Annotated in this window: 57 protein-coding genes (1 of these 57 only partly in view); 29 read left to right on the forward strand and 28 right to left on the reverse strand. The window is 71.4% G+C overall.

From position 1 onward, the window contains the following. A partial coding sequence (locus E1292_RS52555) for a hypothetical protein (protein ID WP_220446674.1) occupies positions 1–210 on the forward strand: 210 nt, incomplete at its 5' end. 91 nt (positions 211–301) lie between these two features. Here the strand turns inward: E1292_RS52555 and E1292_RS05195 are convergent. Next, complete coding sequence (locus tag E1292_RS05195) at positions 302–1,324, reverse strand: hypothetical protein (protein WP_132592535.1); 1,023 nt, start codon at positions 1,322–1,324, stop codon at positions 302–304. Between the two features lie 44 nt (positions 1,325–1,368). Continuing rightward, entirely contained in the window at positions 1,369–2,295 is a 927-nt protein-coding gene (locus E1292_RS05200) for a DMT family transporter (protein WP_132592537.1), read from the reverse strand. Between E1292_RS05200 and E1292_RS05205 the strand changes: the two genes are divergently transcribed. From E1292_RS05205 to add, 5 genes are read left to right on the forward strand one after another with little or no spacing between them, the layout of a single operon-like run. Beyond that, the gene (locus E1292_RS05205; RefSeq protein ID WP_132592539.1) at positions 2,294–3,730 is read left to right on the forward strand and encodes an aminotransferase-like domain-containing protein; all 1,437 of its coding nucleotides are present in this window, start codon (positions 2,294–2,296) and stop codon (positions 3,728–3,730) included. The two genes, E1292_RS05200 and E1292_RS05205, sit on opposite strands and share 2 nt — an antisense overlap. Positions 3,731–3,754: 24 nt before the next feature. After that, positions 3,755–4,270, forward strand: coding sequence for a CGNR zinc finger domain-containing protein (locus tag E1292_RS05210; RefSeq protein WP_132592541.1), 516 nt, complete (start codon positions 3,755–3,757; stop codon positions 4,268–4,270). Positions 4,271–4,314: 44 nt separating this feature from the next. Beyond that, the gene (locus tag E1292_RS05215) at positions 4,315–4,923 is read left to right on the forward strand and encodes a GNAT family N-acetyltransferase (protein ID WP_165959707.1); all 609 of its coding nucleotides are present in this window, start codon (positions 4,315–4,317) and stop codon (positions 4,921–4,923) included. 12 nt (positions 4,924–4,935) lie between these two features. Further along, the gene (locus tag E1292_RS05220) at positions 4,936–5,811 is read left to right on the forward strand and encodes a 1,4-dihydroxy-2-naphthoate polyprenyltransferase (protein ID WP_132592543.1); all 876 of its coding nucleotides are present in this window, start codon (positions 4,936–4,938) and stop codon (positions 5,809–5,811) included. Between the two features lie 29 nt (positions 5,812–5,840). Beyond that, on the forward strand, positions 5,841–6,845 hold the full coding sequence (gene add / locus E1292_RS05225; protein WP_132592545.1) for an adenosine deaminase: 1,005 nt from the start codon (positions 5,841–5,843) through the stop codon (positions 6,843–6,845). Between the two features lie 10 nt (positions 6,846–6,855). Here the strand turns inward: add and E1292_RS05230 are convergent, their stop codons facing one another. The 6 genes from E1292_RS05230 to E1292_RS05255 form a co-directional block, all read right to left on the reverse strand. Beyond that, on the reverse strand, positions 6,856–7,329 hold the full coding sequence (locus E1292_RS05230; protein WP_132592547.1) for a GNAT family N-acetyltransferase: 474 nt from the start codon (positions 7,327–7,329) through the stop codon (positions 6,856–6,858). A gap of 363 nt (positions 7,330–7,692) precedes the next feature. Then, the gene (gene dapB / locus E1292_RS05235) at positions 7,693–8,430 is read right to left on the reverse strand and encodes a 4-hydroxy-tetrahydrodipicolinate reductase (RefSeq protein ID WP_132592549.1); all 738 of its coding nucleotides are present in this window, start codon (positions 8,428–8,430) and stop codon (positions 7,693–7,695) included. A 141-nt stretch (positions 8,431–8,571) separates the two neighbouring features. Further along, positions 8,572–9,882 carry a M16 family metallopeptidase gene (locus E1292_RS05240; RefSeq protein ID WP_132592551.1) on the reverse strand — a complete coding sequence of 437 codons (1,311 nt, stop codon included), beginning with the start codon at positions 9,880–9,882 and terminating at the stop codon, positions 8,572–8,574. A 55-nt stretch (positions 9,883–9,937) separates the two neighbouring features. Then, positions 9,938–12,271, reverse strand: a complete 2,334-nt coding sequence (locus E1292_RS05245) for a polyribonucleotide nucleotidyltransferase (RefSeq protein WP_132592553.1) — start codon at positions 12,269–12,271, stop codon at positions 9,938–9,940. A 286-nt stretch (positions 12,272–12,557) separates the two neighbouring features. Continuing rightward, positions 12,558–12,827, reverse strand: coding sequence for a 30S ribosomal protein S15 (gene rpsO, locus E1292_RS05250; RefSeq protein WP_132592555.1), 270 nt, complete (start codon positions 12,825–12,827; stop codon positions 12,558–12,560). A 194-nt stretch (positions 12,828–13,021) separates the two neighbouring features. Continuing rightward, positions 13,022–13,948 carry a bifunctional riboflavin kinase/FAD synthetase gene (locus E1292_RS05255; RefSeq protein WP_132592719.1) on the reverse strand — a complete coding sequence of 309 codons (927 nt, stop codon included), beginning with the start codon at positions 13,946–13,948 and terminating at the stop codon, positions 13,022–13,024. Between the two features lie 128 nt (positions 13,949–14,076). On the opposite strand from E1292_RS05255, the gene E1292_RS05260 reads away from it, so the two are divergent. Beyond that, on the forward strand, positions 14,077–15,096 hold the full coding sequence (locus E1292_RS05260) for a TRM11 family SAM-dependent methyltransferase (protein WP_132592557.1): 1,020 nt from the start codon (positions 14,077–14,079) through the stop codon (positions 15,094–15,096). 44 nt (positions 15,097–15,140) lie between these two features. Here E1292_RS05260 and truB read toward each other — a convergent pair whose 3' ends face one another. From truB to rimP, 8 genes are all read right to left on the reverse strand, one after another. After that, positions 15,141–16,013 carry a tRNA pseudouridine(55) synthase TruB gene (gene truB, locus E1292_RS05265; RefSeq protein ID WP_132592559.1) on the reverse strand — a complete coding sequence of 291 codons (873 nt, stop codon included), beginning with the start codon at positions 16,011–16,013 and terminating at the stop codon, positions 15,141–15,143. After that, entirely contained in the window at positions 16,013–17,050 is a 1,038-nt protein-coding gene (locus E1292_RS05270; protein WP_132592561.1) for a DHH family phosphoesterase, read from the reverse strand. The genes truB and E1292_RS05270 overlap by 1 nt, the downstream gene beginning before the upstream one ends. Further along, positions 17,047–17,508, reverse strand: coding sequence for a 30S ribosome-binding factor RbfA (gene rbfA / locus E1292_RS05275; RefSeq protein ID WP_132592721.1), 462 nt, complete (start codon positions 17,506–17,508; stop codon positions 17,047–17,049). The genes E1292_RS05270 and rbfA overlap by 4 nt, the downstream gene beginning before the upstream one ends. Before the next feature lie 40 nt (positions 17,509–17,548). Next, on the reverse strand, positions 17,549–17,845 hold the full coding sequence (locus E1292_RS05280; protein ID WP_132592563.1) for a DUF503 domain-containing protein: 297 nt from the start codon (positions 17,843–17,845) through the stop codon (positions 17,549–17,551). Positions 17,846–17,965: 120 nt separating this feature from the next. Further along, on the reverse strand, positions 17,966–21,034 hold the full coding sequence (infB, locus tag E1292_RS05285) for a translation initiation factor IF-2 (RefSeq protein ID WP_132592565.1): 3,069 nt from the start codon (positions 21,032–21,034) through the stop codon (positions 17,966–17,968). A 125-nt stretch (positions 21,035–21,159) separates the two neighbouring features. After that, positions 21,160–21,459 carry a YlxR family protein gene (locus E1292_RS05290; protein ID WP_132507307.1) on the reverse strand — a complete coding sequence of 100 codons (300 nt, stop codon included), beginning with the start codon at positions 21,457–21,459 and terminating at the stop codon, positions 21,160–21,162. Next, a complete protein-coding gene (gene nusA, locus E1292_RS05295; protein ID WP_132592723.1) occupies positions 21,443–22,435 on the reverse strand; it encodes a transcription termination factor NusA in 993 nt (330 codons plus the stop codon). Before nusA ends, E1292_RS05290 begins: the two co-directional genes overlap by 17 nt. 25 nt (positions 22,436–22,460) lie before the next feature. Next, positions 22,461–22,946: a ribosome maturation factor RimP gene (gene rimP, locus E1292_RS05300; RefSeq protein ID WP_132507309.1), complete on the reverse strand. Its 486-nt coding sequence runs from the start codon at positions 22,944–22,946 to the stop codon at positions 22,461–22,463. Positions 22,947–23,256: 310 nt separating this feature from the next. On the opposite strand from rimP, the gene E1292_RS05305 reads away from it, so the two are divergent. Both E1292_RS05305 and E1292_RS05310 read left to right on the forward strand, forming a co-directional pair. Beyond that, positions 23,257–23,760, forward strand: coding sequence for a hypothetical protein (locus E1292_RS05305; RefSeq protein WP_132592567.1), 504 nt, complete (start codon positions 23,257–23,259; stop codon positions 23,758–23,760). Beyond that, positions 23,757–24,227 (forward strand): ferritin-like domain-containing protein, encoded by a 471-nt coding sequence (locus E1292_RS05310; RefSeq protein ID WP_246089941.1) that lies wholly within the window; start codon positions 23,757–23,759, stop codon positions 24,225–24,227. Before E1292_RS05305 ends, E1292_RS05310 begins: the two co-directional genes overlap by 4 nt. Here E1292_RS05310 and E1292_RS05315 read toward each other — a convergent pair. Beyond that, positions 24,204–25,271: an ArsR/SmtB family transcription factor gene (locus E1292_RS05315; protein WP_220446675.1), complete on the reverse strand. Its 1,068-nt coding sequence runs from the start codon at positions 25,269–25,271 to the stop codon at positions 24,204–24,206. The two genes, E1292_RS05310 and E1292_RS05315, sit on opposite strands and share 24 nt — an antisense overlap. Positions 25,272–25,339: 68 nt before the next feature. Here E1292_RS05315 and E1292_RS05320 point away from each other — a divergent pair, with 68 nt between their 5' ends. Genes E1292_RS05320 through E1292_RS05335 form a run of 4 tightly spaced genes read left to right on the forward strand, consistent with a single transcriptional unit; the run spans position 25,340 to position 29,115 of the window. Beyond that, on the forward strand, positions 25,340–26,185 hold the full coding sequence (locus E1292_RS05320) for an alpha/beta hydrolase family protein (RefSeq protein ID WP_132592571.1): 846 nt from the start codon (positions 25,340–25,342) through the stop codon (positions 26,183–26,185). Beyond that, on the forward strand, positions 26,182–27,171 hold the full coding sequence (locus E1292_RS05325; RefSeq protein ID WP_132592573.1) for a Bug family tripartite tricarboxylate transporter substrate binding protein: 990 nt from the start codon (positions 26,182–26,184) through the stop codon (positions 27,169–27,171). Before E1292_RS05320 ends, E1292_RS05325 begins: the two co-directional genes overlap by 4 nt. Then, a complete protein-coding gene (locus E1292_RS05330; protein ID WP_132592575.1) occupies positions 27,168–27,614 on the forward strand; it encodes a tripartite tricarboxylate transporter TctB family protein in 447 nt (148 codons plus the stop codon). The genes E1292_RS05325 and E1292_RS05330 overlap by 4 nt, the downstream gene beginning before the upstream one ends. 1 nt (position 27,615) lies before the next feature. After that, complete coding sequence (locus tag E1292_RS05335) at positions 27,616–29,115, forward strand: tripartite tricarboxylate transporter permease (protein WP_132592577.1); 1,500 nt, start codon at positions 27,616–27,618, stop codon at positions 29,113–29,115. 154 nt (positions 29,116–29,269) lie between these two features. Here E1292_RS05335 and E1292_RS05340 read toward each other — a convergent pair whose 3' ends face one another. Both E1292_RS05340 and E1292_RS05345 read right to left on the reverse strand, forming a co-directional pair. Beyond that, the gene (locus tag E1292_RS05340) at positions 29,270–31,012 is read right to left on the reverse strand and encodes a proline--tRNA ligase (RefSeq protein ID WP_181958190.1); all 1,743 of its coding nucleotides are present in this window, start codon (positions 31,010–31,012) and stop codon (positions 29,270–29,272) included. Positions 31,013–31,093: 81 nt separating this feature from the next. After that, on the reverse strand, positions 31,094–31,762 hold the full coding sequence (locus tag E1292_RS05345; protein WP_132592579.1) for a hypothetical protein: 669 nt from the start codon (positions 31,760–31,762) through the stop codon (positions 31,094–31,096). Between the two features lie 129 nt (positions 31,763–31,891). On the opposite strand from E1292_RS05345, the gene E1292_RS05350 reads away from it, so the two are divergent. Next, positions 31,892–32,833, forward strand: a complete 942-nt coding sequence (locus tag E1292_RS05350) for an acyl-CoA dehydrogenase family protein (protein WP_132592581.1) — start codon at positions 31,892–31,894, stop codon at positions 32,831–32,833. Here E1292_RS05350 and E1292_RS05355 read toward each other — a convergent pair. Beyond that, positions 32,830–33,321: a hypothetical protein gene (locus E1292_RS05355; RefSeq protein WP_132592583.1), complete on the reverse strand. Its 492-nt coding sequence runs from the start codon at positions 33,319–33,321 to the stop codon at positions 32,830–32,832. The genes E1292_RS05350 and E1292_RS05355 overlap by 4 nt on opposite strands. A 92-nt stretch (positions 33,322–33,413) precedes the next feature. Between E1292_RS05355 and E1292_RS05360 the strand changes: the two genes are divergently transcribed. The 5 genes from E1292_RS05360 (at position 33,414) to E1292_RS05380 (ending at position 39,967) form a co-directional block, all read left to right on the forward strand. Then, positions 33,414–34,481, forward strand: a complete 1,068-nt coding sequence (locus tag E1292_RS05360) for an LLM class flavin-dependent oxidoreductase (protein ID WP_132592585.1) — start codon at positions 33,414–33,416, stop codon at positions 34,479–34,481. Then, positions 34,478–35,557: a phenylacetate--CoA ligase family protein gene (locus E1292_RS05365; RefSeq protein WP_132592587.1), complete on the forward strand. Its 1,080-nt coding sequence runs from the start codon at positions 34,478–34,480 to the stop codon at positions 35,555–35,557. Before E1292_RS05360 ends, E1292_RS05365 begins: the two co-directional genes overlap by 4 nt. 18 nt (positions 35,558–35,575) lie before the next feature. Next, positions 35,576–37,252 (forward strand): AMP-binding protein, encoded by a 1,677-nt coding sequence (locus tag E1292_RS05370; RefSeq protein WP_165974392.1) that lies wholly within the window; start codon positions 35,576–35,578, stop codon positions 37,250–37,252. Positions 37,253–37,527: 275 nt separating this feature from the next. Next, positions 37,528–38,829, forward strand: a complete 1,302-nt coding sequence (locus E1292_RS05375) for an FAD-dependent oxidoreductase (RefSeq protein ID WP_246089942.1) — start codon at positions 37,528–37,530, stop codon at positions 38,827–38,829. After that, positions 38,813–39,967, forward strand: a complete 1,155-nt coding sequence (locus tag E1292_RS05380) for a DUF6986 family protein (RefSeq protein WP_132592589.1) — start codon at positions 38,813–38,815, stop codon at positions 39,965–39,967. The genes E1292_RS05375 and E1292_RS05380 overlap by 17 nt, the downstream gene beginning before the upstream one ends. 92 nt (positions 39,968–40,059) lie before the next feature. Here E1292_RS05380 and E1292_RS05385 read toward each other — a convergent pair whose 3' ends face one another. The 5 genes from E1292_RS05385 to E1292_RS05405 all read right to left on the reverse strand — a co-directional run bounded on the left by E1292_RS05385 (position 40,060) and on the right by E1292_RS05405 (position 45,005). After that, a complete protein-coding gene (locus tag E1292_RS05385) occupies positions 40,060–40,740 on the reverse strand; it encodes a copper homeostasis protein CutC (protein WP_132592591.1) in 681 nt (226 codons plus the stop codon). A 214-nt stretch (positions 40,741–40,954) separates the two neighbouring features. Then, positions 40,955–41,557 carry a GNAT family N-acetyltransferase gene (locus E1292_RS05390; protein ID WP_132592593.1) on the reverse strand — a complete coding sequence of 201 codons (603 nt, stop codon included), beginning with the start codon at positions 41,555–41,557 and terminating at the stop codon, positions 40,955–40,957. A gap of 200 nt (positions 41,558–41,757) precedes the next feature. After that, positions 41,758–42,495 carry a GntR family transcriptional regulator gene (locus E1292_RS05395; RefSeq protein ID WP_132592595.1) on the reverse strand — a complete coding sequence of 246 codons (738 nt, stop codon included), beginning with the start codon at positions 42,493–42,495 and terminating at the stop codon, positions 41,758–41,760. A gap of 957 nt (positions 42,496–43,452) precedes the next feature. Further along, on the reverse strand, positions 43,453–43,848 hold the full coding sequence (locus E1292_RS05400; RefSeq protein WP_132592597.1) for a Zn-ribbon domain-containing OB-fold protein: 396 nt from the start codon (positions 43,846–43,848) through the stop codon (positions 43,453–43,455). Further along, positions 43,848–45,005, reverse strand: a complete 1,158-nt coding sequence (locus tag E1292_RS05405; protein WP_132592733.1) for a thiolase C-terminal domain-containing protein — start codon at positions 45,003–45,005, stop codon at positions 43,848–43,850. Before E1292_RS05405 ends, E1292_RS05400 begins: the two co-directional genes overlap by 1 nt. Before the next feature lie 152 nt (positions 45,006–45,157). Here E1292_RS05405 and E1292_RS05410 point away from each other — a divergent pair, with 152 nt between their 5' ends. From E1292_RS05410 to E1292_RS05430, 5 genes are all read left to right on the forward strand, one after another. Beyond that, the gene (locus E1292_RS05410) at positions 45,158–45,757 is read left to right on the forward strand and encodes a flavin reductase family protein (RefSeq protein WP_220446676.1); all 600 of its coding nucleotides are present in this window, start codon (positions 45,158–45,160) and stop codon (positions 45,755–45,757) included. Then, complete coding sequence (locus E1292_RS05415) at positions 45,744–46,892, forward strand: acyl-CoA dehydrogenase family protein (RefSeq protein WP_439331879.1); 1,149 nt, start codon at positions 45,744–45,746, stop codon at positions 46,890–46,892. Before E1292_RS05410 ends, E1292_RS05415 begins: the two co-directional genes overlap by 14 nt. A gap of 11 nt (positions 46,893–46,903) precedes the next feature. After that, positions 46,904–47,677, forward strand: a complete 774-nt coding sequence (locus E1292_RS05420) for an SDR family oxidoreductase (RefSeq protein ID WP_132592599.1) — start codon at positions 46,904–46,906, stop codon at positions 47,675–47,677. Between the two features lie 82 nt (positions 47,678–47,759). After that, positions 47,760–49,055: a DUF2252 domain-containing protein gene (locus E1292_RS05425; protein ID WP_132592601.1), complete on the forward strand. Its 1,296-nt coding sequence runs from the start codon at positions 47,760–47,762 to the stop codon at positions 49,053–49,055. Between the two features lie 90 nt (positions 49,056–49,145). Further along, positions 49,146–49,892, forward strand: a complete 747-nt coding sequence (locus E1292_RS05430; RefSeq protein ID WP_246089943.1) for an SDR family oxidoreductase — start codon at positions 49,146–49,148, stop codon at positions 49,890–49,892. A gap of 133 nt (positions 49,893–50,025) precedes the next feature. Here E1292_RS05430 and E1292_RS05435 read toward each other — a convergent pair whose 3' ends face one another. Together E1292_RS05435 and E1292_RS05440 are read right to left on the reverse strand one after the other, a co-directional pair. Further along, the gene (locus E1292_RS05435) at positions 50,026–50,283 is read right to left on the reverse strand and encodes a hypothetical protein (protein ID WP_132507351.1); all 258 of its coding nucleotides are present in this window, start codon (positions 50,281–50,283) and stop codon (positions 50,026–50,028) included. 54 nt (positions 50,284–50,337) lie between these two features. Beyond that, positions 50,338–50,619, reverse strand: a complete 282-nt coding sequence (locus E1292_RS05440; RefSeq protein ID WP_132507353.1) for a hypothetical protein — start codon at positions 50,617–50,619, stop codon at positions 50,338–50,340. Between the two features lie 295 nt (positions 50,620–50,914). Between E1292_RS05440 and E1292_RS50920 the strand changes: the two genes are divergently transcribed. Further along, a complete protein-coding gene (locus E1292_RS50920) occupies positions 50,915–52,369 on the forward strand; it encodes a sigma factor (protein WP_165974394.1) in 1,455 nt (484 codons plus the stop codon). On the opposite strand, the gene E1292_RS05450 is transcribed toward E1292_RS50920, so the two are convergent. Continuing rightward, positions 52,366–53,250 (reverse strand): SDR family oxidoreductase, encoded by an 885-nt coding sequence (locus E1292_RS05450; RefSeq protein ID WP_132592605.1) that lies wholly within the window; start codon positions 53,248–53,250, stop codon positions 52,366–52,368. The two genes, E1292_RS50920 and E1292_RS05450, sit on opposite strands and share 4 nt — an antisense overlap. Positions 53,251–53,297: 47 nt before the next feature. On the opposite strand from E1292_RS05450, the gene E1292_RS05455 reads away from it, so the two are divergent. The 4 genes in view from E1292_RS05455 to E1292_RS05470 are tightly spaced (each overlapping or abutting the next) and all read left to right on the forward strand, a layout consistent with a single transcriptional unit that may run on beyond the window. Beyond that, positions 53,298–54,026: an enoyl-CoA hydratase family protein gene (locus tag E1292_RS05455; protein ID WP_132592607.1), complete on the forward strand. Its 729-nt coding sequence runs from the start codon at positions 53,298–53,300 to the stop codon at positions 54,024–54,026. Further along, complete coding sequence (locus E1292_RS05460) at positions 54,023–54,799, forward strand: CoA transferase subunit A (protein ID WP_132592609.1); 777 nt, start codon at positions 54,023–54,025, stop codon at positions 54,797–54,799. The genes E1292_RS05455 and E1292_RS05460 overlap by 4 nt, the downstream gene beginning before the upstream one ends. Continuing rightward, positions 54,789–55,511 carry a CoA-transferase subunit beta gene (locus E1292_RS05465; RefSeq protein ID WP_132592611.1) on the forward strand — a complete coding sequence of 241 codons (723 nt, stop codon included), beginning with the start codon at positions 54,789–54,791 and terminating at the stop codon, positions 55,509–55,511. The genes E1292_RS05460 and E1292_RS05465 overlap by 11 nt, the downstream gene beginning before the upstream one ends. After that, positions 55,508–56,259, forward strand: the 5' portion of a protein-coding gene (locus E1292_RS05470) for an NAD(P)H-dependent flavin oxidoreductase (protein ID WP_132592613.1). It continues 277 nt past the right edge of the window; the window shows 752 of its 1,029 coding nt (coding positions 1–752); its start codon is at positions 55,508–55,510; its stop codon lies beyond the right edge, outside the window. The genes E1292_RS05465 and E1292_RS05470 overlap by 4 nt, the downstream gene beginning before the upstream one ends.

Below are 56,259 nucleotides of genomic sequence, written 5' to 3' on the forward strand. Positions count from 1 at the left end.
GACCACGACCCACACGATCACGGACATTCTGCGCTGGTCAGACTGGCGCCGCCGCCATCAGGCAACCGCCCGACACTGCCACTACCAGCGCAGATCCCAACCATGATCGCGATGTGTCACTGGAGTACTAGCCATGCCTTCGATCGTCCTCCGGTGCGTCAGCGGATGCTCGAATCGGTTCGCCTTGATCGTCCGGTCGAGCGCGCATGACAGGACGAGGTCGGTGGGCCGGGTCCGCACCTTCGTGTGGGGCCCCGTTTGAGCGTCCTGAGCCCCTCCGTGCGCGGCCACATGGCGCACGTCAGAAGACCGGGATGATCTCCTCGGGATCGATGAAGTCCACCTGGACCCCTTCCAGGTCGAGTTCGGGAATCGCGGGGAAGGCGATCCCCCAGCGCTCCACGATCACCCGGATCCTGGCCATGGCCACGCGCCAGTTCTCCGCCTGCTCCTCGTACGACAGGACGCCGAGCCCGGCCTCCCTGGCGTGGTCCATGAGGACGCGGTGGTTGGCCAGGAAGTACGGCGGGAGCTCCCAGAAGCCTTCCGGAGGCTCCCAGAGAATCATGCTGAGGAAGACGAACCCCGCCCTGAGCTGGCGTGTGATCAGCGACTTGGTGTCGTCGGTGAGCCCGGGCCACTCGTTCTCCAGGATGGTCATGCAGATCTGGAGATGGCGGGATTCGTCCCTGCCGATGCGCTGGAACATCTCGCCGAAGACCGGGTGCTGCGTCCCCGAGGCCATGCCCCTGAAGAGCGTGGAGGCGGCCATCTCGCCCATCATGAAGCTGGTGAACAGCACCGGGAGCGAGTATTTGCCCACGGCCGAGTTGTAGCCGTTCCAGTAGCGGCCGCCGTTGTGGTAGAGCCAGCCGATGTTGTTGTGGGCGGCTGATTCGAGGTCGTCGGTGGGCGTCCAGTCGAGCGGCCCGCCCGGCCAGAGCCTGGCGATGGCGCGCTGGCAGCACTCCTCGTGGTTCATCTCGTCACGGGTGATCGAGAAGAAACACTTCCTGACCGGGTCCTCCTCGTGCTTCTCGAACGCCTGGATGGTGGCGCGGGCGAACACCGCGGGCCCCGAGGCGTCGAAGTTCGCCAGGACCGCGAACCAGTACATGATGCCCAGGCGCTGCTCGCGGGTGAAGTCGTCCGGTCGGAGACCGTCCCAGGGCAGGTCGGCCGGGTTCCAGACCATGCGCTTGGACTTCTCGTAGATGGCGGCGAGTTTCTCGGTCTCGACTCGCCATTCCATGGGATAGATGTTGGGCTGCGGGATCTCCGGTGCAGGCCAGAAGCCGCCCTCCGGGATCGTGAGGTCCGCCATGTGTGACACCTCCTCCCCCATCCTGCGTGTCAGCGTCACGTCTTTCAAGTACGGGCGCGCTGGGTGACGGCCACACAGACCAGGACGGCCAGCGCCGCGACCACCGTGACCGGGCCGAAGCGTTCGCCCATCAGGAACCACGCCCAGATCAGGGTCAGGAGGGGCTGGGTGAGCTGGGTCTGGCCCGCTCTGGCGATGCCGCCCTTGGCCAGGCCGGCGTACCAGGGGAAGAAGCCCAGGAACATCGAGACCAGCGCCACGTAGACGAAACCGGCCCATGACTGCGGGGTCGGCGTCATGGGGGTGGTCAGGGCCAGCACCGCCGTGATGGGGACCGTCAAGGGGAGGGACAGGACGAGCGCCTGGGAAATGACCTGCCAGCCCGGGGTCTCCCTGGACAGCCGGCCGCCCTCCGTGTAGCCGACCGCCGCCGACAGCAGCGCGCCGACCAGGAGCAGGTCGGGCCAGGTCGGCATGCCCTGGTGCTGGGTGAGGGTGAAGGCGGTGATGGCGGCGGCGCCGGCCGTACAGGCGGCCCAGAAGAGCGGGCGGGGGCGCTCGCCGGCCGACACGACGGCGCAGACGGCGGTGGCGGCGGGGAGGAGCCCGGTGACCACCGCGGCGTGAGCCGTGCTCGCGCCCAGGTCAAGGGCGAGGCCGCTGAAGGCGGGGAAGCCGAAGACCACGCCCAGGGAGATCAGGACGTAGGCGCGCCGCTGGTCGCGCGGCGGGAGCAGCGGGCGGCCGGTGGCCTTCAGGCACACCAGAGCCACCACGCCCGCCACGGCTGCCCGGCCCAGGGCGGTCAGCCACGGGTCGAAGCCCCGCAGCGCGAAGACGGTGGCGGGGAAGGAGCCGGAGAACGCCAGGACGCCGAGGAACGCCAGGGCGGTCCCGCGACGTCGCCGGCCTCGGTCTGAGGCGGGGACCGCTACTCCAACGCCGATAGTAGCGCTATTCTCCATCTTCATGGACAACGATAGCAGTATCGCCAAAATCGCCGCGATACTGCGTGACGAGGCCGTCAGGCTCGGCCCCGGCGCGCGGCTGCCGTCCAGCCGGGAGATCATGCGCAGGCACAACGTGAGCCCCGTCACGGTGTCGCGGGCCATCGGCCAGCTGGCGGCCGAAGGGCGGGTGGTGACGAGACCCGGCAGCGGGGCGTTCGTGGCGCACCAGGTGGCCAGGGGCGAGGAACCGGCGGACCTCTCATGGCAGACCGTCGCCCTGGGCGACCGGGTGGTCGACGAAGGGCCCGTCGCGGAGCTGCTGGGCGTGGCCGCCGAAGGCGTCGTCCCGCTCACCGGCGGCTACCTGCGTCCGGGGCTGCGGCCCGACAGGCAGCTGGCGGCCGCGGCGGCGCGGGCCGTGCGGCGGCCCGGGGCCTGGGCCATGCCGCCGCTGCCCGGCCTGCTCGAACTGCGCAGATGGTTCGCGGCGCAGGCCGGAGGCGACGTGACCGCCGCCGACGCGCTCATCGTGAGCGGCGGGCAGGCTGCGCTCACGCACGCGTTCCGCGCGCTCGCCGCCCCCGGCACGCCGGTGCTGGTCGAAACGCCCACCTACCCGGGCGCGCTGGTCGCGGCCAGGGCCGCGGGGCTGCGGCCCACTGCGGTGCCCATGGACCGCGACGGCGTACGTCCCGACCTGCTGGCCGAGGCGTTCGCCGTGACCGGCGCGCGGGTCTTCCTCTGCCAGCCCACCCTGCACAACCCGACGGGCGCGACCCTGCCGTCCGGGCGCCGGGCGCAGGTGCTGGACGTGGCCAGGGCGGCGGGCGCGTTCGTGATCGAGGACGACTTCGCCCGCTACCTGACCGGCCAGGCGCCCCCGTCGCTGGCGTCCATGGACCGGCACGGCACCGTCGTCCACGTGGGCTCGCTGACGAAGATCCTGTCGCCGAGCATGCGGGTGGCGGCCGTCATCGCCAGAGGGCCGGCCGCGCACCGGCTGCGGGCCAGCCAGCTCGTCGAATCGTTCTTCGTGGCACGGCCGCTGCAGGAGACGGCGCTGGAGTTCGTGGAGTCACCGGCGTGGCGGCGGCACCTGGCCGCCGTGCACGCGGAGATCGGGATCCGGCGCGACGCGCTGGCCGCCGCGCTCGCCGCGCGGATGCCGCGGGCCGAGCCGCACCTGCTCCCCGCCGGCGGGATGCACCTGTGGGTACGGCTGCCGGCCGAGGTCGACGAGAGCGCGCTGGTGGAGGCCGCCAGGCGGAACGGCGCGCTGGTGAGCCCCGGCCGGATCTACTACCCGTCCGAGCCGCCGGGGCCGCGGATCCGGGTGACCCACATGGCCGCCGCGCACCTGGCGGAGCTGCACGAAGGGGTACGCCGCCTCGCCCTGGCGCTGGACGAGGTCGCCACGAATCCCTGGTCGGGTACCGGGGCAAGCATGAATGCTTGATCCACGCCCATTAGAGTGACCGGCATGCCGTGCCCCGCGGAGCTCGTACGCGACTTCGTGAACACCTACGACGTCGAGGCGCAGGCGGACGAGCTGTCCTCCCCCGCCGAGCTGGCCCTGTGGCTGCGCGAGCACGGCCTGGCCGGGCCGCGCGACCGGGCCACCGACGACGACCTCCACACCGCGATCGCCCTCCGCGAAGGCCTCAGGGCGGCGCTCAGGCGCGAGGCCGCCGAGCTGCCCGCGATGCCGTTCACGATCAGGGCGAGGCGGGGCGAGCGGCCCGAGCCTGCCGCGGCCGGCGGCGGCGTGCAGGGCGGGCTGGCGGCGATCGCCGTGGCGGCCGTGACCGCGTCGTGGGACCGGCTCAAGGTGTGCGCGGAGGGCACCTGCCAGTGGGCGTTCATCGACGCGTCGAAGAACCGATCGCGCTCGTGGTGTTCCATGAGGGTATGCGGTAACCGCACGAAGACCCGGGCTTACCGGGCGAGGAAGAAGGGTTCGCGTCATCTCCAAGGGTCAAACACCGATACGGTGTAAGTCGTGCCTTGTGGCATGAACGGCAGTCGAAGGAGCGGGCCGAGATGGCAGACGTAGGCGTCCGGGCGGCCCGGCGCGAGGATGTGCTCCAGGTTGCGAATACGCAGATCCGCGCCTGGCGCTACGGCTATCGGGATTTCCTCCCCGAGGGCCCACTCGAGCAGATGACCGGCGCGGCTGCGGAGAAGATGTGGTTGCGCCAGTGGGACGAGGCGATCGTCGCCCCGCCCACCCCCATGCACCGGGTGCTGGTGGCCGTGGAGACCATCCTCGACACCGAGGGCTTCCCCGCGCTCGGCAAGGGAGGCAGCGCCGCCCTGACCACTCCCCGGGGCGGCGAGCGCGTGGTGGGGCTGGCCTCCCACGCCCCCGCCGAGGACCCCGACCTCGACCCCGGCGTGGTGGCCGAGATGCTGACGCTGCTGGTCGATCCCGATTTCGTCCGCCGGGGCCACGGCAGCCGCCTGCTCAACGCCACCGTCGACCACCTGCGCGAAGACGGCTTCCGGCAGATCGTCACCTGGGCTTTCGCCGACAACTACGCGGTGCTCGGCTTCCTCGAATCGGCAGGCTGGGGCGAGGACACCGCCGAACGCGTTCTCGACATGGGCCGCCCGATCAGGATGGTCCGGCTCACCACCGACATCAGCTAGAGGGTCGACGACATGGCAACCTCCGGTCAGTGGATCGCGGGCGCCCGCCCGCGCACGCTCCCCAACGCCGTCGTGCCTGTCATGGTGGGCACCGGCGTGGCCATCGGCGAGGGCGGCTTCGTGTGGTGGCGGGCGATCCTGGCGCTGCTCGTGGCGCTCTCCCTGCAGATCGGCGTCAACTACGCCAACGACTACAGCGACGGCATCCGCGGCACCGACGACCAGCGGGTCGGCCCCATGCGGCTGGTGGGCTCGCGGGCGGCCACGCCGCGGCAGGTGCTGACCGCCGCGCTGGGCAGCTTCGCTGTGGCGGCGGTGCTGGGGCTCGTCCTGGTCGTCGTCACGCAGGCGTGGTGGATCCTGCTGGTGGGCGCGGCGTGCATCGCGGCCGGCTGGTTCTACACCGGCGGCAAGCACCCGTACGGCTACCGCGGCCTGGGCGAGGTCGCCGTGTTCGTGTTCTTCGGGGTGGTGCCCGTGGTGGGCACGGCCTTCGTGCAGACCGAGTCGCTCAGCTGGGCGGCGCTCGTCGCGTCGATCCCCGTGGGGCTGCTGTCGTGCTCGATGCTGGTGGTCAACAACCTGCGCGACGTCGGCACGGACGGCCAGGCGGGCAAGCGCACGCTCGCCGTGCTGCTGGGCGCCGAGCGCACCCGCGCACTCTACGTCGCCTGCCAGGTGGTGCCGTTCCTGGTGGCGCTGGCCATGATCCCGATCACGCCGTGGGCCGCGCTCGCGCTGCTCGCCGCGCCGCTGGCGGTCGCGCCGATCAGGGCGGTGCTGGGCAAGGCGGTCGGCCCCGCGCTGATCGCGGTGCTGCAGCAGACGGGGAAACTGCAGATGGCGTACGGTCTGCTCTTCGCGGTGGGGCTGGCGTTCATCTTCTAGGGTGGCCGGGCGTCTTCTAGGGTGGACGGGTGAAGGACTTCATCGCCGGTCTGCCCAAATGCGAGCTGCACCTGCACATCGAGGGCACGCTGGAACCCGAGCTCAAGTTCGAGCTGGCCAGGCGCAACGGCCTGCGGCTGCCCTACCCGGGCGTCGAGCAGATGCGGGCCGCCTACACCTTCGACAGCCTGCCGTCCTTCCTGCGGATCTACTACGAGGGCATGCGGGTGCTGTGCACCGAGCCCGACTTCTACGACCTGGCCATGGCCTACCTCCGCAAGGCCGCCGAGCAGAACGTCCGCTACGCCGAGATCTTCTTCGACCCGCAGGCCCACACCTCGCGCGGGGTGCCGTTCGACGTGGTGATCCGAGGGCTGCGGCGGGCGCTCATGGACGCGGAGGCGCGGCTCGGGGTGCGGGCGCAGCTCATCATGTGCTTCCTGCGCGACTTCCAGGCCGAATACGCGATGGCCACGCTGCTGGAGTCGTTGCCGTACAAGGAGTGGATCGCCGGCGTCGGGCTCGACTCCGACGAGAAGGGCAACCCGCCGGTGAAGTTCGCGGCGGTCTACGAGCGGGCCAGGCAGGAGGGCTATCTCCTGACGATGCACTGCGACGTCGACCAGGACGACGCGGTCGAGCACATCCGCCAGGCCGTCGAGGACATCGGCGTCAACCGGATCGACCACGGCGTCAACATCCTGGAGGACCAGCGGCTGGTGGAGGTGGTCCTGGAGCGCGGCATGGGGCTGACCTGCTGCCCGATCTCCAACGGCTACGTCACCGACTCGATGAAGGCCGAGGCCATCCGCAAGCTGATGGACCTGGGCGTGCGGATCACGGTCAGCTCCGACGACCCGGCCTATTTCGGGGCCTACGTGGGGGAGAACCTGGAGGCCCTGCAGAGCGTGCTCCAGCTCACCAGGGACGAGCTGGCCAGGCTCGAACGCGACGCGTTCGAGATCGCCTGGCTGCCGCGGCACGTCAAGGACGCCTATCTCACCGAGGTGGACGCCTATCTCGCGCAGGGGTGACGGGGGGCGGCTAGCGGCGCATCACCACGCGGGGGGCGATCTCGAGGCCGAGCTCCCGTTCGTGCTCCACCAGCGCGCGCAGCTCGGGCCCCCACTCCGGCTCGGGCAGCACCGTGAAGCCGTGCCGGGCGTACCACGGCGCGTTCCACGGCACGTCGCGGTAGGTCGTCAACGTCACCGCCGGCACACCGGAGGCCCGCGCGTGGTCGATCACCGCGGCCATCAGCCGCCCGCCGATGCCCCGGCGCATGCTGCGCGGGTGTACGGCGAGCTGGTCGAGATGCACGTTGCCGTCGACCCGGCCCAGCAGGGCGAATCCCGCGGGCGGCTCGCCCTCGACCAGGACCCGCCCGGGGTCGTCGACCTCTTCGATCATGGTTGTCCCGGGCGGGAAGACGATGCCCACCTCGGCGAAGAGCCCGTCGGCCGCCAGCTCGACGTCGGCCAGCCCTGCCAGCTCCCCCGCATCCGCCCATCGCACCATCAGAGCCTCCTGAGGGGACCGTCGCCCTCAGGCGATGGAGAACCGGGAGCGGGAGGGCCGCCAAGGCCCCCATGCCGTGGCGGAAGCTCAGACGGAGTCGCCACCCCCGGACGGCATTGCGCTCGTGCTTTCGGGCATCGGTCAGGGCTTGGCCGCCGCCTCCCGCGCGAGCGGAGCGAGCAGCCGTTTTCTTCAGGGCGCGGAGCAGTCACGACGACACGATCTCATGTCTCGGGCGGACCTCGCCTCGGGTATTAATCTTGATGATCGTAGGCCCGGCTGTGCGGAGCCGGGGCCCTCTCCTCACGACGTGCCCACGACCGCCCGGTGGTGGGCACGTCGTGTGCGCGGCCAGGGGCGAGGTCAGAGGTCGAGCAGCGGTTCGAGCCCCACGGTGAGGCCGGGCAGCTCGCGGACCCTGCGCACTCCGAGCAGCACGCCGGGCGTGAACGCCGACCGGCTCATCGTGTCGTGCCGGATGGTCAGGATCTCGCCGTCGCCGCCGAGCAGCACCTCCTGGTGCGCGATCAGCCCCGACAGGCGCACCGCGTGCACGTGGACGCCTTCCACATCGGCCCCACGGGCACCGTCGAGCGCGGTGGTCGTGGCGTCGGGCATCCGGGCCGACCCCGCCTTGGCGCGCGCCTCAGCGACCATCTCAGCCGTACGCCGGGCCGTGCCCGACGGCGCGTCGGCCTTGTGGGGATGGTGCAGCTCGACGATCTCGACGGACTCGAAATAGCGGGCCGCCCGCTGGGCGAAGTGCATCATGAGCACGGCGGCGATGCCGAAGTTGGGGGCGATGAGGCAGTTGGCGCCCGGCGATGCCGCCAGCCATCCGCGTATGGTCTCCAGCCGCCCCTCGTCGAACCCGGTCGTGCCCACCACCGGGTGGACGCCGTGGCCGATGGCCCACTCGAGGTTGCCCATGACCACGTCGGGATGGGTGAAGTCGACGACCACCTCGGCGCCCGCGAGCCCTTCGATGGCGTCGTCCTTGTCGAGCGCGGCCACCAGTTCCATGTCGGTGGCGGCCTCGACAGCTTTGCACACCTCCACGCCCACGCGGCCGCGGGCGCCGAGCACTCCTACCTTGATCACACCGACAACCCTATCGTCCTGCCCGGACGCGCTCCGCGACGTCTCGGCCCGCGCCGCCCGATCGCCCGCACCGACGGCTGCCGCGACGCGACGCAGAAGCCCCGGCCCGAGGGCCGGGGCGCTGCGGACGGTGGCGGCGGGTCAGCTGATGGCGTCGGTGAAATCCTTGTCGCCGTACGGGCCGATCACGGCCAGCGTGAGCGGCCGGTTGAGCACGTCGGCGGCGACCTCGGTGATCTCGTCGGGCGTGACGCCCTCGATGCGCGCCAGCACCTCGTCCACCGACATCAGCTCGTCGTAGACCAGCTCGTTCTTGCCGATGCGCGACATGCGCGAGCCGGTGTCCTCCAGGCCGAGCACGAGACCGCCGCGCATCTGGCCCTTGCCGCGCATGATCTCGTCGGCGGTCAGGCCCTCGGCCACCACCCTGGACACCTCGTCGCGGCAGATCTTGAGCACGTCGTCGATCTTCGAGGGCAGGCAGCCCACGTAGATGCCGAACTGGCCGGTGTCGGCGTAGGCCGAGGTGTAGCTGTAGGCGGAGTAGGCCAGGCCGCGCTTCTCCCTGATCTCCTGGAAGAGCCGGGATGACATGCCGCCACCCAGCGCGGCGTTGAGCACGCCGAGCGCGAACCTGCGGTCGTCGGTGCGGGCCATGCCGGTCGTGCCGAGCACCAGGTTGGCCTGCTCGGTCGGCCGGTCGAGCACCGTGACGCCCGAGCGGGTCTCGGCGCCGGGGCCGCTGGTGCGCGGCGGGGCGAACTCGGCCGGGCCGTCGAGCATTCCCGCCCGCTCGTAGGCCCTGGTGACCAGCTCGACGACCTCTTCGTGGCGTACGTTGCCCGCGACGGACACGACCGTGCGCCGGGGCCGGTAGTAGCGGCGGTAGTACTCGGCGATCCGGTCGCGTCCGAGGGTGTTGATCGACTCGACCGTGCCCAGGATGGGCCGCCCGATCGGCGAGTCACCGTAGAGCGCGGCGGCGAACTGCTCGTGCACCACGTCGGACGGGTCGTCGTCGTGCATGGCGATCTCTTCGAGGATCACCCCGCGTTCCGACTCGACGTCCTGCTCGGCCACCAGCGAACTGGTCACCACGTCGGCGAGCACGTCGACCGCGATCGGCAGATCCTCATCGAGGACGCGCGCGTAGTAGCAGGTGTACTCCTTGGCGGTGAAGGCGTTGATCTCACCGCCGATGCCCTCGATGGAGGCGGAGATCTCCATGGCGTCACGCGTGGGGGTGCCCTTGAACAGCAGGTGTTCGAGGAAATGCGTGGCGCCCATGTGTTCGAGGGCCTCGTCACGCGAGCCTATGCCGACCCACATGCCGACCGCGACGCTGCGCACGGTCGGCATGGTCTCGGTCACCACGCGCAGCCCACCCGGCAGGACGGTGCGCCTCACCACCCCGGCGCCGTCTTTGCCGGGGTGCAGCGTCGTCGTGCTCACGGAGACTCCTTCGTGAGCACGCCGCCGTTGATGATGGTTGCCTGGCTGAGCTCGCTCACGAGTTGCGGTCGTCCCCCTCGTTACGGCTGCTGCGCACGCGGGTGCGGGTGCGGCGGGGCCGCTCGGACCGGTCGTCGGCGGCCTGCGCGGGCTGCTCGGGATCGGCGTCGTCACCCTCGGCGGACCCGGAGGCGGCTTTCGCCTCCTTCTCGGCGGCCTCCCGCTCGATGACCTCGACCGGCACCAGGGAGAGCTTGCCCCGGCCGTCGATCTCGGCGATCTCCACCTGGATCTTCTCGCCCACGCTCATCACGTCTTCGACGTTCTCGATGCGCTTGCCGCCGTGCAGCTTGCGGATCTGCGAGACGTGCAGGAGGCCGTCCTTGCCGGGCATGAGCGAGATGAACGAGCCGAAGGCCGCGATCTTGACGACCGTGCCCAGGTAGCGCTCGCCGACCTCCGGCATGTGCGGATTGGCGATGGCGTTGATCGCCGAACGGGCCGCCTCGGCGGACGGGCCGTCGGTGGCGCCGATGTAGATCGTGCCGTCGTCCTCGATGGTGATCTCGGCGCCCGTGTCGTCCTGGATCTGGTTGATCATCTTGCCCTTCGGGCCGATGACCTCGCCGATCTTGTCGACCGGGACCTTGATGGTGATGATGCGCGGCGCGGTCGGGTTCATCTCCGCCGGGGAGTCGATCGCCTCCTGCATCACGTCGAGGATCGCCAGGCGGGCGCCCTTGGCCTGCTTGAGCGCGCCGGCCAGCACCGAGGCCGGGATGCCGTCGAGCTTGGTGTCGAGCTGGAGCGCGGTGATGACGTCCTTGGTGCCGGCGACCTTGAAGTCCATGTCGCCCATGGCGTCCTCGGCGCCGAGGATGTCGGTCAGCGTGACGTAGGTGTCACCCTCGCCGATCAGGCCCATCGCGATGCCCGCGACCATCTCCTTGAGCGGCACGCCGGCGTCGAGCAGCGCCATCGTGGAGGCGCAGACCGAGCCCATCGAGGTGGAGCCGTTGGAGCCGAGCGCCTCGGAGACCTGGCGGATGGCGTACGGGAACTCCTCGCGCGTGGGCAGCACGGGGATCAGCGCCCGCTCGGCGAGCGCGCCGTGGCCGATCTCGCGTCGCTTGGGCGAGCCCACCCGGCCGGTCTCGCCGGTGGAGTAGGGGGGGAAGTTGTAGTTGTGCATGTAGCGCTTGGTCCGCTCGGGGTTGAGCGTGTCGATGACCTGCTCCATGCGCAGCATGTTGAGCGTGGTGATGCCCAGGATCTGGGTCTCGCCGCGCTCGAACAGCGCTGAGCCGTGCACCCGGGGCACCACGTGCACCTCGGCCGACAGGGCGCGGATGTCCTTGGTGCCGCGGCCGTCGATGCGGACGCCCTCCTTGATGACCCGCTCGCGCATGAGCTTCTTCATCGCCGAGCGGAACGCGGCGGAGATCTCCTTCTCGCGGCCCTCGAACTCGGGCAGGAGCTTCTCGGCGGCCAGCGCCTTGACCTTGTCGAGTTCGTTCTCGCGCTCCTGCTTGCCGGCGATGGTCAGCGCGGCGGCCAGCTCGGTCCTCACCGCGGCCTCGACCGCGTCGTAGACGTCGTCCTGGTAGTCGAGGTAGACCGGGTATTCGGCCGTCTCCTTGGCCGCGACCCGCGCGATGCGCGCCTGCGCCTCGCACAGCACCTTGATGAAGGGCTTGGCGGCATCGAGGCCCTGGGCCACGGTCTCCTCGGTCGGCGCGACGGCGCCGTCGGCGACCAGCTTGAGCGTGTCCTTCGTGGACTCGGCCTCGACCATCATGATCGCGACATCGCCGTCGGCCAGCACGCGGCCCGCCACGACCATGTCGAACGTGGCCCGCTCCAGCTCGTGGTGTGTCGGGAACGCCACCCACTGGCCGTCGATCAGCGCGACGCGCACGCCGCCGATCGGGCCGGAGAACGGCAGGCCGGCGAGCTGGGTGGACAGCGACGCGGCGTTGATCGCCACCACGTCGTAGAGGTGGTCAGGGTTGAGCGCCATCACGGTGGCGACGACCTGGATCTCGTTGCGCAGCCCCTTGACGAAGGACGGGCGCAGCGGCCGGTCGATCAGGCGGCAGGTGAGGATGGCGTCCTCGGAAGGACGGCCCTCACGGCGGAAGAACGAGCCGGGGATGCGGCCAGCGGCGTACATGCGCTCTTCGACGTCGACCGTGAGCGGGAAGAAGTCGAGGTTCTCCTTGGGCGACTTGGACGCGGTGGTAGCGGAAAGCACCATCGTGTCGTTGTCGAGGTAGGCGACGGCGGAACCCGCCGCCTGGCGTGCGATACGGCCGGTCTCGAACCGGATCGTGCGCGTGCCGAACGAGCCGTTGTCTATGACGGCTTCAGCAGTGTGGACACCCTCCACGGGGGACCTCCTTGTGGTCGGTCTCCCGCGCCCTTTTTCTCACCGGCACCCTCGTTAGGTGCAGCGCCGGTCTTCGATCGAAGCGCCCGGTCTTTCCTACCGGAAGCCACTACCGAGGACCGGCCCGCAGGCGTCGCGGGTCGCATGGTGCTAAGCGGACGCGGGGGCTGTGTGTCTCGGATCTTCAGTTGTACGCCGGGCGCGGGATGCGTTCGTCGCCACGCGCCCGGACATATGGCTGCGGCCATATGCGAAGGGAGCGGCGCGGACGCCGCTCCCTTTCATGCTATCGGCGCAGGCCGAGCCGCTCGATGAGCGAACGGTAGCGCTGGATGTCGACCTTCTGCAGGTATTTCAGCAAGCGGCGCCGGCGGCCGACGAGCAGCAGCAGGCCACGACGGCTGTGGTGGTCGTGCTTGTGCGTCTTCAGGTGCTCGGTGAGCTCGCTGATGCGCTTGCTGAGCAGGGCGATCTGAACCTCGGGCGACCCGGTGTCGCCTTCGGCCGTCGCGTATTCGCTGATGATGGACTTCTTGGCAGCGGTGTCGAGGGACACGGCTCTCCTTTGAGCTACGGGCACGCACGAGTGATGGTGAGTGTGCGAACGACCGTGCGTGCCTACAGTCGCCGCGTGAAGGCCTTCATGGGCAGCGCGCAGCACCGCCGCTACAGAGCCGACATGCAAGGTTACCACCTTGCGCAGGGTCGTCGGGACACACGGCGCGGGACACGCGGAGGCCGGGTCGGAGGTCAGCCGGTGATCCTCCGGGTGGCCTCGACGTCGGCGTGGATCTGGGCGATCAGCGCTTCGATCGACTCGAAGCGGGTGTTGCCGCGCAGCCGCGCCGCGAACTCGACCGCGACGTGCGCGCCGTACAGCTCCAGGTCGTCGCGGTCGAGCGCGTACGCCTCGACGGTGCGCGGCACGCCCTCGAACGTCGGATTGGTGCCGACCGAGATCGCCGCCGGCCACCGCTCGCCCTCGTAGAGGGCGGGCAGGTTGGCGACGGGCACGCACTCCAGCCAGCCGGCGTAGACCCCGTCGGCCGGGATCGCGGTGTGCGGGGGCGTCTCCACGTTGGCGGTCGGGAAACCGAGCTGCCGCCCCCGCTGGTAGCCGCGCACGACCACGCCCTCCACGCGGTGCGGCCGCCCGAGCCGCTCGCTCGCGCCCTCGACGTCGCCGGCCACGAGCAGTTCGCGGACGGCGGTCGAGGAGACGCCGTCGAGCAGGGGCACGGCCTCCACCTCGAAATCGTATTTATCGCCCAGCGTCCGCAATGTCTGGACGTCTCCGCTGGCTTCATGCCCGAACACGAAGTCCTCCCCCACGACCACGACCGCGGACCGCAGCCGCTCGGCCGCCACGCTCTGGACGAAGTCGTCAGGGCTGGTCCGCTGCAGCGCGAGGGTGAACTCCACCACGTCGACCTCGTCGACCCCCAGCCCGGCCAGCAGCTCGCCCCTGCGCCGCAGGCTGGTGAGCCGGTGCGGGTGCGACCCCGGTCGTACGACCTCCTCGGGATGCGGCTCGAAGGTGACCGCGACGCTCCGCAACCCTCGCTCGCGGGCGACGGCCACCGCGCGCTCGATCACCCGCCGGTGCCCGCGGTGCACCCCGTCGAACACGCCGATGGTGACGACAGACCTTCCCGAACCCTGCACGCCAGGCCCCATTCGCTCGTCCACGGATCAACCGCACCCAAGCCTGCCATGCGCGTCGCGGTCGCCCGCAACCCAGGGGGTCGTCACCGCGCCGGCTCGTCCCGGCGACCTTCCTCCGTCAACGGATAGGATCGGGCATCGTGCCTCGTTACGCGCTTCTGATCCTGCCCGCCTTCAACCGGGTCTACGCCGAGAGCTCCGTCCGGCTGACCCGCAACGAGCTGGCCGTCTTCAGCGCGCGCGGCCTCGGCGGGCAGGTGGCGGCCGGCGACGAGACCGTCATCGGCGGCGTCCCCTACGTGACGTTCGAGACGGCTGAGCCGCTGGCGGAGCCGCACCTCTCGCTGCTGTCGAATCTCTCCTCCGTCTACGCCCTGTTCGGCGTGGAGGGCGAGTTGCTCAGGCCGCTGACCGCGCGCCCGCTCGACCGGCTCAGCAGCGACCTGATCACCATCCAGAAATACGCCGGCAAGACCAACGAACACTTCACCAAGCTGCTGCTCAACGTCACCGCGCTGGCCACGGGCAAGGGGCTGGGCGAGCGGCTGGCGGTGTTCGACCCGATGTGCGGCCGCGGCACGACCCTCAACCAGGCCCTCATGTACGGCTACGACGCCTACGGCCTCGACGTCGACGGCAAGGACTTCGAGGCCTACGCCGCTTTCATCAAGACCTGGCTGCGCAACAAGCGGCTCAAGCACACCGCCGAGACCGTGCCGGTGCGCCGCGAGCGGGCGCTGGCCGGGCGGCGGCTCAACGTCACGTTCGGCCTGTCGAAAGAGGCGTTCAAGGCCGGCGACGTGCAGCGCCTGACCGTGGTCAACGCCGACACGCTCAAGAGCCGCGAGTTCTTCAAGCCGCGCTCGTTCGACGTCGTGGCGACCGACGCCCCCTACGGTGTCCAGCACGGCAGCAAGGGCGGCGGCGGGTTGTCGCGCAGCCCCATGGAGCTGCTGAGCAGGGCCGTGCCCGGCTGGGCCGAGCTGCTGCGCCCCGGCGGCGCGATGGGCATCGCCTGGAACACCTACGGCGGCAAGCGCGCCGAGCTGGCCAGGATCCTCACCGGCGCCGGCCTGGACGTGCTGGACTATCCCGACTTCGAGCACTGGGTCGACCAGGCGATCGTGCGTGACATCATCGTCGCCCGCAAACCTGCCTGACCGCGCTCACCCCGCGAAAATACCGGCAAGCTCCCTGACCGCGCTCAGCCCGCGAAGACGGCGATCGGCTTGGCGAGCGCGCCCCGCTCCTCCACGAGCGCGAGCAGCTCGCCGTCCGGCCCGAACACGCCGATCGGCCCCGCGCCGAGCCCCGTGGCGGGCAGCCGGCCGCCGTGCCCGATCACGCGCGCCTCCTCCGCGGTGACGTCCCTGCGCGGGAAGGCCGCCGCGACCGCCGCGCCGATCGGCAGGATCTCGCACTCCTCGGCGAGCTGCTCGACCGTCCTGGCCAGCGACAGGTCGTAGGGGCCCACCCGGGTGCGCCGCAGCCGCGTCAGGTGGCCTCCGACGCCGAGCTCCGCCCCGAGGTCGCGCGCCAGCGCGCGGATGTAGGTGCCGCTTGAGCAGGTCACGACCGCGTCGACGTCCACGGCCTCGTCGCCGGCCCTGATGTCCAGCACCTGGAACTCGCTCACCGTCACCGGCCTGGCCTGCAGCTCGACCGTCTCGCCCGCGCGCGCCCTCTTGTAGGCCCGCTGCCCGTCGACCTTGATCGCGCTGACCTGGGGCGGGATCTGCATGATAGCGCCCGTCAGCGCCGTGACGCCCTTGTGGATCTCAGCCGGGGTGACGGCCGAGGCCGGGACCGAGGCGGTGACCTCGCCCTCGGCGTCGTCGGTGTTGGTGCTCACGCCGAGCCTGATCGTGGCTTCGTAGACCTTCTCCGTCAGCGCCAGATGACCGAGCAGCCTGGTCGCCTTCTCCACGCCGACCACCAGCACGCCCGTCGCCATCGGATCGAGCGTGCCCGCGTGCCCCACGCGGCGAGTGCCCGCGACGCGCCGCATCTTGGCCACCACGTCGTGGGACGTCCAGCCGTCCGGCTTGTCGACGACGATCAGACCGCTCTGAGCCATCAGGCCTTCCTCAGCTCTCGCCGGAACTTCACCATCGTGTCCTCCACGCTGTCCTGGGAGGTGTAGCCGGCCGCGTTGTGGTGCCCGCCGCCGCCCAGCGCCGCGCACACGGCGGCGACGTCGACGGCTCCCTTGGACCGGGTGGACACCTGCCAGTAGCCCTGGTCGTCCTCCTTGAGCACCACCGCGACCTCGGCCTCGTCGGTGCGCCGCAGGATGTCGATGACGCCTTCGAGCTCGGAGTAAGGCAGCCCGTACGCGGCCCGGTCGACCTGCGACACGTACGTCCACACGAGCCCGTCCTCCAGCGTCACCCGCTCCAGCGCCCCTGCCAGCACCTTGAGATAGCCGAAGGGGGAACGGTCCCACAGCTCACGGGCGATCTCGTCGGTGCGCAGCCCGGTGGCGACCAGCCTCGCCGCCATGTGGTGCACGGCGGGCGTGGTCGTGGAGTGGCGGAACGATCCGGTGTCGGTCACCAGGCCCGCGTACAGGCAGGTGGCGATGTCGCGGTCGAGCTGCCCGCCGAGCCGGTAGATCAGCTCCTCGGCCAGCATGGCCGTGGCCGCGGCCGCGGAGTCGATGAGGCTGAGCGTGCCGAACTCCCCCTCGTTGGAGGGGTGGTGGTCGACCACGATGACCTCACGGGCTCTGGCGGTGCTGGCGCCCAGGAGCCCCAGCCGCTGGAACGTCGACGAGTCGAACGTGATCATCAGGTCGGGGGACTCGGGGAACTCCTCCGGCGGCACCAGCATCTCCTGCCCCGGCAGGAACCGCAGCAGCCGCGGCACCACGAAGTGGTGGTCGCCGAACGACGTCACCACCCGCTTGCCCATCGAACGCAGCGTGAACGCGACGGCCAGCATCGAGCCGAGCGCGTCGCCGTCGGGGGTCACGTGGCAGGCCATGGCCACCTCGTCGGCCTGCCGGATCAGATGCAGCGCCCGGCTCCAGGCGGCCTCGGGAACCGCGCACTCGTCCGGTGGCCGCCCGTTGACCCGGGGCGGCTCCGCCCTGTCGCGTACGTCGGGCGTCACGCCTGGTCGTCCCCACCAGCGGCACCCCCGTCTTCGCCCTCGTCGGGCTTGCGGTAGGGGTCGGCTTCGCCCGCGTAGGTGGCGCTCTGGGCCTGCCGTGCCACCTCGGCGTCGCGTGCCCTGGCGGCGTTGATCAGATCGTCGAGCTGACGCGCGCTGTCGGGCAGCGGGTCATGCTTGAAGGTCAGCGTGGGGGTGAAGCGGACGCCGGTCTGGCGTCCGACCTCGGAGCGGATGATGCCCTTGGCGCTCTCGAGGGCCGCGGCGCTGTCGGCCCGCTCGGCCTCCGAGCCGAACACCGTGTAGAACACCGTCGCCTCACGCAGGTCAGCGGTGATGCGCGTGTCGGTCACGGTGACGAAGCCCAAACGCGGATCCTTGATCCGGCGCTCCAGCATCTCGGCGACGATCTGCTGGATGCGGTCGGCGAGCTTGCGCGCTCGTGCGGCATCCACCATGGTTCGCTCCCCCTCACGCACGACCTGGCCGTGCAGTCGTTCAATCTTCGTCGGTGTAGAGCCGGTGCCGGGCCGACAGCAGCTCGATCTCAGGGCGGAAGGCCACCAGCCGCTCGCAGGCGTCCAGCACTTCCTTGCAGTTTCCCGCTGAGGCGGAGACCACCGCGATGCCGATTTCCGCCCTGCGGTGCAGGTCGAGATGGCCGGTCTCAGCCACCGCGACGCCGGGATAACGGCGCTGGACCTCGGCGATCAACGGGCGTACGGCAGAGCGCTTCTGCTTCAGCGATCGCACGTCGCCGAGCAGGACGTCCAGGGTCAAGGCACCCACATACATCGTTGGCTACCACCGCTTGTCCTGGTGGGGTGGACGCACGACCGGCCTGCTGCGGTGGGGACCAGGCCAGGGCGTGCGAGAGGCGCCCGGCGGATGTCCCGCCGGGCGCCCGGCCGCGCGTCACGCGCGCGGCTTCTCCCGCATCTCGAACGTCTCGATCACGTCGTCGACCCGCAGATCGTTGTAGCCGATCCCGATGCCGCACTCGAAGCCCTCACGGACCTCGGTCGCGTCATCCTTGAAGCGACGCAGGGACGAGACGGTCAGGTTGTCGGCGATGACGACGCCATCGCGGATCACCCTGGCCTTGCTGTTGCGGACGATCACGCCGGAGCGGACCAGCGAACCGGCGATGTTGCCGATCTTCGGGACCTTGAAGACCTCGCGAACCTCCGCGGTGCCCAGCTGGGCCTCTTCGAACTCGGGCTTGAGCATGCCCTTGAGCGCCGCTTCGATCTCCTCGATCGCCTGGTAGATGACCGAGTAGTAGCGGATGTCGACGCCCTCGCGCTCGGCCAGGTCGCGCGCCCGGGGCTCGGGGCGGACGTTGAAGCCGATGATGACCGCGTTGTCGTCGGCGACGGCCAGGTTGACGTCGTACTCGGTGATCGCGCCGACCGCGCGGTGCAGGACACGGAGCCTGACCTCGTCGCCGACGTCGATCTTGAGCAGGGCGTCTTCCAGGGCCTCCACCGAACCGGACACGTCGCCCTTGATGATGAGCTTGAGCTCGTCGACGCTGCCCTTCTCGAGGTCCTTGAAGATGTCCTCGAGGCTGCGGCGACGGCTCGACTTCGCCATGTCGGCGCTGCGCTTGCGCGCCGCGCGCTGCTGGGCGATCTGCCGCGCCATCCGGTCGTCGGTGACGACGATGAAGTTGTCACCGGCGCTCGGCACGGCCGTCAGACCCATCACCAGGACCGGACGGGACGGCGTGGCCTCCTCGACCGGCTCGCCGGTGTCGTCGAGCAGGGCGCGGACGCGGCCGAAGGCCTCGCCGCACACGATCGAGTCGCCCACCCGCAGCGTGCCGCGCTGGACCAGGACGGTCGCGACGGGGCCACGGCCACGGTCGAGGTGCGCCTCGATCGCGATGCCCTGAGCGTCCATCGACGGGTTGGCCCGCAGGTCGAGCTCGGCGTCCGCGGTCAGCAGGATGGCCTCGAGGAGCTGCTCGATGCCCGTGCCGTTCTTCGCCGAGATGTCGACGAAGAGGGTGGAGCCGCCGTATTCCTCCGCCACCAGGCCGTATTCGGTGAGCTGGGCGCGGACCTTGTTGGGGTCGGCGCCCTCCTTGTCGACCTTGTTGACCGCGACCACGACCGGCACCTCGGCCGCCTGGGCGTGGTTGAGCGCCTCGATCGTCTGCGGCTTCACGCCGTCGTCGGCCGCGACCACCAGCACCGCGATGTCGGTGGACTTGGCGCCTCGGGCACGCATGGCGGTGAACGCCTCGTGACCCGGGGTGTCGATGAAGGTGATCTTGCGGTCTTCACCCTCGTGCTCGGCGGAGACCTGGTAAGCGCCGATGTGCTGGGTGATGCCACCCGCCTCGCGCGCCACCACGTTGGTCTTGCGGATGGCGTCGAGCAGCTTCGTCTTACCGTGGTCGACGTGACCCATGACGGTCACGACCGGCGGGCGCGCGGCCAGGTCGGCCTCGTCGCCCTCGTCCTCGCCGAACTCGATGTCGAAGGCCTCGAGAAGCTCGCGGTCCTCCTCCTCCGGGCTGACGACCTGGATGTTGTAGTCGAGCTCGGCGCCGAGCAGCTGCAGCGTCTCCTCGTTGACCGACTGCGTCGCCGTCACCATCTCGCCGAGGTGCAGCATGATCTGCACGAGCGAGGCGGGGTTGGCACCGATGCGGTCGGCGAAGTCGGACAGCGACGCGCCCCGCGGAAGGCGGATCGTCGCGCCGTTGCCGCGAGCGACCTGCACGCCGCCGATCGCGGGCGCCGACATGTTGTCGAACTCCTGGCGCCTCTGCCGCTTGGACTTGCGGCCACGCGCCGGACGACCGCCGGGACGCCCGAAGGCTCCCGCGGTGCCGCCGCCACGACCGCGACCGCCGCCACCAGGCCGGCCGCCGAAGCCGCCGGGACCGCCGGTGCCGGTGCGCGGACCGGCACCGCCGCCACCGGGACGGCCGGCGTAGCCGCCGCCACCGCCACCGGGACGACCGCCACCGCCGCCACCACCGGGGCGGCCACCGCCGCCGGGACGACCGCCACCGCCACCGCCGCCGCCACCGCCGGGACGGCCACCGCCGCCACCGCCGGGGCCGGCAGGACGGCCCTGCGGCATCATCATCGGGTTGGGACGCGGACCACCGGGACGGGGACCGCCCGCACCGGGACCGGGACGCGGTCCGCCCGCGGGCGGACCAGGACGCGGTCCGGCGGCGCCGGGCCTGCCCTCGCCACCGCCACGGCCCTGCGGCGGACGCGGGATCGCGCCGTCGCGCGGCGGGCCGTCACGGCGCTCACGCTGGCCGGGACCGCCACCGTCGCGGTTGCCTCCCGGACGCGGCGGACGGGACTGGCCCATGCCGCTGGCGTTGGAAGAGAACGGGTTGTTGCCGGGACGCGGACCACGCGGACCGGGCTTGGGACCCGGACCGGGACGCGGGCCGCCGCCGGACTGACCGCCTGGACGCGGCGCCTGCGGGGAGCCGCCGCCTCCGGGACCCGGACGGGGCGCGGGACCGGGCTTGGGACCCGGACGGGCCGCCGGACCCGGCCGCGGGCCGGGACGGGCGGGCGCGCCGCTCTCGAAACGTGCCTGCGGTGCGCCGGACTCGCCGCGCGCCGCCTCGGGCTGCTGCTGCGGCTGGTGCGGCATGGGCACCGGCGGACGCGGCTGCGCGCCGCCCGCGGGGCCCGGACGCGGACCGGGCTTGGGACCCGGACGCGGTGAGGGGGCCGGCGCCTGCGCGCCGTTACCGGCCTGGCCGTCGGCCTGCCGGGGGGCAGCCCTCGGGGGCTGCGGTTTGCTGGACGGCTGACCGCCGCCTCTGGAGGGCCCACCCTTGGATGCGCCCAGAGCTTCGGTGAGCCTGCGGACCACCGGCGCTTCGATGGTCGAGGACGCCGAACGGACGAACTCCCCCATCTCTTGGAGCTTGGCCATGACGACCTTGCTCTCTACGCCGAACTCCTTAGCGAGCTCGTATACCCGGACCTTCGCCACTGCACTCCCTTACTCGGCCCGGGAGGCTGGCTGTGCCGTCCGGACCGTCGCTACCTTGACGTCTTCATCGCCGCGTGCTCATCAGGCGCTCATAGCAATCTGACTCCGCCCATCAACTCGGCGTCCTACATGACATTTCGTGGTTCTCCTTCCAGGTGCGCCCGCACGCGCGAGACGTCAAGCGGCCCCGGCACGCGGAACGCGCGCGGGAACGCTCGGCGACGCTCGGCAAGCTCCAGACAACTCGCGGACGGGTGCAGCGATGCACCACGCCCGGGGAGCCGTCCTCGCAGGTCGGGGACCACGTGGTCTTCGACCCGCACCAGGCGGAGCAGCTCGGACTTAGCCGTGCGAACCCTGCAGCCCACACAGGTGCGCTGTGGGGCGGCCAGGCCACCATATTCCAGCTTACCGTGTCGACGCATCTACGGAACCGGCGGCATCCTCGGCTTGGGTGTCAGGACGGATGTCGATCCGCCATCCTGTCAGTCGCGCGGCGAGCCGGGCATTCTGCCCCTCTTTGCCGATGGCCAGCGAGAGCTGGTAGTCGGGAACAATCACACGCGCCACACGCCCGTCGAGATCGAGAACCTCAACGTGGGAAACGCGCGCGGGGGACAGGGCATTCCCCACGAATTCGCCCGGATCTTCCGACCAGTCGATGATGTCGATCTTCTCGCCGTGGAGCTCGGTCATCACGTTACGCACCCGTGACCCCATCGGGCCGATGCACGCGCCCTTGGCGTTGACGCCCGGCTTGCGCGACCTGACCGCGATCTTCGTACGGTGGCCCGCCTCACGCGCCACCGCGGCGATCTCCACGGTGCCGTCGGCGATCTCCGGCACCTCGAGCGCGAAGAGCTTCTTCACCAGCCCGGGATGCGTGCGCGACAGGGTGACCGACGGGCCCTTGTGGCCCTTCTTCACCTGCACCACGTAGGCGCGGATGCGCTCGCCGTGAACGTATTCCTCGCCGGGGACCTGCTCGGCGTGGGGCAGCACGGCCTCGATCTTGCCGAGGTCGACCAGCACCACGCGCGGATCCTTGCCCTGCTGGATGACGCCGGAGACCAGCTCGCCCTCGCGGCTGGCGAACTCGCCGAAGTTGATCTCGTCTTCGGCGTCGCGCAGCTGCTGCAGGATGACCTGCTTGGCGGTGGTGGCGGCGATCCTGCTGAAATTGCTGGGCGTATCGTCATATTCCCTGACGACCTCGCCTTCCTCGTCGACCTCGGCGGCCCAGATCGTGACGTGACCGCTCTGCCTGTCGAGCTCGGCACGCGCCTTGGAGGCGGCGCCGTCGGTGCGGAAGTAAGCGATCAGCAGCGCGTCCTCGATCGCCTTGACGACCAGGTCGAAGGAGATGTCCTTCTCCCGTTCGAGGCTGCGCAGGACGCTCATGTCGATGTCCACGACGGCTCCCCCCTTAGCCTTCGTCGCCGTCGACGTCGTCGATCCGGCGGAACTCCACTTGTACCCGTCCCCGGGCCAGGTCTTCGTAATCAAGCCTGCGCGCGGCGCCCGCGACATCGAGGTCGACGCCGCCGGCGTCCGCCGCCAGGATGCGGCCCTCCACCACGGAGCCGTCTCTCATCTCGGCCTTCACCAGCCGTTTGGCGGCGCGCCGCCAGTGACGCGGCTCGGTGAGCGGGCGGTCGACGCCGGGCGAGGAGACCTCGAGCGTGTAGGCGGCCTGGCCCATCGCGTCGGTGTCGTCCAGAGCCGCGGAGACCGCCTGGCTCACGTCGGCGACGTCGTCGAGACTCACCCCGCCGTCGCGGTCGACGATCACGCGCAGCAGCCGTCTCTTGCCGGCCTGCGTGACCGTGATGTCCTCCAGATCGAGGCCCTCCGCGCTGACCACGGGCTCAAGGAGCTTCATCAGGTGGTCGCGGGGTGATGCGCTGCCCATATCGACCTCCCTATTGTCATGTCTCAGCCGGGCGGACCTCGCCTCTGGCTCTCCGCCGCCTGGCCGCTCGGCCAGCGACGACAGTTGACACCCTATCCGTACGGGGGCACGAAAAGAGCGCCACTCGTCGTGCTCGAATGGCGGAGCGTCGCCTGACAACGATCCGGGGTGCCAGCCCTTACGATGCTACCGATGAGAAAGCTGCCGGGCGGGCTGCCGCCACGGCATCAGCACGGCACGGCGGTTGAGCGGCCGGCTGATGAGCAGGTTTCTCGTCCGTCCGCTCCATGAACAGTGGGAGGTCAAACCCGTGCGCCCGCGTCAGCTCTCCAGGCGTGCCCTGCTGGCGGGCGGAGCGGCCGCTCTCACCGCGTGCAGCGCGTCCGGCCCTTCGCAGCCGTCCTCGCCGCCGTCCGACTCGCCGGAGACGGTGCTGGTGAAGGGGCTGATCGCGGAGAAGGAGGGCACGATCGCGCTCTATTCGTCGCTGATCGCCGACGGCGCGCGGAAGCTCGTGCCGTTCCGCGACCGGCACCAGGCGCACGTCGACACGCTGCGCAAGCACGTGCCCCCCGGCTCAGCGACCCCGGCCGGATCGCCCACGGGGTCGCCGTCCGGGTCGCCGACGGGGTCGCCGTCCGCTCGTGCCACGCGGGAGAAACCCTCGCTGTCGCGGCTGCGGTCGCTGGAGCGGAAGGCGGCGGCGCGGCGCGCCCGCCAGCTCGCCGGCCTGTCACCGGGGATGGCCCAGCTGATCGCCAGCATCGGCGCCTGCGAGGCCGCCCACGCCGCCGCCCTGCCGAGGTCGTTGTGAACCCGGTCGACATCGAGAAGCTGCGCAGGGCGCTGGCGGCCGAGCACGCCGCGCTGTTCGCGTACGGGCTGCTCGGCGCGCGCACGTCGGGGTCGTTGCGCGACAGGATGACCGCCGCCTTCGACGACCACCGGGCCGCCCGCGACCAGCTGCGCGGCTACATCACCTCGCGGGGCGGCAAGCCCGCCGAGCCCGACGCCTCCTACGCGCTGCCGTACGTCCCCTCCGACGCCGCGCAGGCCGCCAAGCTGGCGGTGCACCTGGAGAACGGCGTCACGGCCGCCTACCTCGAGCTGGCCGCCGCGCAGGACGACGCGCTGCGCCGCTACGCCGCGCTGGCCATGCAGAAGGCCGTGATCCGCTCCTATGCCTTCCGCCCCGCCCAGCCGCCGGCGTTCCCGGGCATGCCGGCACCGCCGCCGGCGACGCCGTCCCCCTCGTCGTCACCGGTACAGGACGGAGAGTAGGTCGGGCCCGAGGCGCTCGATGGCGGCCGCGTCCAGCTGGTAGTAGACGACCGAGCCGCGCCGGTGGGTGTGGACCAGGTCGGCCTCCCTGAGCCTGCGCAGGTGCCTGGAGACCTGGGGCGCGGTCATGCCGAGCTGGGTGGCCAGCTCGGCGGTGGCGACCGGGTTGCGCAGGATCGCGTAGCAGAGCCGCAGCCTCGTCGGGTCCTGCAGGGCGGCGAGCCGGCGCCTGGCCGTCTCCAGGGTCGGCGCGGGAGCGGCGCCGGCGCTGTACTGGATGACGACGGGATGGCCGGGAAAGTGCTTGATCACGAGGTGTGGCCGCCCGTGAACGGTCGGCACGATCAGGCAGGGACGCCCGGCGTCCACGCGGGCGGTGGCGCTGTAGAGCTTGCCGAACACGATCCGCAGCGACCCCGACGCGGTCCTGGTCGCGGTGGCGGTCGGGAGGTCGGCGAGGGCCAGCGGCCCGCGCGTGCGCAGGTCACGCGTACGCAGCGCGCCGTCGTGGTCGATCGCCTGGCGCAGCGACGGCCATTCGGCGTCGAACACCGCGGCGGCGAAGCGGGTGAGGAAGGCGAGCAGTTCTTCGCGGAACCCCTCGGGGTCGGCGCGCAGCCGGGCGCCGATCTCCACGCGGCTGGTGGAGATCAGCCGCATCCGGTTCAGCTCCTCGTCGCCGAGCAGCGGCGCCAGCTCGGTGTCGTTCTTGCCGATCAGGGCCTGCACGGTCATCGCGGTGAAGTCGCCGATGGGCAGCTCGGCCACCTCCCGCAGCTCGCCGGCCAGGGTGCGCTTGGGGTCGGCGGACAGCGGCAGCAGGTAGCGGGCCCGGAAGGCGCCCCAGAGCGGCGCCCAGGCGGCGGCCGCCGCCAGCAGCCCGTCGGGCAGGTCGCGGTGCGCCCTGGCGGCCCAGGCGGCACTGGCGGGGTGGTGCCCTGGCTCGTCGAACGCGTGCAGGCAGGCGCACAGCTCGGCCAGTGGCGAGCGCCGCACGACGATGGATTCGGTGGCGGATGAGTCGAGGAACAGCGTGACGGCCACCCTGCACATTACCGCGTACGCGTCAATCTCCTTGCGGCTGACCCCGCGTTTACCGAGGCTGTCGCCTCATGACTGAGGCATTGCATGTGGTCAGGCATCCGACCGCCTTCTACTCGGCGGGCGCCACGACCGTGTTCGCGTCGAAGTTCGACCAGCGGTTCTCGTACTGCCTGTACGTGCCGTCCACGCACGACCCGGACGGCGCTTCCCTGCCGATGGTGGTTCTGCAGCACGGGACCGGCCGGCGCGGCCCGCAGTATCGCGACAACTTCGCCGGGTGGGCCGAGGAGCACGGCTGCCTGGTGCTCGCCCCGCTCTTCCCCGCCGGCATCGAGGACCCGCACGACCTGCATGCCTTCAAGTTCATCCGGTACGGGGACATCCGCTTCGACCGTGTCCTGCTGGCCATGGTGGACGAGGTCGCCGAGCGCTTCAACGTGGTGGCGGAACGGTTCCTGCTGCATGGATTCTCCGGTGGCGGCCAGTTCGTGCACCGGTTCGGCTACCTGCACCCCGACCGGCTGTCCGGATTGTCCATTGGTGCACCAGGGCGGATAACGTACATCGACCACACGAGCCCGTGGTGGATCGGGCTGAAGGGGTTCGAGGAGGAGTTCGGCTGCCCGCCCAGGGTGGAGGAACTGCGCGACGTGCCGGTGCAGATGGTGGTGGGCAGCGCCGACGTGGAGACCTGGGAGATCAACAACCGGGGCGACAGCAACTGGATGGACGGCGCCGACGCCCACGGCCTCACCCGCGTCGAGCGGCTCACGGCCCTGCGCGACAACTTCGAGGCCCACGGCATCAGCGTGCGGTTCGACGTCGTGCCCGGCATCGGCCACCAGCCGATGCGGGTGCTCGAACCGGTCAAGGACTTCTTCGCCTCGATCCTCACCCCCCGGGAGTCATCATGAAGATCAAGCTGCTGGCCGCCGTCGCGGCGGCCGTGACCCTCAGCAGCTGCGCCGTGGGCGGCGAGAGCGCCGACGCCGGGGCCGCCTACCCGAGCAAGGCCCTGTCGATCATGGCGCCGGGCAGTCCCGGCGGTGGCTGGGACACGCGGGCACGCGGCATCGCCGGCGCGCTCAGCGAGTGCAAGGTGGCCGACGTGGACGCCACGGTGACGAACGTGCCCGGCGCGGGCGGCACGATCGGGCTGGCGCAGTTCGCCAAGCACAAGGGCGACCCCTACCAGCTCATGGTCATGGACAGCGTGACCATGCTGGGCGGCATCGTGAGCAACAAGTCTCCGGTGGACCTGTCCGAGCTCACCCCCGTGGCCGGGCTGAGCCGGGGGCCGAGCGCCATCGTCGTGCCCGCGAAGTCGCCGTACGAGGATCTGAAGTCGCTGCTCGACGCGATGGAGGCCAAGCCGCGCAGCGTCAAGTGGACCGGCGGCTCCCTCGGAGGCCCCGGCCAGATGACGGTGGCGGGGCTGGCCAAGGAGCGCGGCGTCGCCGCCAAGGAGATCAACTTCGTGCCCACCGCGGGTGGCGGCGAGACCATGAACCTGCTGCTCAGCGGGGCCGCCACGGCCGGCATCGACACGGTCGCCGAGCTGCGCGCGCAGATCGAGGCAGGTGAGCTGCGGGCGCTCTCGGTCGACTCCGAGCAGCGGGTCCCCGGCCTCGACGCGCCCACGATGAAGGAGCTCGGCCTGGGCGACGAGGCGGTCTCCACGCTGGCCGGCGTGCTCGCGCCCGCCGGGCTGACCGAGGAGCAGCAGCAGGAGGTGATCGGCCTGCTCGACAAGGTGCGCAAGACCTCGTGCTGGAAGAAGGACCTGGAGCGCAACAACTGGACCGAGGACTGGAAGCCGGGTGACGAGTTCGGCAAGGTGCTGGCCGAGCAGCGCGCGCAGGTCACCGCCATCCTGGGCGATCTGGGGCTCGGCAAGTGACGCAGCGGATCGTCTCCGCCGGTTTCCTGCTCGCGGCCGTGGTCGTGCTGGTCCAGGCCTTCGCGATCCCGCGGGGCGAGGGTTACCAGGCCGTGGGGCCGCGGGCGTTCCCGCTGCTGGTCGGCGGCGGGCTGGCGGTAGTGGCCGTGATCGGGGCCGTCCAGGCCTTCAGGGCCGGCCCGCAGGACGCCGAGGAGGAGACGCACTGGCCGTCGGTGCTGATGCTGGTGGCGGCGCTGGCGGGCTACGCCCTGGTCCTGGTCCCCGCCGGCTACTGGCAGGCCACGACCGTGTTCTTCGCGGTCGTGGCCAGGGTGCTGGGCAGCAGGAAGCTCCTGCGCGACGCGGTCGTGGGGCTGGTGCTGGCGCTGGCCACGTACTTCCTGTTCGACCGGCTGCTCGGCATCACGCTGCCGCCCGGCCTGGTCAGATTGGCTATCTGACATGGACGTGCTCGGCAACCTGCTCGACGGTTTCGCTCACGCGCTGAGCCTGCAGAACCTGCTGCTCGCCGTCCTCGGCGTCACCCTCGGCACGCTGGTGGGGGTGCTGCCAGGGCTCGGGCCCGCCACGACGATCGCGCTGCTGCTGCCGCTGACCCTCGTGTTCGACCCGGTCGGGGCGTTCGTGATGTTCGCCGGCATCTACTACGGCGGCATGTACGGCGGCTCGACCACCGCCATCCTGCTCAACATCCCCGGCGAGACGGCCTCCATCCCCACGACGCTGGAGGGCCATCCGATGGCCAGGCGCGGCCGGGCGGGGGCGGCGCTGGCGACGGCGGCCATCGGGTCATTCGTGGCGGGCACGATCTCCACGGTCGTCATCACCTTCCTGGCTCCCGGCATGTCGAACATCGCCAAGCTCATCCAGCCGGCCGAGTACTTCTCGATCATGGTGCTCGCCTTCGTGACGGTCACCTCGCTGATGGGAAACTCGATCGTGCGCGGGCTGTCGAGCCTGCTCCTGGGGCTGACGATCGGGATGGTGGGGATCGACCAGATGACCGGCCAGCCGCGCTTCGCCTTCGGGCTGCCCGAGCTGTACGAAGGGCTGTCGGTGGTGGCGCTCGCGGTCGGGTTGTTCGCCGTGGCGGAGGCGGTCTCCACCGCCGCCTCCCGGAACCGGCCCGAGCAGGCCCCCGTGACGGTCGACGGCAGGATCGGGATGACCCGCGACGACTGGCGCCGCTCGTGGAAGCCGTGGCTGCGCGGGACGGCCTTCGGGCTGCCCATCGGGTCGCTGCCCGCCGGAGGCGCCGAGCTGCCCACGTTCCTCAGCTACAACGTGGAGAAGCGGTTGTCGCGGCACAAGGAGCAGTTCGGGCAGGGGGCCATCGAGGGGGTCGCCGGCCCCGAGGCCGCCAACAACGCGGCGTTCTCCGGAGTGCTGGTGCCGCTGCTCACGCTGGGCATCCCGACCTCGGCCACGGCGAGCATGCTGCTGATCGCGTTCCAGATCTACGACGTGCAGCCGGGGCCGCGGCTCTTCGACCAGCAGCCGGTGCTCGTGTGGACGCTGATCGCCAGCCTCTATCTCGGCAACGTGATGCTGCTCGTGCTGAACCTGCCGCTGATCCGGGTCTGGGTGAAGCTGCTCAGCGTGCCCGCCGCGCTGCTGACGGCGGCCATCCTCACCTTCGCCACGCTGGGGGTCTACTCGATCTCGCAGAGCGTGTTCGAGGTGCTGGTGGCGTACGGGTTCGGGCTGCTGGGGTGGGTGCTGCACCGGGCGCGGTATCCGGTGGCGCCGCTCATCCTGGGGGCGGTGCTGGGGCCGTTGATGGAGGTGCAGTTCAGGAGGGCGCTGGCGTTCAGCGAGGGCGACCCTTCGGTGTTCGTGACCCGGCCGGTGTCGCTGGCGATCCTGCTCGTGGCGGCGGCGTGCCTGATCGGGCCGGCGATCCTGCGCGGGCGCGCGAGGGCCGGCGTGCCGTCCGCCTGAGGGCGCCAGGATGCCGTCCTAGCGACAGCGGCGCCAGGATGCCGTCCTCCGACAGCAGCGCCAGGATGCCGTCCCCCGGACAACAGCGCCGGATGCCGTCCTGCTGTCAGGACGCGGCGCCCGTCCTCAAGCGGACGGGCGCCGCGGCGGAACGTCAGGTGGTGGCGGCGGCGATGCGGTCGGCGGCCTCGGCGAGCGGGATCTCCGACTTCGCGCCGGAGACGCGGTCGCGCAGCTCGACCACGCCCTGCGCCAGGCCGCGCCCGACCACCACGATCGTCGGCAGCCCCAGCAGCTCGGCGTCCTTGAACTTCACTCCGGGCGAGACCTGCGCCCGGTCGTCCACCAGCACCCGCAGGCCGCGCGACTCCAGCTCGGCGGCCAGTTCGAGCGCGGCCTCGACCTGGTTCTCCTTGCCGGTGCCGACGATGTGCACGTCGGCGGGCGCGACCTCGCGCGGCCACACCAGCCCGAGCGAGTCGTGCAGTTGCTCCGCGATGACCGCCACGGCACGCGAGACGCCGATGCCGTAGGAGCCCATCGTGACGCGGACGGGCTTGCCGTCGGGGCCGAGCGCGTCGAGCCCGGCCACGTCGGCGTATTTGCGGCCGAGCTGGAAGATGTGGCCGATCTCGATGCCGCGGTCGATGGACAGCTCGGAGCCGCAGCGCGGGCAGGCGTCGCCGGCGCGCACCTCGGCGGCCTCGATCGTGCCGTCGGGGACGAAGTCGCGCCCCGCGACCACGTTGGCGGCGTGCTTGCCGGGCTCGTTGGCGCCCGTCACCCAGGACGTGCCGGTGACGACGCGCGGGTCGACGAGGTAGCGGATGCCGAGCTCGCGCAGGACCTGCGGGCCGATGTAGCCGCGCACGAGGCCCGGGTGCCTGGCGAAGTCGGCGGCCTCGAAGATGGCGGGCTCGCCGGGCGCCAGGGCGGCCTCGAGGCGCTTGAAGTCGACCTCGCGGTCGCCGGGCACGCCGATGACCAGCGTCTCGACCTTGTCCGAGCCGGGCGTGGTCACCTTGACGACGACGTTCTTGAGCGTGTCGGCGGCGGTGACGGACAGGCCGTGGTGCTCGTTGACGTACGACACCAGCGTCTCGATGGTCGGGGTGCCGGGGGTGTCCATGACCCGCAGCCCGGGCGCGTCGTCGAAGGAGCGAGCGGCGGGCGCGGGCGTGAGGACGGCCTCGGCGTTGGCCGCGTAGCCGCAGGCGCGGCAGGCCACGAACGTGTCCTCGCCGGTGGGCGTGGGCGCCAGGAACTCCTCGGAGGCCGAGCCGCCCATCGCGCCCGACTGCGCGAAGACGATCGTGTAGTTGATGCCGAGGCGGTCGAACGTGCGGATGTAGGTCTCGCGGTGCTGCTCGTAGGAGCGCTTGAGCCCGTCGTCGTCGAGGTCGAAGGAGTAGGAGTCCTTCATGAGGAACTCGCGGCCGCGCAGGATGCCCGCCCTGGGCCGCGCCTCGTCGCGGTATTTGGTCTGGATCTGGTAGAGAATGACCGGGTAGTCCTTGTAGGAGGAGTATTCGCCCTTGACCATGTCGGCGAAGAGCTCCTCGTGCGTGGGGCCGAGCAGGTAGTCGGCGCCCTTGCGGTCGTGCAGGCGGAAGAGCGTGTCACCGTATTCGGTCCAGCGGCCGGTCGCCTCGTAGTATTCGCGGGGCAGCAGGGCGGGGAAGAGCACCTCCTGGCCGCCCATCCGGTTCATCTCCTCGCGGACGATCCTGGTGATGTTGTCGAGCACCAGCTTGCCGAGGGGGAGCCAGGAGTAGATGCCGGGCGCCACGCGGCGGACGTAGCCGGCGCGGACGAGGAGCTTGTGGCTCGGGACTTCCGCGTCTGCCGGGTCGTCCCGCAGGGTGCGAAGAAACAACGACGACATGCGCAGCAACACGGCCACTCCTTGCTCGAACCCGGGTCTGAAGGACTACAGGCTACCGACTCCCGGCGGCGCGCCGCTCTGCTTGTCCCACGGTCACACCGGCAGCGGCAGCCAGCCCGCCAGCGAACCGGTCAGGCCGGCCGCGAGCAGGGTCGACAGCACCGCCGACATCGCCAGCGCCCGCACCCGTCCCCACGCGTTCCTGCGCAACCCGAGCACCAGCGCCACGGACAGCAGCCCGATCACCGCCGCGGGATACGGCCAGAACGAGCCGTCGCTCTCGACGAGCCCGGGAACCGCCCTGTCGACCACGTCCGCGATCAGGGCCGCGCCGACCGCGGCCGCCGCGAGGTCGCCCCACACGTCGTCCCTGCGGGTGACGTAGGCCGCCAGGCCCAGGCAGACGAGCAGGGCGAGCGTCCAGTTGGCCCCGGCGGCGTCGCCGGCGGCGCCCAGGGCGTCGTCCCCGAGCAGCGCGCTCGCGCCCATGGCCGAGACCAGCGTGGACACGGCCGCCAGGAACGTCGTCACCAGCGCCCACCCGACTCCCGAGGCGGTGGCGCCCACCGCCAGGGTGAGGGCGAAGTAGACGTACGGGTCGTAGATCTGGCCCAGCCATCCGGGGCCGTCGCCGGTGACGAGCATGCCCATGGGGCCGACGGCCAGACCGCCGAGGAAGGCCGCCAGCAGGTGGTGTTCGATGTTGCGCTGACGCCGGTCGTATTCGGCGTAGTCGCCATAGTCGATCGTGGTGTTGTCCATCTCCATCCCAGGTCAGCCCTCCCCCGGCAGATGGCAGGGATGACCACTACCAGACTATGAAACCGTACAAAAAGGGCAAAATCGGGTCATCAATACACAGGCAAGCAACCGCTTGGTTAAGATGCGTCCGTGGGCTTTCCCGATGAGCTGCGCGACGCCGTCCGGGCCTATCTCGCCGGCCGGCCCGGCGCGTCGTGGCAGCAGTCCGCGCGCGACCTGGGCATCGCCGGGCTGCTCGTTCCCCAGGAGCACGGCGGTACGGGCTGCGGCCCGGCCGAGATGGCGGCCGTGGCCGGGGAACTGGGCCGGGTCCTGTCTCCCTATCCGTTCCTGCAGTCGGCGGTGATGGCCGTCGAGGCGGCCAGGGCCGGGAGGGCCGGGGAACTGCTGAACGCGCTGGCCGACGGCTCGGCGACCGCGACCGTGGTGCTGCCGGGCGACGGCGACCTGCGGCTGGAGGGCGAGCTGCTCACGGGTGACGTCCCGTACGCGCCGGCGGGCCAGGTGGTGCTCGTCTACGTCGCCGGGCTGCTGGTGGAGGCGGTGCCGACGCGGCGCGAGCCGTACGCGACGATGGACGTGAGCCGCCCGTTGCAGCGGCTCGCCTTTCACCGGGCCCCGGTACGCCGGCTGGGCGACGGCGGGTCGTGGACCCGCGTGCGCGACCTCGGCATCGCGGCCCTGGCCGCCGAGCAGGCGGGCGGGGCGCGGCGGTGCCTGGAGATGGCCGTCGGGCACGCCAAGGCGCGGCGGCAGTTCGGGCGGCCGATCGGGTCCTTCCAGGCGATCAAGCACAAGCTGGCCGATCTGCTCCTGCTGGTGGAGTCGGCCCACTCGGCGGCGGAGGCCGCGGCCCGCGACGAGGTGTCCGCGGCCATCGCGGGGTCGTACTGCACGGAGGCCTATCTGGCGGCGGCGGGAGAGAACATCCAGGTCCACGGCGGGATCGGGATCACCTGGGAACATCCCGCGCACCGCTACCTCAAGCGCGCCGCCTCGGACGCGCAGCTCTTCGGGCCTCCGCAGGCCCACCGCGCCCGCCTGGCGGCTCGCGTTTTCACGGACGCCTAGCCCCCGAGCAGCTCCTCCCACGGGTGGCGGGTGTTGGTGCGGCGGGTGGTGTCGAGGGCTTCGGACAGCCGCCAGAAGCCGGAACGCGCCCGCAGGGTGGCCCGGCCCATGGGGTCGATCGCGCGCAGCTCGAACCGTACGCCCATCACGTCGAGCACGGCCGAGCCCGCGCCGCCCGGGCCCGTCTCGGTGACGAGCGGGCCGCCGGAGGCGCGGACATGGCCCGACAGGAGCGCGGCCACCTCGGAGGCGTACGGGCCGTCGCGCCACTCGATGTGCCAGCTGTGGTCGGCCCCGCGCCACCAGGTCAGGTCGCGGCACGACTCGATGAAGTCGACCTCGGTCGCGAGCGCGGCCATCACCCGGCCGAACGCCTCGTATCCACGGGCGCCCGTGAGCGAGAGGTCGTCGTCGCCGGGGTCGGGACCGGGGCCGGGGAGCGCGCCGTCCTTGGGCCGCCGCGGCGCGCGCTTTCGCTTCACGGGCATCACTCTGATCGCCGCCGCGCCCTTCCCGCAAGTCTTTGCCGCTGATACGCTCTACCAAGCGAGCGCTTGGTCACCAACCTGCCGGAGGCGCGATGACGTCCCTACGGATCAGCCTGGGATACGAACTGGAGGTCCGCGGTCGCACCCGCGACGTCGAACGACAGGCGTTCCAGAACGTGATCGAGCAGGTCGTGCTGGGCGACCGGCTGGGGTACGACACCGCGTGGTTCGTGGAGCACCACTTCACCAGGGGTTTCTCCCACTCCTCCGCCCCTGACCTGGTGCTGGCCGCCATCTCCCAGCGCACCGAGCGCATCCGTCTGGGGCTCGGCGTGGTGCTGCTGCCGTTCCAGTCCCCGATCCGCACGGCGGAGCGCGTCGCCACGCTGGACGTGCTCAGCGGCGGCCGGGTGGAGTTCGGCACGGGGCGGGGCGCCTCGCCGCTGGAGTACCAGGCGTTCCAGCGGCCGTTCGAACAGTCGCGGCGGATCTGGGAGGACTCGCTGGAGGCGACGCTGGCGATCTGGCGGGCCGACGGCGCGCCGGTCAGCAGGTCGAACGCGTTCTTCGAGATCCCCGACGTGGCCGTCTACCCCCGGCCGGCCCAGGAGCCGCATCCACCGGTGTGGGTGGCGTCCACGTCGCTGGAGGGGTATCTGGCGGCGGCGCGGAACGGGTACAACCTGCTCGGCATGACGATGCTCAAGGGCATCGACGACGTGGCCGCCGACATCACGAAATATCAGGAATGCCTGGCCGAGAGCGGCTTCGACCCGGCCGGCCGGCGCGTCGCCCTGATGATCCCCTGGTACGTCGCCCCCACCCGCGACGAGGCGACCGCCACGGCCGCCGACGCCGTGCTGTGGTACATCCGCCGCCAGGTCAACCTCGTCACCCCGCCCGACTACTACGACGCCCGCCACGCCACGCACCGCGTGCTGGGCCAGCTGGCGGCCGGGCTGCCGCCGGAGGAGGCGATGGCCACCCTGCGCGAGAACCTGATGGTGGTGGTGGACGACGTGGCGGGCTCGCGCAAGGCCCTGGCCAGGATCGCCGAGGCGGGCGCCACCGACCTCATCATCCAGGCGCAGGTCGGCGGCCTGGCGCACGACCGGGTGTGCGACGCGATGACGCTGTTCATGACCGAGGTGGCGCGGTGACCCCCGGGGCCCGCTGGCTGACCCGTGACGACCTCGGTGCCGCCGGGCACTCCGCCACCGGCCTGCTCCTCGTCTCCCCCGACGCGTCGAGCGTCCTCCCGATGGGGCCGGACGACCGCGCGGCGGCGTCCGCGCTGACCGGCGCGGCGCTGCGGGCGGCGGGGGTGGGCGAGCGCGACCGCGTCGTGGTGGCCCTGGCGGAGCCCGCGGGCGCGCTGTGGACCGCCGCGGCGGCCGACGTGGCCGCGGCCGCCGCCTGCACCGGGCCGCGCGGCCGGATGCGGCTGCACCACGCGCTGTCCGCGCTGAAGGCCACCACGCTGGTCAGCACGCCGACGGGGGCGATGGACTTCCTGGCCCGCCTGCACCTGGAGTTCCTGCTGGACCCGCTGGATCTGAGCCTCAGAACCATCGTGCTCACCGGCGAGATCGCCTCGAAGCGCACGATCGGCCATCTGGCGGGCGAGTTCGGGGCGCGCGTCACGGAAGTGCTGGCGAGCCCGTTCGGCGGCACGGCCCTGGCCTGGCGCGCGGCCGAGGACGACCCGCTCACGCCGCTCGCCGGCGGCCTGCTCGCCCCGGCTCCCCTGACCAAGGACGACCTGTCCGCGCCGGCCGGCCCGCTGGCCGAGCTCGTCCTCACCCCGCAGGGCCACGCGACGCTCGGCGACGCCGTGCTCAGGACCGGGCTGGTGGCCGGGATCGGCCCCGAGCACGGCCCCGGCGTTCCCGCGCCCGCCCACACGGCCGGCGAGCACGTCCTGGTGAGAGGCGTGTGGCTGGCCCTGCCCCGCGTCGATAAGGCGCTCGCGAAGCTCGACGGCGTGGCGGGCTGGGAGCTCGCGATCAGCCGCCCGGGGACGCTGGACGCGGCGGCGCTGACGGTGACGTTCACCCGCGAGAGCCTGGTGGCCAACCCCATGTGGCGCTCGCGGATCGAGCAGGCGCTCCGGGCGCTGACCCCCGTCTCGATCGACGTGGAGATCGCCGGGAACGTCTCGGAGGCGCCCTTCCCCGCGACGGTGACCGACCTGCGCGGCCACCACCTCGGCAGGGACCGGGCGCTCATCACCTGAGAGGCGACGGAGGGCGCGATGGCACCGATGCCGGACTGGGGGACGCTCCCCCGCATGCTGCGCGACCAGGCCGAGCACCACCCCGACGGCACCGTGGTCGCCGAGGGCGGCGCCGGCCTGACGTTGTCCGGGCTGCGGACCGCGGCGGCCGGGATCGCCCGCGGCCTGATCGCCCTCGGCGTCGAGCCGGGTGACCGGGTGGCGATGTGGGGGGTGAACTCGGCGTACTGGGTGGCGCACGCCTTCGGGATCTGGGACGCGGGCGCGGTCATCGTGCCCCTCTCGTCCCGCTACAAGGGCATCGAGGCGGCCCAGCTCATCGAGAAGACGGGCGCGAAGGTTCTGATCACAGGCGCGGGCCCGACGAGCGCCCCGCTCGCCGGCCTGCTGCCGCCGCTACCCGGCCTGCGGATCGTGGGCCCCGGGATGGGCGCCGCGGCAGGCCCTGGGATCGGCCGTAAGACGGGCCCTGGGGTCGGCTCAGGGATCGACTCTGGGATCGGCCCTGGGATCGGCCCTGGGATCGGCCCTGGGACGGGCCCTGGGACAGGCCCCGACGAGGGCACTCCAGGGGCCGGGTTACGGTCGCTGGGCGCGGAGGTCTCCGAGAGGGAGGCCGAGGACCGGGCGCTCGCCGTCCGCCCCGACGACCTGTGCGAGATCATGTCGACGTCGGGCACCACCGGCGCGCCCAAGGGCGTCATGCTCGACCACGCCCAGATCCTGCGCGGCTACTGGGACTGGTCGGAGATCGTCACCCTGGGCGAGCACGACCGCTACCCGGTGATCGCCCCGTTCAGCCACGGGTTCGGGCTGAACGCCGGGCTCATCGCGTGCGTGTTGCGCCGGGCCACGATGGTGCCGGTCCCGGTCTTCACCCCCGACGCGCTGATGTCGCTGATCTCCTCCGAGCGGGCGAGCGTGCTCGCCGGCCCGCCCACCCTGTTCCACCGGCTGCTCGACGAGCTGGACCGGGGCTCGTGGGACGTGTCGTCGTTGCGGGTGGCCATCTGCGGGGCCGCCGCCGTACCGTCCGCCCTGATCACCAGGATGGTCGAGCGGGTCGGGCTCGAGCGCATGATCAACGCGTACGGGCTGATGGAGGGCACGGTCGTCTCCATGACCAGGTCCGGCGACCCCATCGACGTGATCGCGAACACCACCGGCAGGCCCGTGCCCGGCATCGAGGTCAAGATCGTCGACGACGACGGCAAGGAGGTCGCGCCCGGCGAGCGCGGCGAGATCCTGCAGCGCGGCTACGGCGTGATGCGCGGCTACTGGAACGAGCCCGCCAAGACGGCCGAGGCCGTGGACGCCGACGGCTGGCTGCGCACCGGCGACGTCGGCGTGCTCGACGAGGCCGGCAACCTCGCCATCGTGGACCGCAAGAAGGAGCTCTACATCGTCAACGGGTTCAACGTCTCCCCCGCCGAGGTCGAGTCGCTGCTGCTGCGCGAGGGCTCGCTGGCGCAGGCCGCCGTGATCGGCGTGCCCGACCCGGCGGCGGGCGAGGCGGGCCTGGCGTACGTGGTCGCGCGCCCGGGTGTGACGCCCGACCCCGAGGCCCTGCTCGCCTGGGCGAGGGCCAACATGTCCGGCCACAAGGTGCCCAGACGCGTCATCGTGGTCGACGCCCTGCCCGCCAACGCCAACGGCAAGATCGACAAGCGGGCCCTGCGCGACCGGCTGCCGTGAGCCTCAGGGGTCCCCTGGAAGGGACGGGCGGGTTACGGTGGGGTCGGTGCCTGAAAAACGGCCTGGGAAGCGGCCCGAATGAGCGACCCGAATGAGCGACCCGGACGAGCGACCCGAGCAAGCGACCCGGAAGAGTGGCCACGTCGGCACTGACCGGTTGTGCGCTGTTCACCGGCCGCGTTCATCCGGGCCGGCGATCGGGGATACATCGATCACACCGGCCGGTTGTACCTAAGGGGACACATGTCTCGTGCGACCGGGTCTTAGGAGGCAGCGTGGCGTTGCACGTGGCGGTCATCGGGTCGGGCCCCGCCGGGATCTACACGGCGGAGGCTCTGGTCAAGCAGTCGTCCGAGCCTGTCCATGTCGACGTGCTCGAACGCCTGCCGACCCCGTACGGGCTGGTCAGGTACGGTGTCGCGCCAGACCACACGTCGATCAAGTCGATCGCCAACTACCTGCGGAGGGTGCTGGAGCTGCCCGAGGTGCGCTTCCTCGGCGGCGTCACGCTGGGCGAGCACCTGTCCGTCGCCGACCTGCTCGGGGTCTACGACGCGGTGGTCTACTGCACGGGCGCGATGGTCGACAGGAAACTCGGCATCCCCGGTGAGGACCTGCCGGGCAGCGTGGCGGCGACCGACTTCGTCAACTGGTACTGCGGCCATCCCGACGTCGACCCCGGCAGGTTCACGCTCGACACCTCCGAGGTCGCGGTGATCGGCGTCGGCAACGTGGCCGTCGACGTCGTCAGGGTGCTGGCCAAGACGTCCGACGAGCTGCGCTCGACCGACGTGCCCCACGACGTGCTCGAGCGCCTCCAGGGCAGCCAGGTCAAGGCCATCCACATGATCGGCCGTCGTGGCCCCGAGCACGCCAAGTTCACCCTGAAGGAACTGCGCGAGCTCGGCGAGCTGGCCAACGCCGACGTCTGCGTCCGCCCCGAGGAGGCGGTCGTGCTGGGCGGCGACTTCCCGCGCCAGGTCCAGGGCAACATCAAGGTCCTGCAGTCGTGGTCCGAGCGCGAGCCGGTGGGCCGGCCGCGCCGCCTCGACGTGCGCTTCTGGCTGCGGCCCGTGGAGATCCTCGGCACCGAGCGGGTCGAGGGCATCACGCTCGAACGCACCCGGCTGTCGGACGAGGGCCGCGTGGTCGGCACGGGCGAGTTCGAGACGCTGCCTGTCGGCATGGTGCTGCGTTCCGTGGGTTACCAGAGCGTGCCGCTGCCCGGGGTGCCGTTCTCCGAGGCGACCATGACCGTGCCGCACGAGGCGGGCCGGGTGCGCGAGCGCGAATACGTGGCGGGCTGGCTCAAACGCGGGCCCACCGGGGTGATCGGCACCAACAAGTCCGACGCGGCGGAGACCGTGCGCACGCTCCTCTCCGACCTCGCGGGAACCGAGCGGGCTCGCCGCGGCTCCGCCGACGCGCTGCTGGCCGAGCGCGGGGTGCGGCCCGTGACGTACGAGGAGTGGCTGGCCATCGAGGCGGCCGAGGCGGAGCTGGCGAAGTCGCTCGGCAGGGGCGAACGCGTCAAGCTCGTGGGCTTGGAGGCCATGCTCCGTGCGTGCCGACCTTAGGGGTTTCGCCGAGACGTACACGATCCAGCAGGCCCGCTATCCCGCCGGCGAGCCGGGGTGGCAGCCGGTCCACACCGTCTACGTCCCCGCCGACCGGTTCACGGCCGGCACGGTCTCCGCGTGGGGCGATCAGGCGTCGTCCCTGGTCAAGGCCCATCTGGCCGGCCCTGGCGAGCTGGCCGAGGTGTTCGGCGTGCCCGGCGGGCTGGCGCCGGCCGTGCACGAGCGGGTGGTGCGCAAGCTCGCGTCCGAGCCGGTCGAGGACGTGCGCGTCGACTTCGAGGACGGCTACGGCGTACGGCCGGGCGAGGTCGAGGACGGGCACGTGGAGCAGGCGGCCGAGGCGGTGGCCGCGCTGCACGCCGCCGGGGCGTTGCCGCGGCGGTGGGGACTGCGGGTGAAGTCGTTCGCCGACGGCGACCCCGAGCGGTCGGTGCGCACGCTCGACGGGTTCGTCACGGGGGTGGTCTCGCGGGCCGGGGAACTGCCCGGCGGGTTCGTGGTGACCTTTCCCAAGGTGCTGATGGAGGCGTACCTCGGGCAGTTCGCCGGGGTGCTGGCGCGGCTGGAGAGCGGGCTCGGGACGCGGCTGCGGTTCGAGATGCAGGTGGAGGCGCCGCAGACGCTGCACTTCCTGCGCGGTGACCTGCCCGGGTCGCTGGAGGGCCGGCTGGCGGCGGCGCACTTCGGGGTCTTCGACTACACGGCGGCCATCGGGTTGCCGCCGCACGAGCAGCGGCTCGATCATCCGGCCTGCGACCACGCCAGGCACGTGATGCAGACCGCGTTCGCCGGCACGGGGGTGGAGCTGTCCGACGGCTCGCTGGCCGCCTCGCCGGCCTCCGGCCGGAAGGGGGACGTGCACGCCCTGTGGCGCCGGCACGCCGAGCTCGTCAGGCACTCGCTGCGGCACGGCTACTACCAGGGCTGGGACATGCACCCGTCACACCTGGTGAGCAGGTTCGCCGCCGTCTACGCCTTCCACCTGGCCCGCTACGACTCCTACCGGGAGCGGGTCAGCGCGTGGGAGGAGCAGCGGGAGGCCGGAGGAGGTGTCATGGACGAGCCCGCCACCATCCGCACGCTGGCGGCCGCCCTCCGCCGCGCCGACCTGGCCCTTCCGCGAGCCCTTTCATGAGCCTCCCGTGAACCCTTCCACGGGTCCTTCCACGGGTCCTCCCGCGAGCCCTTTCATGAGCCTTCCGCGAGCCCTTCCGCGCGGGCCGCGGCTCAGTCGCGTTCGACCAGGGCGCGCCACTGGCGTACCAGGCGCCACTCGACCGGGTCCGACCAGCTCGCCCGCACGGCTGATCCGACGTGGAAGGCGCGGATGCCGTAGTCGAGCAGGGAGGGCACGTACGCCGGCCGCAGGCCGCCACCGGCCAGGATGATCGAGCCGTCGCCCGCATCGGCGCGCGCCTTCAGCACCGGCAGCCCGTTCCCCACGCCCGCGGGAGAGCCCGAGGTGAGCACGGTGGCCAGGTTGGGGAGTAACCGCACGGCCCGCCACGACGCCTGCACGTCGGCGGCGTGGTCGACGGCGCGGTGGAACGTCCAGGGCAGCGGGGAGACGGCGTGGATGAGCGCCTCGGTGGCCGCCAGGTCGACGGCGCCGGCCCCGTCCAGGAATCCGAACACGAACCCCGCCGCCCCCGCCTGCGCCAGCGCTTTGGCCTCGCCGGCCAGCCGGTCGAGCGCGTCGGCGTCGGCGGTGAAGCCGGCGTCGCGTCGGAGCATCACCATCTGGGGGAGGGGGCATTCCGCGGCGATCGCGGCCACGGTCTCCGGGGAGGGGGTCAGCCCGTCGGCCGCCATGTCGGCGACGACCTCGAGCCGGTCGGCTCCGCCCTGTTCAGCGGCCACGGCGTCGCGCACGTTGAGCGCGATCACCTCGAGCAGGGATCCGGTCATGCAGGAGAGGTTATATGGTGCTCTGCACCCTTCTGCCGCCGTAGCCCAAAAGGCGGCACGATGACACGCCCACAGCGCCTCTCCGCCGGTCTGAGAGCCCCCGTACGGGACCGCGCACCGGCGGGCTGCCGATGGTCGCGGACGGGGGGGCGTCCACCCGTCCACGGGACGCACACGCGGGCCCGGCCCCCGCGCGGGGGCCGGGCCAGGTGCGTCAGGCGCTGATCAGCTCCGCCATCGTCAGGTCACGGAAGGCCGTGGCCGGAAGGTCCAGCGACGGGCGCTGGAAAAGGGCCCCGGAGGACCGGTGCGGCAGGTCCACCGTGCGGACGTGCCGGAATCCCCGGGAGCGGTAGTAGCGCTGCAGCCGCGGATTGCCCTTGGCGCAGTCGAGCCGCAACCAGGGCAGCCCCGCGGAGCAGGCGGCGGCTCCGGCCCAGTCCAGCAGGGCGTCGCCGAGACCGCTGCCCGACCACGGGCGGGCGACGGCGAGCTTGTGGATGTAGAGCGCCGCGCCCGGATCGTCGGCAGGTGTCCAGAATTCCGGGTCGGCGTGGTCGTCGAGGGCTATGGTGGCAACCGGTGGTGCCGCTTCGTCGGGGTCGAGATATCTGAGCTCGTCGTCGAGCAGGAAGAGCACCCGCTCCTCGATGAGCGGCTCGATCCGCTCGGGACCGAAACCCCCGCGGGGCCACTGCCTTAGACCCTGCGTATGCAGCCACTCGGCGGTGTCCGCCAGGAGGGTGAGTACGCCGGGAAGGTCCGCGGGTTCCGCGCGCCGGAGCGCGAGCGGATGAAGCAGCGTGTTCGTGTGCATAATACAACTCCCGTTGCGTTGGGTGCCCGCGCTGGCACAAAGCGTGATGACGCGATGGTGCGCGGTGGCCGAAATGGGCCTTAACCCGATATATATGGATAAATGGCGATTTGGGGGAGTATGCACGACTCCCCCAGGCCAGCGAGGCGGCTAATTCTCGCTGCGCCCGGCCGGCGGGATCACCCCTTCGAACGAGCTCTTCAGCGGCGATCGAGCTCGTATCTGATCAGATGTTTGTCGGCGGGCAGTACCGACACCGCGACACGCACGGGCATATCGGCCCCGTCGAAACCAACACGGACATAGACCATGACTGGCGTGCCGAGTTCGAGCTGGAGGCGCTCGGCTTCCTCCTGGTTGGGCATGCGGGCCGAGATGTCGTCGACGACGCGCACCTGAGCATGCCCCAGCTCCTCCAGCACCCGGTTCGCCCCTCGCGCGATGTCTCCGGGCCTGGCGATCTCGGAGTCGGCGACGAGATCACGTGGAAAGTAGGAATCGTTGGTGTTGTACGGCTGGCCGTCCACGAACCGCAGACGACGTCTCACCACCGCCAATTCCCCATCGGCCAACTCCAGCCTGCTGGCGATCTCCTCGACCGGAGACACCGTCAGGACCTCGATGTACTGGCTCGGGGCGCGGCCCTCCTGCGCCACGGCGTAGGCGAAGGCTTCCCGAAGTTCCCCACTGGGTTGCGGCTCCAGCTCCCGCTGCGGATAGATCAGCAGCGGTCTGCGGTCTCGGACCACCGTCCCGCGCCGCGGCGTGCGCGTGACCAGCCCTTCGTTGACGAGTTCGCCGAGGGCCAACCTGACGGTGTTCCTGCTCACCCCATGGTCTTCCATGAGCTGCGCCTCGGTCGGCAGCTGCGCCCCGGGGCCGAGGACACCCGAGTAGATGGCTCGTCTCAACTCCGAAGCCACCTGCTGATACAGCACCGACCTTGCCACTTTCACCCCTTTTGTTCCAACAATTTAGACGATCTGGTTCTAGCAGGCCACAACCCCTTGACCAAACCCCCTCGCCCGGCCCATCATCCATTCGTTGGTACAAATCCATCTATAGGCCGGTGAGGAGGTGAAGGCCAGTGTTGCCGGACCGCACGGATATGCCATACCCGCGCTGGCATGCCTCTCGCGATGCAACACGTTTACTGCGTTACGTGTTGTGTCGCCAGGGGTTCACCCACACCTACCAGAGCAATGGCACCTCCGTGCAATCGGCGTCGACTGAGCTGACCGTGTGGTGCGAAGACGGAACCTTTGTCTGGAATGAGGAGGGTGGCGCCCCCGTCACGCACCCCGACGATGACCCCATTGACTCAGCTCAACATCGCCGCATGTTGCCGGCAGCGCGAGCCTTCGTGCTCCCCATCGACTCCGTGTGTGAGCTAACGGTCTAGGACTCCATCCCTCGCCGGAGTCCTGGCGCCGTCGCACACGGGGCAGGAAGCGCGTCCTGGCGGGTCCCCCACGCCCGCCAGGACGCGTTTTCCTCCGAGGACCGACCAGTTGCCCGGGAATTCGACCGAACTGCAGCCTCTTCTCCCGTTGCGAGGCTCGCTCCGGTCAGGCGGCGCCCGGGCCAGGCCGGGCGGACACAACCAGGGGCAGGCAGGCACGCGGGCAGGCCCAGAGGCAGGCCCAGTGGCAGGCCCAGGGGCAGGCAGGGTCACGACCCACGACCTCACGGTCGCGCCCGTCACCACGCCAGAACCTCTCACGCCAGCCACCACCGAGCCGTCCGCGTTGACGCCTACTGCATCATCATCAACCCTCGGAGCCCGACCTGTGAGCCGGTTGGGAAAGGCGGGGCTGGTGGGGTTTTCCGGTACCAATCGAATTTGCTGCACAAGATCAACCAGCGCGAGACCTTGCGCAGCGACCGACGATCGTCTAGGGCCCTGGCCGCCAGTCGACCAGGGTCAGGTCCGCGTCGACCCGGGTGTAGGAAGCCGTGACCCGCTCGCCATGCTCCGGCGGCCGCCGGCCGCGCCAGTTCCCGTACACGAAGCAGCCGGGGACCGCCGCCAGCCTGACCATCACCACCACGTACGGCTCCCGCGGGCCGGGCACGAAGGGCTGGTGGTTGACGATCCAGCTCTCCACCGTCCCCTCGGGCGCCACCTCCCGCCAGTGCGCGCCCTCCGTACGGCACCGCGCGCAGAACGCCCTCGCCGGGAAGCGGGCCGTGCCGCAGGCGTCGCACACCTGCACCGCGAACTCCCGCCTGCCGACCCGCTCCCACCATTCCCGGGAATCCCGGTCGGGCTCCGGACGGTATCGCGCCATCACGGCCTCCGCAGGATCAGGGCCGAGGTGGCCGGGAGGATGTAGCCGGGCTGGGCCGTGGACAGCGCCACCTCCGCGCCCGGCACCTGCCGCTCGCCGGCGTCGCCCCTCAGCTGGGAGACCGCCTCGGCGATGTGGTTCATCCCGTGGACGTAGCCCTCGGACAGGAAACCGCCGTGTGTGTTGACCGGAAGCGGGCCGCCGGCCGCGGTGGCGCCCGAGGCCACGTACGGCCCGCCTTCGCCCTTGCCGCAGAAGCCGTAGTCCTCCAGCTGGACGATCACCGAGTACGTGAAGCAGTCGTACAGCTCGGCCACGTCGATGTCGTCCGGCCCGAGACCGGCCTGCGCGTACAGGCGCGGGGCGAGCGCGGCGGCCGCGGTCACCGTGGGGTCGGCGCCGGGGCCCGACAGGTGGGTGGTGCCGCCGCCCCAGGCCGCGGCCGAGACCAGCACGGGAGGGCGGCGCAGCGCGCGGGCGCGTTCGGCCGTGGTGACGACGACGGCGCAGGCCCCGTCCGTTTCCAGGCAGCAGTCCAGGAGGCGGAAGGGCTCGGCGATCCACCTGCTCGCCAGGTAGTCGTCCAGGGTGATGGGGATGCGCATCAGGGCGCGGGGGTTCTTGGCCGCGTTCGCGCGCTGGGTGACGGCCAGCTGCCCGAAGTGCTCGGCTTTTGTCCCATATTTCAGCATGTGGGCGCGGGCGTACATGGCGTACTGCTGCGGTGGCGCGACATAGCCGTACGGGGCCTGGTACTGCACCTCCGGGCTCACCGGCACGCCCCGGCCGGTGCCGCCCATACGGAACTCCGAGCGGGCGTTGACGGCCCGGTAGCAGACGACCGTCTCGGCCATGCCTGTCGCGACCGCCAGCGCGGCCTGGCCGACGACCGCGTGCGAGACGCTGCCCCCGCCGAACTGGTCCAGGTGCCAGGCCAGGTCCGTCAGCCCGAGGGCGGGGCCGACCAGGGTCGGCGGGGCCGAGTCGCCCACGCGGTGCGTGGCCAGGCCGTCCACCTGGTCCACGGGCAGCCCGGCGTCCTCCAGGGCGGCCAGCACGGCACGGCAGGCCAGCGTCAGGGTGCTGACGCCCGAGTTCTTGGTGAAGGGGGTGTAGCCGACCCCGGCTATCGCGGTCAGGTCAGAGAAAGCAAGCAAGCGCTTGGGCACATCCGTCACGTTAGACAGGACATTTCACCCATGTCAACGCACCTCTGGCGACCCGGCTTGACACTGTTCCCGGGTTCGCCCTACCGTCCAAGCAAGCGCTTGGTAAGATTAGGCGCACCCGGTGGACGAGGAGGCGGACCATGAGCACACACGCTGCCCGGCTCATCGCGCCGGACGGCTGTCGCGGCCTTCCGACGCCCCATCAGCGCAGAGTCCGCAACGGAGCCGCCATGCCGCCGGGCCCCTCACAAGGCCACCTCGACACCCTCCGCTTCCGCCAGGTGCTCGGCAGGTTCGCGACCGGCGTGGTGGCCATCACGGCGGTCGAGCCGGTCAGCGAGGAGCCCTGCGGCCTGGCGGCCAACTCCTTCACCTCGGTCTCGCTCGATCCGCCCCTCGTGGCGTTCTGCGTCGCGCACACCAGCACGAGCTGGCCCAAGGTGCGCGGCGCCAAGGTCGTCACGGTCAACGTGCTGGCCGAGCACCAGCAGTCCGTGTGCGCCCAGCTGGCGGCCAAAGGCGGCGACAAGTTCGCCGGCCTGACGTGGACCGGCTCCCCCGGCGGCAACCCCGTGCTGGACGGCGCGCTGGCCTGGATCGACTGCGCCGTCGAGGCCGAGCACCTGGCGGGCGACCACATGATCGTGGTGGCTCGGGTGCTCCAGCTCGACACCCACGCGGACGGCGGCCCGCTGGTGTTCTTCCGCGGCGACTACGGCGGCTTCGTTGCGCCTGCCTGACCCGGAGACGCCGGGCGGCCTTCGCGAGCAGGCGCGGGCCTGGCTGGAGGAGGCGCTGAGCGGCGAGTTCGCCCACGTGCGCGGGCTGGGCGGCCCCGGACGCGAGCACGAGGGACACGAGGAACGGCTGGCGTGGGAGCGCCACCTCGGCAGGGCCGGCTGGACCTGCCTGGGCTGGCCCCGTCGGTACGGCGGCCGCGCCGCCTCCCTGGAGGACCAGGTGGCCTTCCACGAGGAGTACGCCAGGGCCCGGGCCCCCGCCAGGGTCGGTCACATCGGAGAAGGGCTGATCGGGCCGACCGTCCTCGAGTTCGGCACCGACGAGCAGAAGGAGCGGTTCCTCCCGCCGATCCAGCGCGGCGAGGAGCTGTGGTGCCAGGGCTACTCCGAGCCGGAGGCCGGATCCGACCTGGCGAACGTCCAGACCAGGGCCCGCCTGGAAGGCGGCACGTGGGTGGTCACCGGCCAGAAGGTGTGGACCTCGCTGGCGCACGTGGCCCACTGGTGCTTCGTCCTGTGCCGTACGGAGGAGGGCTCGCAGCGGCACCGCGGCCTGTCCTACCTGCTCGTCCCCATGGACCAGCCCGGGGTCGTCGTCCGGCCGATCGTCCAGCTGACCGGGACGTCCGAGTTCAACGAGGTGTTCTTCGACGGCGCGCGCACGGCGGCGGGCAACGTCCTCGGCGCGCCCGGCGACGGCTGGCGGGTGGCGATGGCCACCCTCGGCTACGAGCGCGGCGCGTCCACGCTCGGGCAGCAGATCGGCTTCCGGCGCGAGCTGGCCGAGGTGATCGCGACGGCCGAGCGGACGGGCGCGGCGGACGATCCCGTGCTGCGCGACCGGCTCGTCAGATCGTGGCTGGAGCTGGAGATCATGCGCCTGAACGCGCTCAGGATGCTGCGCCCCGACCCCGGCCCGGAGGTGTCGATCGCCAAGCTCTACTGGTCGGAGTGGCACCGCCGGCTGGGCGAGCTGGCGCAGGCCGTACAGGGCAGGGCCGGGCTGGTGGCCGACGGCGGGCTCAACGAGCTGCAGCGCCTCTACCTGTTCAGCCGCGCGGACACGATCTATGCCGGATCCAGCGAGATCCAGCGGAACATCATCGCCGAGCGCACCCTGGGACTCCCCCGCTGATTGGACCGCTCATGCCCCAGCCCCACCCCAAGGCGCACGGCCTGCTCGACGGCAAGGTGACGCTGGTCACGGCGGCCGCGGGAGCCGGCATCGGATACGCGACGGCCAGGCGCTGCGCCGAGGAGGGCGCCACGGTCGTCGTCTCCGACCGGCACGAGCGCCGCCTGGCCGCCGCCGCGGAGGCCCTGACCGAGGTCATCGGCGTCAAGCCGCTGGCGGTTCCGTGCGACGTGACCTCCGAGGCGCAGGTGCTGGCGCTGTTCGACGCGGCGGTCGAGGCGCACGGCAGGCTGGACGTGGTGGTGAACAACGCCGGGCTCGGCGGCACGGCCCCGCTCGCTGAGATGACCGACGAGCAGTGGCACACGGTCGTCGACGTCACCCTGACCGGCACCATGCGCTGCGCGAGGGCCGCGCTCAGGCAGATGATCGGGCAGGGCTCGGGTGCCATCGTCAACAACGCCTCGGTGCTCGGCTGGCGAGCCCAGCCGGGCCAGGCGCACTACGCGGCGGCCAAGGCCGGCGTGATGGCCCTGACCCGGTGCGTCGCGCTGGAGGCGGCCGGGCACGGCGTACGGGTGAACGCCGTGGCCCCGTCGCTGGCCGTGCACCCGCATCTGGCGAAGGTGACCGGGGAGGAGCTGCTGGCGGAGCTGGCGGCCAAGGAGGCGTTCGGCCGGTCGGCGGAGCCGTGGGAGGTGGCCAACGTGATCGTCTTCCTGGCGAGCGACTACTCCTCGTACATGACGGGCGAGGTGGTCTCGGTCTCCTCGCAGCACCCGTGACCCTCCCGCGGGAGGCGCCACCCTGATGATCAGGGAAAGATCAGGGTAGGCGGGAGGGGTGTCGAGATCTACTGTCCGGAGTATGGGCACACGCTCTTCGTTCCTGCTCGATGTCCTCATGACGGAGTTCGGCGAGTCGATCAAGGAAGATCCTGCGGCGTTCAGGCGGAAATTTCGGAAAATGGCGGCTTCGCCCTTCGCCTTCTACCGGGGCAGCGCCTGCCTGTTCTACGCCGACATGACCGGCGAGTACGCGGACGACTCCTTCCTCGACGGGCCGACCAGCAGGGTGTGGATCCACGGCGACCTGCACGCGGAGAACTTCGGCACGTACATGAACGCCTCCGGCGTCCTCGTCTTCAACGTCAACGACTTCGACGAGGCGTACGTGGGCCCGTACGTCTGGGACCTCAAGCGGTTCGCCGCCAGCGTGGCCCTGCTCGGGTACGCCAAGGCGCTGTCCGACGACTCGATCAGCGTGCTCGTGACCGACTTCGCCGGGGCGTACCTGGTCGAGCTCGCCGCCATCGCGGCGGGCGGTGACGACGCGATCGGCTCGCTCACGCTGGACACCACCACCGGCGTGCTGCACCGCGTGCTGCAGACGGCCCGGCTGCGCACGCGGGTGGCGCTGCTGGACGTCGAGACCGTGATCGATGGCTACGACCGGCGCTTCGCGCTCATGGCGGGACGGGAGGCGGTGGACGCGGCGACCAGGCAGGCCGTGCTCGGCGCGTTCGTGGACTACCTGACCACGCTGCCGGTGCGGGTGGACCCGGTCGAGCAGGTGATCAAGGACGTGGCGCTGCGCAAGGGCGTGGGCATCGGGTCGGCGGGGCTGCCGTCGTACAACCTGCTGCTGGAAGGGCACTCGCAGGCGCTGGAGAACGACGTGATCCTGTACATGAAGCAGGCGGCGGCGCCCGCCGTGGCGCGGCACATCACCGACGAGAAGGTGTCGGCGTACTTCAAGCACCAGGGGCACCGTACGGCCGAGTCCCAGCGGGCGTTGCAGGACTACGCCGATCCGTGGCTGGGATACACCACGCTCAACGGGGTGGGGCAGCTGGTGGCGGAGGTGTCCCCGTACTCGGCGGACCTGGACTGGGACGACGTGAACGAACCGGCCGAGCTGCGCTCGATCGTCCAGGACCTGGGACGGGCGGTGGCGCGGATGCACTCGGTGGCCGATGACGAGTCCAGCCACGACCTCGTCGACTTCTCGACGGAGGAGGCGATCGTGGACGTGGTCGGCAGCGACAGGTCCGGATTTATCGGCATGCTGGTGGGTTTCGCTCATCGGTACGGGGCGCAGGCCCGCGAAGACCACCAGAAGTTCGTCGACCTGTTCCGCAACGGCCGGCTCCCCGGCGTCTGAAGCCGGCGGGCGGGACGGGCGTCGTACGGCGGCCGTGCGGAGCCGTCGTCGGCTAGCAACCGACCGTTCGGTATGGCATGCTTCCGGAACATGACTCTGTTCTCGGTGGAAGGCAAGACAGTCGTCGTCACGGGCGGATCGCGCGGCATCGGGCGCATGATCGCCGCCGGGTTCGTCGAGGCGGGGGCGTCCGTCTACATATCCGCCCGCAAGACGGCCGAGGTCGAGAAGACGGCGGCCGAGCTGGGCTGCGTCGCGGTGCCGGCCGACCTGTCGACGCCCGAAGGGCTGGAGTCACTGGTGTCGGCGGTGGACGGGCCGCTGCACGTGCTGGTCAACAACGCGGGCGCCACCTGGGGGGCGCCGCTGGAGGAATATCCGGAGCACGCCTTCGACAAGCTCTGGAACATCAACGTCAAAGGGGTCTTCTACCTGACCCAGCGGTTCCTGCCGAGGCTCAGGGAGGCGGCGAGCGCGGACGACCCGGCACGCGTGATCAACGTGGGCTCGATCGACGGGATCAAGGTGCCGGCGCTGCCGAGCTATGCCTATTCCTCGACGAAGTCGGCCGTGCACATGCTCACCCGGCACCTGGCCAGACACCTGGCCAAGGAGCACATCACGGTCAACGCCATCGCGCCCGGGCCGTTCGACTCCAAGATGATGGCCTTCGCCCTGAACGACCCCGAGACCCGCGAGAGCATCGCCTCCAGCGTGCCCATGGGCCGCATCGGGCGCCCCGAGGACATGGCGGGCGCGGCCATCTATCTGTCGTCGCGGGCGGGTGCGTACCTGACAGGAACGGTCATCCCGGTGGACGGCGGGATCTCCTGCTGAAAGAGCCGGGCCAGGCCGGTCCCGTCACAGGGAAGGGTGCGGGGACGGCGGCGAGCACCTTCCCGGCGGGTCCGGCCTGGCCCGGGGCTCGTGGCGCGCGCGTTCTGGCGGACCGCGGCGCCGCGGGGCGGGACTAGTCGAGCACGTCGTCGATGGCCACGTCGCCACCGTGGGTCGCGGTCACGGCGACGCCGTTGACGTTGTTGACCCCGGTCGCGCCGCGACCGCTCACGTTGCTGTTGACGACGTTGCCGAAGTTGTTGCCCGACTGGATGGCGTTGCGGTTGCGGCTTGCGTTGCCGGCGTTGGTGTCGGCGAACGCGGGGGCCGACATGAGGGCCATCCCGGTCGCGGCGGCGACGACGATGCCGGACACGCAGAGCTTCTTCATGTGAGGTCCTTTCACTGTTCGGGTCACTGTTCGGGTTGGTCGGACGTCAGCCGGTCAGTCGAAGATGTAGATCACCGTGATGCCGCCGTTGGTGGCGGTCGGGGCTATGCCGTTGACGTTGTTGACGTTCGTCGAGTCGTCCTGGCCGCGGTTGGCGGCGAAGACGTCGGCGAAGTTGTTGCCGGACTGGGTCGAGTCGCTGTTACGGCTCCAGTTGGTCGCCCAGGAGCGCCCATCCCAGGGGCCGGCCACGTCATCGGCGTGAGCGGGGACGGCGAACAGCAGCCCGCCGGCGACCGCCGACACCGCGGCCGCGGCGCACACCCTTTTGATCACTTCTGCTCCTTCACCGGTATGGAAGTCGCCGGGGGCGGCGGACGCCGTGGGCCCGAAAGCGCACCACCAGCCCCATTGACCTTTGTTGACCTCAGCGGATCAAGGCCAGTGCGAGCATATAACTGTACGTTGCCGATGAGTAGCTCTGAGTGATCAGAACTTTGTTCGGCCATGGCGCCGTCACGAGACGCCGGTGACCCGCCGGGCCAGGCCCGCTTCGACCCGCCACCACGACCCGTACGTCGCTACGCTGACGCTTCCAACGCGGCACCCCTCTGCGGAGTTGTTTCAGAGCATGGACCGTTATGAGGGGTTCCACGAGTTCGTGCGCTCCCGCCAGCAATCGCTGATGCGGACGGCGTACCTGCTCACAGGGAACGCCCACCTTGCCGAGGACCTGTTGCAGACGGTCCTCCCCCGCGTCGCCTCCCACTGGACCAAGCTCGCCAAGGGCGGCAACCCCGAGGCGTACGCCCGCAGGGCCCTGGTCAACCAGAGCATCTCCTGGCGCAGGCGCAGGCACGTCGAACTGCAGGGAGCCGAACTGCCCGAGCTCGGGCAGTCGCACGACGAGGCGACCGTGCGCCGCCTGGCCCTGCGCCACGCGCTCGCCCAGCTCACGCCGAAGCAGCGTCACCCCCGAGGAGGCGTACCGATGAGAACGTTGCGCGAGGACCTGCGGGCCCTGGGGGCGGACGCGCCCGAGGTCGACCTGGCCGAGCGCGCCCTCAGAGGCGCGCGCAGGAGGCGGGCGACGCGCCTGGCCGCGGTCGCCGCCGCCGTGGTGTGCGTGATCGCCGCCGGGACCGCCGTGCTGATCCAGCAGGTACGCCCCCAGCCGCCGATCGTGCTCACCCCTCCGGAGACCAGGGCCCTGCCGCTGCCCGCCAGGGGCGTCGGCCCTGTGGAGCAGGCCTATCAGCCGCGCTGCCGCCCCACCTCGTCCGGCGGGTGCCGAACGCTCCCCTGGCGGATCGTGACGCGCGGCGGCGACACCTACGAGATCCCCTCAGGACCGGGGCCCGTCTCGGTCACCGCGGACGGCCGCAGGATCGCCTACTACAGCGGCGAGCACCACGCCATCGTCGTCCGCGACCTGGCCTCGGGCAAGACTTGGACGTCGCCGCTGACTCAGCCCGAGGAGGACTTCGCGGCGGAGTACGCCCTGCGGTTGTCGCCCAGCGGGCTGCGCTTCATCGTCTCCGGCTGGGGCGGCGAGCGAGAGCCCAACAAGCTGGTCGACGTCGTGAAGGGGACGGTGAGCGAGCTCGAACGGGGGTGGTGGCCGGTGAGCGTGTCCGACGGCGACGGGCCCGTCGTGCTGGCCAGGCCGTACGACTCGGCCACCCGGGTGCGGCTGCTGGGACACGACCCGATCACCCTCCGGGAGTTCACCTACGACTTCAGCGCCCTCGCGCCGGACGGCCGCACGCTCGCCCGGCTGGGGAAGGTCGTCGATCCCGACCGAGAGCCCAGGGTGCGCGGGGACGGGACGATCGTCACGTTCGACGCCATCACCGGTGGCGGTGAGCGCCGTACCGCGGTGTCCGGAATCCCCGAGGGCCTGGTCCCCGCACGGCTGGGCGGCTGGCTGAGCGCCACCGAGGTGGTCCTGCTCGCGAGCCGCGAGCAGCCGCGCGGCGGTCCCTCGTCGATGGTCTACGCCGTCGATGTGCGCACGGGGCGGGCACGCGAGCTGTTCTCGCCGCGGGCGGACGGGATCTACGTCGTCCCCGGCCTGGTGCGCTAGCCCCTGCCTTCCGCACGTGCGTGGTCTTCAGCGGATCGTGTGGCCAGGTGGCGCCAGGCCGGGGTCTCGCCGCCGCCGTCCACCCGCACCTCGGCGCCGGTCACGTAGCCGGGCGCCGCCAGCCACAGGCACACCTGGGCCACGTCGCCGGGTGTCGCCATCCGGCCCGCGGGGATGGCCGCCGCGATCCGGCCGGTCTCCGTCCGGCCGGCCTCCGCCTCGCCGCCGGCCGCCGGAACGGTGCCGCCCTGGTGAGGGTCGTAGTGAGGGGAGGCGCCGGCTGTGGCGGCCAGGCCGACGACGACCGTGTTGACGCGTACGCGCGGGGCCCACTCGGCGGCCAGGCAGCGGGCCAGGTGGTGCAGGCCCGCTTTGGCGGCGCCGTACGCGGCGGTGCCGGGTGAGGGGCGGCTGCCGCTGACGCTGCCGATCATCACGATCGCGCCGCAGGAGGCGGCGAGCAGCGGGTACGCGCGCTGCGCCACGAGCAGCGGGGCCGTCAGGTTGAGGTCGATGACGCGGGCGTGCAGGCGCGGTGAGGTGCCGTCCATCGGCGCGTACGGCGACCCGCCCGCGTTGTTGACCACCACGTCGAGCCGGTCGAAGCCGGCGACGAGCCGGTCGACGTCCTCGGGGACGCGCACGTCGGCCTGGACGAACCGGATCTCACCGGCCGCCACAGGCCCGGGTGGGGTGCGGGCGGCCACCGGCCCGGGTGGGATGTGGGTGGACGCATCGGCTGCGGGCCCGGGTGGGGTGCGGGCGCAGACGGTGACGGCGGCGCCCGCGTCGTGGAAGGCCCCGGCGATGGCGGCGCCGATGCCCTTGGTGCCGCCCGTCACCAGGACGGCCCTGCCCGTGTAGTCGTAAGTCACGGTCACGGGTGCTACCGTACCAAGCAAGCGTTAGGTGCAACCAGGGAGTCGGGTTGGGGATCACGCTGCGGGCCGGGCCGATCGCGGAGGTCGTCGTGGACCTGCCACCGGTGAACGCGCTGACCGTGCAGGCCTGGGAGGAGCTGGCCGAGGCCCTACGGACGGCCGGCCGCGACCCGGGCACCAGGGTGGTCGTGCTGCGTGCCGAGGGGCGCGGGTTCAACGCCGGAGTCGACATCAAGGAGTTGCGGGACGCCGAGGGGCACGCGCGGCTGGTCGCGGTGAACCGGGCGTGTCACGCGGCGTTCGCGGCGGTCTACGCGTGCGCGGTGCCGGTGATCGCAGCAGTGCACGGGCACTGCCTGGGCGGCGGCGTCGGGCTGGCGGGCAACGCCGACGTGGTGGTGGCCAGCGACGACGCCTACTTCGGGCTGCCCGAGGTCGACCGGGGCGCGCTGGGCGCGGCCACGCACCTGGCCAGGCTCGTGCCGCCGCACCTGATGCGGGCCATGGTCTACACGTGCAGGAACGCCACGGCGGCCGAGTTGCACGCGTTCGGGTCGGTGCTGGAGGTGGTGCCGCGCGACCGGCTGCGCGACGCGGCGACCGAGGTGGCGGAACAGATCGCCGCGAAGGACCCGTACGTGATCCGCTGCGCCAAGGAGTCGCTCAACGGCATCGACCCGGTGGACGTCAACCGCAGCTACCGCTTCGAGCAGGGCTTCACCTTCGAGCTGAACCTGATGGGCGCGGGCGACCGGCACAGGGAGCGGTTCGCATGACGAAGGTGATGACGGCCGAGGAGGTCGCCGCCTCGGTGGAGAGCGGCATGACGGTCGGGATCGGCGGCTGGGGTTCGCGCCGCAAGCCGATGGCCCTCGTACGCGCGGTCCTCCGCTCACCCGTCCGCGACCTCACCCTCGTCTCGTACGGCGGCCCCGACGTCGGCATGCTCTGCGCGGCGGGGAAGGCGCGCAGGGTCGTGGCCCCGTTCGTCACGCTCGACTCCATCCCGCTGGAGCCGCACTTCCGCCGGGCCAGGCAGGCGGGGGCGATCGAGTTCACCGAGTACGACGAGGGCATGTTCATGTTCGGGCTGCTGGCGGCGGCGCACCGGCTGCCGTTCCTGCCGACGCGGGCGGGGCTGGGGTCGGACGTGATGCGGGTCAACCCGGGGCTGCGGACGGTCCGGTCGCCGTACGCGGACGGGGAGGAGCTGGTCGCGGTCCCGGCGCTGACGATGGACGTGGCGCTGGTGCACATGAACCGGGCGGACGTGCGGGGCAACGCGCAGTACCTGGGTCCCGACCCGTACCTCGACGACCTCTACGCCAAGGCGGCCGCGCGGTGCTACGTGTCGTGCGAGCGGGTGGTGGACGACCTGCTCGAGGAGGGCCCCCTGCAGTCGCTGCTGATCAGCCGGTCGATGGTGACGGGCGTCGTGGAGGCGCCCGGCGGGGCCGGGTTCACCTCGTGCGAGCCCGACTACGGGCGCGACGAGGCGCTCCAGCGGCGCTACGCGGAATCGCCCTGGGAGGAGTGGGATGAGCGGTAGGGCTGACGTGTGCGTGGTGGCGTGCGCGGAGGCGTTCAGGGGCGACGGGGAGATCCTGGCGGCCGGGATCGGCGGGGCGGTCACGGTGCTGGCGGCGCGGCTGGCGCGGCTGACGTTCGAGCCGGGCCTGCTCACGCACGACGGCGCCTGCCTGCTCACCGGAGACGTGCCCGCACTGGGCGAGGCGCCGGAGGTGGTCGAGGGGTGGCTGCCGTTCCGCGAGCATCTGTGGCTGGTGCTGAACGGCCGCCGCCACGTCATGCTCGGCGCGAGCCAGATCGACCGGTACGGCAACACGAACATCTCCTGCATCGGCGACTGGGCCCGGCCCAAGGCGCAACTGCTGGGCGTGCGGGGCGCGCCGGGCAACACGCGGTGCGACCCGACGAGTTACTGGATCCCCCGGCACTCCCCCCGGGTGTTCGTGCCCGAGGTGGACATGGTCAGCGGGCTCGGCACCGACCGCGGGGCGTTCGAGCTGCGGCGAGTGGTGACGAACCTGGCCGTCCTGGACTTCGGCGCCCCAGATGGGTCGATGCGGCTGGTGTCGGTCCATCCTGGGGTGAGCGTGGACGAGGTGGTGGCGGCGACCGGGTTCGATCTCGGCATCCCGCCGAACGTCCCGCGGACGCGGGAACCGTCCGATGAGGAGCTGCTCGTCCTGGACCGGCTCGATCCCGCGCGCTCCCGCGACCGGGAGGTCGCCGCGTGAGGACCGCCCTGACCTCGCTGACCGGCTGCCGGCATCCGATCGTGCAGACCGGCATGGGGTACGTCGCCGGCGCCCGGCTGGCGGCGGCCGTCTCCCGGGCGGGCGGCCTGGGCGTGATCGGGGCGGCGACCATGTCCGTGCCCGAGATGACCGCGGCGATCAGGCGGGTGAAGGAGCGCACGGACGCGCCGTTCGGGGTCAACATCCGCTCCGACGCCGGCGACGCCGCCGAACGGGTCGAGGTGATGGTCCGCGAGGGCGTACGGGTGGCGTCGTTCGCCATGGCTCCCAAGCGGGAGCTGATCGCCCGGCTCAAGGACGCGGGCGTGGTGACGATCCCGTCGGTGGGGGCGCTCCGGCACGCGGAGAAGGTGGCCGGGTGGGGGGCCGACGCGGTGATCGTGCAGGGAGGCGAGGGCGGGGGCCACACGGGGCCGCTCGCCACGACGCTGCTGCTGCCCCAGGTCGTGGACGCCGTGGACATCCCGGTGATCGCGGCCGGCGGGTTCTTCGACGGGCGCGGGCTGGTGGCGGCGCTGGCGTACGGCGCCTGCGGGATCGCCATGGGCACCCGGTTCCTGCTGACCAGCGACTCCCCCGTGCCGGACGAGGTCAAGAAGCTCTATCTGGCGGCGCGGGAGACCGTGGTGACCACCAAGGTGGACGGGGTCGCGCACAGGGTGCTGCGGACGCCGTTCGTGACCTCGCTGGAACGGTCGCGGCTGGTGCGGGCGGTGGCGAACGGAGT

The sequence above is a fragment of the Nonomuraea deserti genome (assembly GCF_004348685.1).
GTDB lineage: Bacteria > Actinomycetota > Actinomycetes > Streptosporangiales > Streptosporangiaceae > Nonomuraea > Nonomuraea deserti.

Bases quoted from the DNA above. Each gene is read 5' to 3' on its own strand.
- E1292_RS05195 (WP_132592535.1), bottom strand. From the start codon at position 1,324: ATGGCGGACCTCACGATCCCGGAGGGCGGCTTCTGGCCTGCACCGGAG.
- E1292_RS05205 (WP_132592539.1), top strand. From the start codon at position 2,294: ATGGACAACGATAGCAGTATCGCCAAAATCGCCGCGATACTGCGTGAC.
- E1292_RS05200 (WP_132592537.1), bottom strand. From the start codon at position 2,295: ATGAAGATGGAGAATAGCGCTACTATCGGCGTTGGAGTAGCGGTCCCC.
- E1292_RS05210 (WP_132592541.1), top strand. From the start codon at position 3,755: ATGCCGTGCCCCGCGGAGCTCGTACGCGACTTCGTGAACACCTACGAC.
- E1292_RS05215 (WP_165959707.1), top strand. From the start codon at position 4,315: ATGGCAGACGTAGGCGTCCGGGCGGCCCGGCGCGAGGATGTGCTCCAG.
- E1292_RS05220 (WP_132592543.1), top strand. From the start codon at position 4,936: ATGGCAACCTCCGGTCAGTGGATCGCGGGCGCCCGCCCGCGCACGCTC.
- E1292_RS05230 (WP_132592547.1), bottom strand. From the start codon at position 7,329: ATGGTGCGATGGGCGGATGCGGGGGAGCTGGCAGGGCTGGCCGACGTC.
- E1292_RS05255 (WP_132592719.1), bottom strand. From the start codon at position 13,948: ATGGGGCCTGGCGTGCAGGGTTCGGGAAGGTCTGTCGTCACCATCGGC.
- truB (WP_132592559.1), bottom strand. From the start codon at position 16,013: ATGGCTCAGAGCGGTCTGATCGTCGTCGACAAGCCGGACGGCTGGACG.
- rbfA (WP_132592721.1), bottom strand. From the start codon at position 17,508: ATGGTGGATGCCGCACGAGCGCGCAAGCTCGCCGACCGCATCCAGCAG.
- E1292_RS05280 (WP_132592563.1), bottom strand. From the start codon at position 17,845: ATGTATGTGGGTGCCTTGACCCTGGACGTCCTGCTCGGCGACGTGCGA.
- E1292_RS05290 (WP_132507307.1), bottom strand. From the start codon at position 21,459: ATGCGTCGACACGGTAAGCTGGAATATGGTGGCCTGGCCGCCCCACAG.
- nusA (WP_132592723.1), bottom strand. From the start codon at position 22,435: ATGAGCGTCCTGCGCAGCCTCGAACGGGAGAAGGACATCTCCTTCGAC.
- rimP (WP_132507309.1), bottom strand. From the start codon at position 22,946: ATGGGCAGCGCATCACCCCGCGACCACCTGATGAAGCTCCTTGAGCCC.
- E1292_RS05320 (WP_132592571.1), top strand. From the start codon at position 25,340: ATGACTGAGGCATTGCATGTGGTCAGGCATCCGACCGCCTTCTACTCG.
- E1292_RS05325 (WP_132592573.1), top strand. From the start codon at position 26,182: ATGAAGATCAAGCTGCTGGCCGCCGTCGCGGCGGCCGTGACCCTCAGC.
- E1292_RS05335 (WP_132592577.1), top strand. From the start codon at position 27,616: ATGGACGTGCTCGGCAACCTGCTCGACGGTTTCGCTCACGCGCTGAGC.
- E1292_RS05345 (WP_132592579.1), bottom strand. From the start codon at position 31,762: ATGGACAACACCACGATCGACTATGGCGACTACGCCGAATACGACCGG.
- E1292_RS05355 (WP_132592583.1), bottom strand. From the start codon at position 33,321: ATGCCCGTGAAGCGAAAGCGCGCGCCGCGGCGGCCCAAGGACGGCGCG.
- E1292_RS05360 (WP_132592585.1), top strand. From the start codon at position 33,414: ATGACGTCCCTACGGATCAGCCTGGGATACGAACTGGAGGTCCGCGGT.
- E1292_RS05370 (WP_165974392.1), top strand. From the start codon at position 35,576: ATGGCACCGATGCCGGACTGGGGGACGCTCCCCCGCATGCTGCGCGAC.
- E1292_RS05385 (WP_132592591.1), bottom strand. From the start codon at position 40,740: ATGACCGGATCCCTGCTCGAGGTGATCGCGCTCAACGTGCGCGACGCC.
- E1292_RS05390 (WP_132592593.1), bottom strand. From the start codon at position 41,557: ATGCACACGAACACGCTGCTTCATCCGCTCGCGCTCCGGCGCGCGGAA.
- E1292_RS05400 (WP_132592597.1), bottom strand. From the start codon at position 43,848: ATGGCGCGATACCGTCCGGAGCCCGACCGGGATTCCCGGGAATGGTGG.
- E1292_RS05410 (WP_220446676.1), top strand. From the start codon at position 45,158: ATGAGCACACACGCTGCCCGGCTCATCGCGCCGGACGGCTGTCGCGGC.
- E1292_RS05420 (WP_132592599.1), top strand. From the start codon at position 46,904: ATGCCCCAGCCCCACCCCAAGGCGCACGGCCTGCTCGACGGCAAGGTG.
- E1292_RS05425 (WP_132592601.1), top strand. From the start codon at position 47,760: ATGGGCACACGCTCTTCGTTCCTGCTCGATGTCCTCATGACGGAGTTC.
- E1292_RS05430 (WP_246089943.1), top strand. From the start codon at position 49,146: ATGACTCTGTTCTCGGTGGAAGGCAAGACAGTCGTCGTCACGGGCGGA.
- E1292_RS05435 (WP_132507351.1), bottom strand. From the start codon at position 50,283: ATGAAGAAGCTCTGCGTGTCCGGCATCGTCGTCGCCGCCGCGACCGGG.
- E1292_RS50920 (WP_165974394.1), top strand. From the start codon at position 50,915: ATGGACCGTTATGAGGGGTTCCACGAGTTCGTGCGCTCCCGCCAGCAA.
- E1292_RS05460 (WP_132592609.1), top strand. From the start codon at position 54,023: ATGACGAAGGTGATGACGGCCGAGGAGGTCGCCGCCTCGGTGGAGAGC.
- E1292_RS05465 (WP_132592611.1), top strand. From the start codon at position 54,789: ATGAGCGGTAGGGCTGACGTGTGCGTGGTGGCGTGCGCGGAGGCGTTC.